The organism is Bacillus sp. SH5-2 (assembly GCF_008368905.1).
Classification (GTDB): domain Bacteria; phylum Bacillota; class Bacilli; order Bacillales; family Bacillaceae_G; genus Bacillus_A; species Bacillus_A luti.
The window spans coordinates 799-58,469 of sequence record NZ_QOSD01000022.1 but is presented as its reverse complement, the minus strand read 5'-3'; the positions used below and the strand labels follow the sequence as shown (position 1 = coordinate 58,469).

48 protein-coding genes, 14 tRNA genes and 3 pseudogenes (1 of these 65 running past the window's edge) are annotated in these 57,671 nt (G+C 37.0%); 18 read left to right on the top strand and 47 right to left on the bottom strand.

Features of this window, described 5'->3' with window-relative positions; translation table 11 throughout:
• Both DN410_RS19825 and DN410_RS19820 read left to right on the top strand, forming a co-directional pair.
• Positions 1-332 carry the end of a helix-turn-helix domain-containing protein gene (locus DN410_RS19825; RefSeq protein WP_149177740.1) on the top strand. The gene continues 898 nt to the left of window position 1, outside the view, so only the last 332 of its 1,230 coding nucleotides appear in the window; the start codon falls outside the window, past its left edge; its stop codon occupies positions 330-332.
• 332 nt (positions 333-664) lie between these two features.
• Positions 665-964, top strand: a complete 300-nt coding sequence (locus DN410_RS19820; protein WP_149177739.1) for a YolD-like family protein — start codon at positions 665-667, stop codon at positions 962-964.
• 102 nt (positions 965-1,066) lie between these two features.
• On the opposite strand, the gene DN410_RS19815 is transcribed toward DN410_RS19820, so the two are convergent.
• Together DN410_RS19815 and DN410_RS19810 are read right to left on the bottom strand one after the other, a co-directional pair.
• Positions 1,067-3,016: an ABC transporter permease gene (locus DN410_RS19815; protein WP_149177738.1), complete on the bottom strand. Its 1,950-nt coding sequence runs from the start codon at positions 3,014-3,016 to the stop codon at positions 1,067-1,069.
• Positions 3,003-3,773: an ABC transporter ATP-binding protein gene (locus DN410_RS19810; RefSeq protein WP_000859653.1), complete on the bottom strand. Its 771-nt coding sequence runs from the start codon at positions 3,771-3,773 to the stop codon at positions 3,003-3,005. The genes DN410_RS19815 and DN410_RS19810 overlap by 14 nt, the downstream gene beginning before the upstream one ends.
• A 306-nt stretch (positions 3,774-4,079) precedes the next feature.
• Between DN410_RS19810 and DN410_RS19805 the strand changes: the two genes are divergently transcribed.
• A complete protein-coding gene (locus DN410_RS19805) occupies positions 4,080-4,952 on the top strand; it encodes an AraC family transcriptional regulator (protein WP_149177737.1) in 873 nt (290 codons plus the stop codon).
• 65 nt (positions 4,953-5,017) lie between these two features.
• On the opposite strand, the gene DN410_RS19800 is transcribed toward DN410_RS19805, so the two are convergent.
• From DN410_RS19800 to DN410_RS19785, 4 genes are all read right to left on the bottom strand, one after another.
• Entirely contained in the window at positions 5,018-6,592 is a 1,575-nt protein-coding gene (locus tag DN410_RS19800) for a permease (protein WP_149177736.1), read from the bottom strand.
• Positions 6,582-7,298: an ABC transporter ATP-binding protein gene (locus tag DN410_RS19795; protein WP_149177735.1), complete on the bottom strand. Its 717-nt coding sequence runs from the start codon at positions 7,296-7,298 to the stop codon at positions 6,582-6,584. Before DN410_RS19795 ends, DN410_RS19800 begins: the two co-directional genes overlap by 11 nt.
• A gap of 145 nt (positions 7,299-7,443) precedes the next feature.
• Positions 7,444-8,079: an SdpI family protein gene (locus DN410_RS19790; RefSeq protein ID WP_149177734.1), complete on the bottom strand. Its 636-nt coding sequence runs from the start codon at positions 8,077-8,079 to the stop codon at positions 7,444-7,446.
• Positions 8,076-8,348, bottom strand: a complete 273-nt coding sequence (locus tag DN410_RS19785) for an autorepressor SdpR family transcription factor (RefSeq protein ID WP_001070523.1) — start codon at positions 8,346-8,348, stop codon at positions 8,076-8,078. Before DN410_RS19785 ends, DN410_RS19790 begins: the two co-directional genes overlap by 4 nt.
• A 209-nt stretch (positions 8,349-8,557) precedes the next feature.
• Here DN410_RS19785 and DN410_RS19780 point away from each other — a divergent pair, with 209 nt between their 5' ends.
• The 6 genes from DN410_RS19780 to DN410_RS19755 all read left to right on the top strand — a co-directional run bounded on the left by DN410_RS19780 (position 8,558) and on the right by DN410_RS19755 (position 17,118).
• Entirely contained in the window at positions 8,558-9,253 is a 696-nt protein-coding gene (locus DN410_RS19780; protein WP_071744366.1) for a response regulator transcription factor, read from the top strand.
• 2 nt (positions 9,254-9,255) lie between these two features.
• Entirely contained in the window at positions 9,256-10,278 is a 1,023-nt protein-coding gene (locus tag DN410_RS19775) for a sensor histidine kinase (RefSeq protein ID WP_000765345.1), read from the top strand.
• 94 nt (positions 10,279-10,372) lie between these two features.
• Positions 10,373-12,343, top strand: coding sequence for an FtsX-like permease family protein (locus DN410_RS19770; protein WP_149177733.1), 1,971 nt, complete (start codon positions 10,373-10,375; stop codon positions 12,341-12,343).
• Positions 12,344-12,419: 76 nt separating this feature from the next.
• On the top strand, positions 12,420-14,375 hold the full coding sequence (locus tag DN410_RS19765) for an ABC transporter permease (RefSeq protein ID WP_149177732.1): 1,956 nt from the start codon (positions 12,420-12,422) through the stop codon (positions 14,373-14,375).
• Positions 14,376-14,395: 20 nt separating this feature from the next.
• Positions 14,396-15,148 carry an ABC transporter ATP-binding protein gene (locus tag DN410_RS19760; protein WP_000393250.1) on the top strand — a complete coding sequence of 251 codons (753 nt, stop codon included), beginning with the start codon at positions 14,396-14,398 and terminating at the stop codon, positions 15,146-15,148.
• Positions 15,145-17,118 carry an FtsX-like permease family protein gene (locus DN410_RS19755; RefSeq protein ID WP_149177731.1) on the top strand — a complete coding sequence of 658 codons (1,974 nt, stop codon included), beginning with the start codon at positions 15,145-15,147 and terminating at the stop codon, positions 17,116-17,118. Before DN410_RS19760 ends, DN410_RS19755 begins: the two co-directional genes overlap by 4 nt.
• A 50-nt stretch (positions 17,119-17,168) precedes the next feature.
• Here the strand turns inward: DN410_RS19755 and DN410_RS19750 are convergent, their stop codons facing one another.
• Positions 17,169-17,360 carry a YjcZ family sporulation protein gene (locus DN410_RS19750; RefSeq protein WP_088232886.1) on the bottom strand — a complete coding sequence of 64 codons (192 nt, stop codon included), beginning with the start codon at positions 17,358-17,360 and terminating at the stop codon, positions 17,169-17,171.
• 277 nt (positions 17,361-17,637) lie between these two features.
• On the opposite strand from DN410_RS19750, the gene DN410_RS19745 reads away from it, so the two are divergent.
• Positions 17,638-18,228 carry a TetR/AcrR family transcriptional regulator gene (locus DN410_RS19745; RefSeq protein WP_149177730.1) on the top strand — a complete coding sequence of 197 codons (591 nt, stop codon included), beginning with the start codon at positions 17,638-17,640 and terminating at the stop codon, positions 18,226-18,228.
• 51 nt (positions 18,229-18,279) lie between these two features.
• Complete coding sequence (locus DN410_RS19740) at positions 18,280-18,951, top strand: YqeB family protein (protein WP_149177729.1); 672 nt, start codon at positions 18,280-18,282, stop codon at positions 18,949-18,951.
• 174 nt (positions 18,952-19,125) lie between these two features.
• On the opposite strand, the gene gntP is transcribed toward DN410_RS19740, so the two are convergent.
• The 6 genes from gntP to DN410_RS19710 are packed head-to-tail and all read right to left on the bottom strand — an operon-like array spanning position 19,126 to position 25,172.
• Positions 19,126-20,451 (bottom strand): gluconate permease GntP, encoded by a 1,326-nt coding sequence (gene gntP / locus DN410_RS19735; protein WP_149177728.1) that lies wholly within the window; start codon positions 20,449-20,451, stop codon positions 19,126-19,128.
• 48 nt (positions 20,452-20,499) lie between these two features.
• A complete protein-coding gene (locus tag DN410_RS19730; RefSeq protein WP_149177727.1) occupies positions 20,500-21,225 on the bottom strand; it encodes a GntR family transcriptional regulator in 726 nt (241 codons plus the stop codon).
• Entirely contained in the window at positions 21,225-22,241 is a 1,017-nt protein-coding gene (locus DN410_RS19725) for a sugar kinase (protein WP_149177726.1), read from the bottom strand. Before DN410_RS19725 ends, DN410_RS19730 begins: the two co-directional genes overlap by 1 nt.
• A complete protein-coding gene (dagF, locus tag DN410_RS19720) occupies positions 22,234-22,989 on the bottom strand; it encodes a 2-dehydro-3-deoxy-phosphogluconate aldolase (RefSeq protein WP_149177725.1) in 756 nt (251 codons plus the stop codon). The genes DN410_RS19725 and dagF overlap by 8 nt, the downstream gene beginning before the upstream one ends.
• Before the next feature lies 1 nt (position 22,990).
• A complete protein-coding gene (locus tag DN410_RS19715) occupies positions 22,991-24,094 on the bottom strand; it encodes a DgaE family pyridoxal phosphate-dependent ammonia lyase (protein WP_149177724.1) in 1,104 nt (367 codons plus the stop codon).
• Entirely contained in the window at positions 24,072-25,172 is a 1,101-nt protein-coding gene (locus tag DN410_RS19710) for an amidohydrolase/deacetylase family metallohydrolase (protein ID WP_149177723.1), read from the bottom strand. The genes DN410_RS19715 and DN410_RS19710 overlap by 23 nt, the downstream gene beginning before the upstream one ends.
• 213 nt (positions 25,173-25,385) lie before the next feature.
• On the opposite strand from DN410_RS19710, the gene DN410_RS19705 reads away from it, so the two are divergent.
• On the top strand, positions 25,386-26,600 hold the full coding sequence (locus DN410_RS19705) for a translocation protein TolB (RefSeq protein WP_149177722.1): 1,215 nt from the start codon (positions 25,386-25,388) through the stop codon (positions 26,598-26,600).
• 135 nt (positions 26,601-26,735) lie between these two features.
• On the opposite strand, the gene DN410_RS19700 is transcribed toward DN410_RS19705, so the two are convergent.
• The 9 genes from DN410_RS19700 to DN410_RS19660 form a co-directional block, all read right to left on the bottom strand.
• Positions 26,736-27,596 carry a M15 family metallopeptidase gene (locus tag DN410_RS19700; protein WP_149177721.1) on the bottom strand — a complete coding sequence of 287 codons (861 nt, stop codon included), beginning with the start codon at positions 27,594-27,596 and terminating at the stop codon, positions 26,736-26,738.
• Between the two features lie 82 nt (positions 27,597-27,678).
• Positions 27,679-28,785 carry a HAMP domain-containing sensor histidine kinase gene (locus tag DN410_RS19695; RefSeq protein WP_149177720.1) on the bottom strand — a complete coding sequence of 369 codons (1,107 nt, stop codon included), beginning with the start codon at positions 28,783-28,785 and terminating at the stop codon, positions 27,679-27,681.
• Positions 28,778-29,476 carry a response regulator transcription factor gene (locus DN410_RS19690; RefSeq protein WP_149177719.1) on the bottom strand — a complete coding sequence of 233 codons (699 nt, stop codon included), beginning with the start codon at positions 29,474-29,476 and terminating at the stop codon, positions 28,778-28,780. Before DN410_RS19690 ends, DN410_RS19695 begins: the two co-directional genes overlap by 8 nt.
• A 234-nt stretch (positions 29,477-29,710) precedes the next feature.
• Positions 29,711-30,817 (bottom strand): o-succinylbenzoate synthase, encoded by a 1,107-nt coding sequence (gene menC, locus DN410_RS19685; protein WP_149177718.1) that lies wholly within the window; start codon positions 30,815-30,817, stop codon positions 29,711-29,713.
• A complete protein-coding gene (locus DN410_RS19680) occupies positions 30,818-32,263 on the bottom strand; it encodes an o-succinylbenzoate--CoA ligase (protein ID WP_149177717.1) in 1,446 nt (481 codons plus the stop codon).
• Positions 32,264-32,708: 445 nt separating this feature from the next.
• Positions 32,709-33,527, bottom strand: coding sequence for a 1,4-dihydroxy-2-naphthoyl-CoA synthase (gene menB / locus DN410_RS19675; protein ID WP_000963881.1), 819 nt, complete (start codon positions 33,525-33,527; stop codon positions 32,709-32,711).
• A gap of 69 nt (positions 33,528-33,596) precedes the next feature.
• A complete protein-coding gene (menH, locus tag DN410_RS19670) occupies positions 33,597-34,409 on the bottom strand; it encodes a 2-succinyl-6-hydroxy-2,4-cyclohexadiene-1-carboxylate synthase (RefSeq protein ID WP_149177716.1) in 813 nt (270 codons plus the stop codon).
• The gene (menD, locus tag DN410_RS19665; RefSeq protein ID WP_149177715.1) at positions 34,406-36,160 is read right to left on the bottom strand and encodes a 2-succinyl-5-enolpyruvyl-6-hydroxy-3-cyclohexene-1-carboxylic-acid synthase; all 1,755 of its coding nucleotides are present in this window, start codon (positions 36,158-36,160) and stop codon (positions 34,406-34,408) included. The genes menH and menD overlap by 4 nt, the downstream gene beginning before the upstream one ends.
• A complete protein-coding gene (locus tag DN410_RS19660; protein WP_149177714.1) occupies positions 36,157-37,551 on the bottom strand; it encodes an isochorismate synthase in 1,395 nt (464 codons plus the stop codon). Before DN410_RS19660 ends, menD begins: the two co-directional genes overlap by 4 nt.
• A 194-nt stretch (positions 37,552-37,745) precedes the next feature.
• On the opposite strand from DN410_RS19660, the gene DN410_RS19655 reads away from it, so the two are divergent.
• Both DN410_RS19655 and DN410_RS19650 read left to right on the top strand, forming a co-directional pair.
• Positions 37,746-38,699 carry a 1,4-dihydroxy-2-naphthoate polyprenyltransferase gene (locus DN410_RS19655; protein ID WP_149177713.1) on the top strand — a complete coding sequence of 318 codons (954 nt, stop codon included), beginning with the start codon at positions 37,746-37,748 and terminating at the stop codon, positions 38,697-38,699.
• A 124-nt stretch (positions 38,700-38,823) separates the two neighbouring features.
• Positions 38,824-39,555, top strand: a complete 732-nt coding sequence (locus tag DN410_RS19650) for a yteA family sporulation protein (RefSeq protein ID WP_149177712.1) — start codon at positions 38,824-38,826, stop codon at positions 39,553-39,555.
• Between the two features lie 44 nt (positions 39,556-39,599).
• On the opposite strand, the gene cspD is transcribed toward DN410_RS19650, so the two are convergent.
• A complete protein-coding gene (gene cspD / locus DN410_RS19645) occupies positions 39,600-39,800 on the bottom strand; it encodes a cold-shock protein CspD (RefSeq protein WP_001193054.1) in 201 nt (66 codons plus the stop codon).
• A 322-nt stretch (positions 39,801-40,122) separates the two neighbouring features.
• Here cspD and DN410_RS19640 point away from each other — a divergent pair, with 322 nt between their 5' ends.
• Positions 40,123-40,905, top strand: a complete 783-nt coding sequence (locus DN410_RS19640; RefSeq protein WP_149177711.1) for a TIGR00266 family protein — start codon at positions 40,123-40,125, stop codon at positions 40,903-40,905.
• A 164-nt stretch (positions 40,906-41,069) separates the two neighbouring features.
• Positions 41,070-41,792 (top strand): lipase family protein, encoded by a 723-nt coding sequence (locus tag DN410_RS19635; protein ID WP_149177710.1) that lies wholly within the window; start codon positions 41,070-41,072, stop codon positions 41,790-41,792.
• A gap of 240 nt (positions 41,793-42,032) precedes the next feature.
• Here DN410_RS19635 and DN410_RS19630 read toward each other — a convergent pair whose 3' ends face one another.
• The 6 genes from DN410_RS19630 to glgB form a co-directional block, all read right to left on the bottom strand.
• Positions 42,033-42,596: a GNAT family N-acetyltransferase gene (locus tag DN410_RS19630; RefSeq protein ID WP_149177709.1), complete on the bottom strand. Its 564-nt coding sequence runs from the start codon at positions 42,594-42,596 to the stop codon at positions 42,033-42,035.
• A 58-nt stretch (positions 42,597-42,654) separates the two neighbouring features.
• The gene (gene glgP, locus DN410_RS19625; protein WP_149177708.1) at positions 42,655-45,063 is read right to left on the bottom strand and encodes a glycogen phosphorylase; all 2,409 of its coding nucleotides are present in this window, start codon (positions 45,061-45,063) and stop codon (positions 42,655-42,657) included.
• A gap of 18 nt (positions 45,064-45,081) precedes the next feature.
• Positions 45,082-46,512, bottom strand: a complete 1,431-nt coding sequence (glgA, locus tag DN410_RS19620) for a glycogen synthase GlgA (RefSeq protein WP_149177707.1) — start codon at positions 46,510-46,512, stop codon at positions 45,082-45,084.
• 172 nt (positions 46,513-46,684) lie between these two features.
• Complete coding sequence (gene glgD, locus DN410_RS19615; RefSeq protein WP_149177706.1) at positions 46,685-47,719, bottom strand: glucose-1-phosphate adenylyltransferase subunit GlgD; 1,035 nt, start codon at positions 47,717-47,719, stop codon at positions 46,685-46,687.
• An 18-nt stretch (positions 47,720-47,737) separates the two neighbouring features.
• On the bottom strand, positions 47,738-48,868 hold the full coding sequence (gene glgC / locus DN410_RS19610) for a glucose-1-phosphate adenylyltransferase (protein WP_149177705.1): 1,131 nt from the start codon (positions 48,866-48,868) through the stop codon (positions 47,738-47,740).
• Positions 48,816-50,753: a 1,4-alpha-glucan branching protein GlgB gene (gene glgB / locus DN410_RS19605; protein ID WP_149177704.1), complete on the bottom strand. Its 1,938-nt coding sequence runs from the start codon at positions 50,751-50,753 to the stop codon at positions 48,816-48,818. Before glgB ends, glgC begins: the two co-directional genes overlap by 53 nt.
• Before the next feature lie 379 nt (positions 50,754-51,132).
• On the opposite strand from glgB, the pseudogene DN410_RS19600 reads away from it, so the two are divergent.
• Positions 51,133-51,537: pseudogene (locus DN410_RS19600) on the top strand (TasA family protein); the annotation flags it as partial.
• Between the two features lie 125 nt (positions 51,538-51,662).
• On the opposite strand, the pseudogene DN410_RS19595 reads toward DN410_RS19600, so the two are convergent.
• Positions 51,663-52,793 (bottom strand): annotated as a pseudogene (locus DN410_RS19595) (RNA-guided endonuclease TnpB family protein).
• Positions 52,794-52,994: 201 nt separating this feature from the next.
• Here DN410_RS19595 and DN410_RS28550 point away from each other — a divergent pair.
• Positions 52,995-53,216, top strand: a pseudogene (locus DN410_RS28550) (dockerin type I domain-containing protein); the annotation flags it as partial.
• 174 nt (positions 53,217-53,390) lie between these two features.
• Here the strand turns inward: DN410_RS28550 and DN410_RS19580 are convergent.
• The 17 genes from DN410_RS19580 to DN410_RS19500 all read right to left on the bottom strand — a co-directional run bounded on the left by DN410_RS19580 (position 53,391) and on the right by DN410_RS19500 (position 57,607).
• Complete coding sequence (locus DN410_RS19580) at positions 53,391-54,335, bottom strand: L-lactate dehydrogenase (RefSeq protein ID WP_149177701.1); 945 nt, start codon at positions 54,333-54,335, stop codon at positions 53,391-53,393.
• Between the two features lie 443 nt (positions 54,336-54,778).
• On the bottom strand, positions 54,779-55,759 hold the full coding sequence (locus DN410_RS19575) for an anti sigma factor C-terminal domain-containing protein (RefSeq protein ID WP_149177700.1): 981 nt from the start codon (positions 55,757-55,759) through the stop codon (positions 54,779-54,781).
• Complete coding sequence (locus DN410_RS19570; protein ID WP_149177699.1) at positions 55,746-56,240, bottom strand: RNA polymerase sigma factor; 495 nt, start codon at positions 56,238-56,240, stop codon at positions 55,746-55,748. The genes DN410_RS19575 and DN410_RS19570 overlap by 14 nt, the downstream gene beginning before the upstream one ends.
• Positions 56,241-56,375: 135 nt before the next feature.
• Positions 56,376-56,447 (bottom strand) — tRNA-Glu (locus DN410_RS19565).
• Positions 56,448-56,453: 6 nt separating this feature from the next.
• Positions 56,454-56,544 (bottom strand) — tRNA-Ser (locus tag DN410_RS19560).
• A 6-nt stretch (positions 56,545-56,550) separates the two neighbouring features.
• A tRNA-Asn gene (locus tag DN410_RS19555) sits at positions 56,551-56,625 on the bottom strand.
• A gap of 7 nt (positions 56,626-56,632) precedes the next feature.
• A tRNA-Ile gene (locus tag DN410_RS19550) sits at positions 56,633-56,709 on the bottom strand.
• Between the two features lie 10 nt (positions 56,710-56,719).
• Positions 56,720-56,790, bottom strand: a tRNA-Gly gene (locus tag DN410_RS19545).
• 13 nt (positions 56,791-56,803) lie between these two features.
• Positions 56,804-56,879 (bottom strand) — tRNA-Lys (locus DN410_RS19540).
• 10 nt (positions 56,880-56,889) lie between these two features.
• Positions 56,890-56,965: transfer RNA gene (locus DN410_RS19535), tRNA-Thr, on the bottom strand.
• A gap of 14 nt (positions 56,966-56,979) precedes the next feature.
• Positions 56,980-57,055, bottom strand: a tRNA-Phe gene (locus DN410_RS19530).
• A 9-nt stretch (positions 57,056-57,064) separates the two neighbouring features.
• Positions 57,065-57,140: transfer RNA gene (locus DN410_RS19525), tRNA-Asp, on the bottom strand.
• Between the two features lie 3 nt (positions 57,141-57,143).
• Positions 57,144-57,220: transfer RNA gene (locus DN410_RS19520), tRNA-Met, on the bottom strand.
• A 26-nt stretch (positions 57,221-57,246) separates the two neighbouring features.
• Positions 57,247-57,339: transfer RNA gene (locus DN410_RS19515), tRNA-Ser, on the bottom strand.
• Between the two features lie 17 nt (positions 57,340-57,356).
• Positions 57,357-57,433: transfer RNA gene (locus tag DN410_RS19510), tRNA-Ile, on the bottom strand.
• 4 nt (positions 57,434-57,437) lie between these two features.
• Positions 57,438-57,514: transfer RNA gene (locus tag DN410_RS19505), tRNA-Met, on the bottom strand.
• Between the two features lie 20 nt (positions 57,515-57,534).
• Positions 57,535-57,607 (bottom strand) — tRNA-Ala (locus DN410_RS19500).
• Positions 57,608-57,671: the final 64 nt, after the last annotated feature.

The following is a 57,671-nucleotide window of genomic DNA, read 5'->3' as shown; positions in this document are numbered from 1 at the left end:
AGGTATATTCTAATTCCATTACTACATGCCTAAATCATATTCACAAGCAAATTTACGATGAAATATCTCTTAATGACCTTGCAAATCTTTTACATATTTCTCCTACTTATTTATCAAAACTGTTTAAAAAAGAAGTAGGCATTCCTTTAAGTGAATACATTCAGAGAGAACGAGTAGAAGAAGCTAAAAAGTTATTAACATTAACGACCTATCCTTTATCAGATATTTGTGCCTGGCTTAATTTTAATGATCAAAGTTATTTCACAAGGGTTTTCAAAAAAATCACTAGTATGACTCCTAGACAATATCGTGAAAATCATACCGTTATATAAAGTGAAACTTTAATCAGTGGGGGTTCACTCCCACTGATTATGAGCCCTCACCAATCGGGCTTTACAGACAGTTGATCCCCCACCTAAATTCCCCTTAATAAATTTTAACTCCATTCAAAAAAGTACAAGAATGACAAATAAATTACTATAAATAAGTTCATGAATTTGATAATTTTTTAGTACTAAACAAATTCGGCTCCCAATCATCCATAATTGTTTCGTTCTATACATAATAAAACTAACACAAGGTACTTATGAATTATCAATAGTAGCTACTTCCATAGCCATTAACCTTCCTATATAGAAAATATATTGTTAGGAGAATAGAAAGCATGAGCAGTACAAACATATCCAAATCGATTTCAATGAATATTATGTCTAAACAATCTGCTGACATGAAAGAATCGCGAAAAGTATCATCATACGATGATAGAGAAAGAATTGAAGACACTTTATTACGCTCTTTCATTTCAGAAGTAGAAGTATTGATCACGTATTATAAAAATGGTTATTTTCCTACAATGTATATGACCGTAATAGAAATACACCCTTTAAAACGTACTGTAATATGCATAGATATCTTTGGTCATAAACATGCTTTTAGTCTTATAGACATCATTGATGCGCGTTAATTATGTCTCCCTCTTAGTCGCACTTATATACAAAAACAAAAAGCCATTCACCTCATAAAAAATGAGGTGAATGGCTTTCTTATTTTCTCGCAGCTTCACTTATTATTTCGCACTCACAATCTTATAATAAGAACGAACTGTTATGAAGTAATATCCAATATAAATAGCGCCGTATACTCCGATACTAATTAGAAGCGGAATCATAATTTCAAATGGTAGTATGTTCCCTAAACCTTTTAATGCAAATAAGCTGTGTAAGATTCCGATTACTAACGGGATCGCAAAGATAAAGCTTACTTGTTTTGCGATAGCTTTTTTCATTTCTTGTTTTGTGACCCCTATTTTGTGAAGTACAACATAACGCTCACAATCAGCACTTGCTTCTGTTAATTGTTTAAAGTAAATGATAGAACCTGTTGCTAATAAGAATACAAGACCTAAGAACATTCCAATAAACATCATTAATCCTGTTCCTTCAAGCCCCATATGGAAACCAGTGTAGAAATCTCTAAATGATGGCACCATTTCTGATTCACCAGCTGGCATCACTTTTGTTAATTTTTCTGTTAACACTTTACTATCTTTTTCATCTTTTACATCAATATTTTTTACAACGCGTGTTCCAAATGCTTGCTTCGCTTGCTCATACATTTCATCTGAAACGACAACAACTAATTCACCTAAATTTGTAATCGCAACGTCATTTGCACCTTGGATTTTTAATTGCTTCGTTTCGTTTCCAATTTGGAATACTGCTTTATTTCCTTTATATTTTGGACTAAACTCATGCCCTTCAATATACGAACTATCATATATAAATGCTTCACCAGCAGCTACATTCACTGTTTCTGCGTCGATTTTTTTAGCAATCTTGTTAAATTCAGATTGAGACATAAATTGATATTTCTCTGAAATTGTGTAATTCATATTAAGAATGAAATCCACTTTATCTCCTTCAAACTTCCCTTTTACAGGAACTGTCTCAATTTCAAATTGATCTTTGATCGGGTGATCTTTCTTCTCTTCTGCAAAAATCGCATTTACTTTCTTATCCAGCTCTGCATCTTTTTTCTCATAAGAATAGCTATATGGTGCAACTGCTTTTGATTGCGTAAATGTGTTGTAATACATCGTAACAGACGTACCAACCGCTGTTAATGTTACCGCGCTTAAAATAGAAATTGTCGCAAGTGACTTTGCATTTCCTTTAATACGATATAGTAGCTGTGACGTCGTTACCATATTCATACCGTTATAAAACGATGATTTATTAGTTCTTGCACGTTTCAATACGAATACTGTAAAGAACATAAATAGTAAGTACGTACCTAATACTGTTGCCAGTAAAATATAAAGTGCAACTGCCATAAAGTCTGCATATTTAACTGCCTTCACGAACATTAATGCTAAGAAATAACCTGAACCGATTAAGACAACTGAAATTAATGCCATCACTACAGATCCTTTTGGCATCGCTTCTCCTTCACGTTCTGCTCGGAAAAGTTCAATTAGCTTAAAGCGATAAATTAAACGATATCCTTGAAGTGATGTATATAAAATAATCACAAAGAAAATAATTGCTGTATCAACAATGGCAGCCATCGGTACTTCAAAATGAACATTTAAGTTTAATCCCATCATGCTTACTAGCAGTTCAAGGAATAATTTCGAAAGGACACTACCAATCGCAATTCCGATAATTAAGGACATTAATCCCATTAACATATTTTCATAAAAGAGCATTTTACCGATTTGTCTTTTTCGAATACCTAATAAAGAATATAATCCAACTTCTTTTTTCCGTTTTCGTGTAAAGAAACCGTTCGAATATATAATGAACACCGCTACGAAAATAATTAGCATGACACTGGAAACTTGGAATGCCCCGCTAATTTTTTTAGAAGCTTCCGCTGCTTTTTCCATTTGTGAATTGTATTGCAGCGCTTTAAAGGTAAAATAAATGACAATACTAAAAATCATAGATGCAAAATATACAAAGTAGTCTTTAAAATTCCGCTGTATGTTGCGGAGGGCAATGCTAGATAAGGTCATCAGCCATACCTCCGGAAATAGAAGACATTACGTCAACGACTTGTTGGAAGAATTGTTTACGCGTTAATTCACCGCGGTGCAATTCTTTATATAACTCACCATCTTTAATGAAAATAACTCGTTTACAGTAACTCGCCGCAAACGCATCATGCGTTACCATTAAAATTGTAGAGTTATCATATTCATTTAACGACTTCATACTTTCAAGTAAATCTGTTGCAGATTTAGAATCAAGCGCTCCAGTTGGCTCGTCCCCGAAAATCATACTTGGATTCGTAACGATTGCACGTGATGCCGCGCAACGCTGCTTCTGTCCACCCGACACTTGATATGGGAACTGACTTAAAATATGATCAATACCGAATTTCTTTGAGATTTCAAGAACGCGGCGATCAATCTCATTTGCTTTCACTTTTGATAACGCAAGAGGTAAAGCAATATTCTCTTTCACCGTTAACGTATCTAATAAGTTATAATCTTGGAAAATGAAACCTAAATGATCGCGGCGGAATAACGCTAACTTATCATCATTCATTTTCACAATATCTTTTCCATCAATCAAAATTTCACCGTTCGTCGCATTGTCAATTGTAGAAAGAACGTTTAGTAAAGTCGTCTTACCCGAACCAGAAGGTCCCATAATTCCAACGAACTCACCTTCTTTTACTTGTAAGTTAATACCTTTTAAAGCTGCAAATTTATTACCACCCGTGTCATACACTTTTTCAATATTTTTTGCTTCTAACACTGTTTTCATCTCGACATCCCTCATTTCATCTATTCTCTATTTTCACTATATACATTCTCTACTCTTGCCACTATCGATGTTTCTTACACAAACATGACAGTCATGTAAGGCATACAAGTAAAGACATAAAAATTTAACCTAATGAATCAAAGTACTTTGTTACTATAACATTGGGATATCATGCCATCCATTCATTCTCCTTACAGGAACATTACAATTTTGTAAGGTTAAAAATGGCCCCTACAAAGTTGTGCATGAAATGTCGGATGGACCTATTTTTTTCCTGTTATTCTATTTAACAAGGAGGTCATGGTTATGGATTCACTTACAAACATGAATGCGGCAATGCAGTATATTGAAGACAACCTTACACATGAAATTGATTTTAAGGAAGTCGCAAAAATAGCTTACTGCTCCGAATATCATTTCAAAAGAATGTTTTCTTTCCTAGCTGGCATATCACTATCAGAATATATTCGTTGTAGACGTCTTACTCTTGCTGCCTTTGAACTACAAAACAACAATGTAAAAGTCATTGATGTCGCTATAAAATATGGCTACAACTCACCAGATTCATTCTCTCGTGCCTTTCAAAACTTACACGGGATAACACCTTCAGAGGCCCGAAATAGTAGTCGCTCTTTAAAAGCCTATTCACCAATGACCTTCCAATTATCCATCCAAGGAGGACATGAAATGAACTATCGAATTGAAGAAAAAGACTCATTTCAAATTATAGGTATTACAAAACGAGTACCAATCGTTTTTAACGGTGTAAATGAAGAAATTGCTTCTATGTGGAAAAGTTTAAATCTAGAGGCTATTCAAACATTAAAGTCCCTTTCAAACATTGAACCTACTGGAATCATTAGTGCTTCTACTAATTTTTCTGAAGGAAGAATGGAGGAAAAAGGCGAACTCGATCACTATATTGGAGTAGCCACAACGAAAGATTGCCCAGAGCAATTCGCACAACTGGGAGTCGCAGCTTCAACATGGGCTATATTCGAAGCTGTCGGTCCATTTCCTGATGCATTGCAAAATGTATGGGGACGTATTTATTCTGAATGGTTCCCTTCTTCGAATTATGAACTAGCGGAAGGACCAGAGATATTATGGAATGAAAGTAAAGACGTATCCTCGCCGAATTTCAGAAGCGAGATATGGGTACCTGTTTTGAAAAAGTAATATAAGGGTCTAAAGTGTTTCAAAATAAAGAAGCTGCTCTTCCTCTTTAAAGGAAAAGCAGCTTCTTATTTTATACTTCTTCTCGACTCGTTCTTATACAAGAAAATAGTAATAATCGCAAGCACTATAACAACTAAAAAAGTAAATACTCTATAGTTCGAGATAGTAGCGGTACCAATTAATAAGGCAGGTATAACAGCCACAATTAAGCCACCAAACATACCAATAAATGATCCTACACTTTGTTTTACTACTTGCGTTTCTGATACCCAATCATAATAACCAAATCGATTATTAATGAAAATCCCCCATACTGCTGAAAAGAATGAATATGTTAGCGGAGTTATTATGATGAAAAGAGAACTCCAAACATCTAGTTTTAACCCTATTATCAGTAATACAGCACTAATAAGTGATGCAGGTATACTTAATGAAAGATTCATAAGAATTTTACTGTCATAAATCATCTTTGGCGCTATAGGCAATGATTTAATAATCCATACATTTTTTCCTTCTAAAGACAATGACACACATGTTGTACACGTCATCGAAATCGCTGCTGCAATAGCAAATGGAGCAATCTTTTGCAACAGGGACTCAATTCCAGGATACGCTATTAATTGGCTTGGTCCTACTACAACTATAGCTAGCGAGAAAGCGATTGCCATCACGACTCCCATTCCACTATTTATGACATACACTGTAGAAGAGAAGAAACGTTTCAGCTCTTTTTTATACAATGCGACCAATACACTCTCTTTTCTCATGCTATTAATCTCATAATTTGAAAGCATATGATAAGTGGTAATCCCTGTGTTTATTTGCTTATATTTTAACGAAAGTATTTTTACAAAAAGATAATACCAAATCACTGATATCCCGACGAATAAGATGAAAGCTACCATATCAGCATGAACAATTGCTTTTTGAAACATGTTAGCTAATGGATACACTTTCGTTAATTGCTCCGAAACAATTGCACCAATTACGTTCATATCATTAAGGCTATATTGAGAATCCCCATTTTTCAGCACGAAGGAACCGAATGTAATAATTACTATAAAACTTAAAATCGTAGTTATTTTATTCGTATTTTTAAATTTAGAAGCGATTGCCGTAATCGCAGCTCCAAAGATTGCTGCAATTGTTGTTGGGATTAAAGATGCGATAAACATACTGATGAACCACATAAAGTAAAAAGAAAATGATGGATTCTCATAGATGCAATAAACAACTCCCATTGGTAGCATGATTATGATTGAGAAGAGTGTATTCAGCAAGTATAAATACAAAAATCTACTTGCGATAACCGTACTTACACGAATCGGTAATGACATTAAAAGATCGTAATCCTTAAAAGCAAAAATTTCTCCATTTGCCTTAAATATAGTGAAAAACAACGTTAATACACTGCTAATAACTATTGCATAGACTGGAATAATTTCACTCATTCCTAGTTTCACCAATCCATATGCCGAGGCTCCGCAATATAACATGAACAGGACACCAACTAAGGCAATAGATGCCGTCAGCAAAATTTTATTCTGCCTCTTTTTCTTATCTTTTTCGTATTTAAAAGTGTTTAAACCGAGCTGCGTTATCAACCGGATTTTCAAAAGACCTAAACTATTAGTATTCATTAGCAAGCTCCTTCATAAAGAGCTCTTCCAATGAGCCTTCCTTTATTAAAGAATTTACTTCCCCTGAAAGTGCTAATTTCCCTCTATTAATCATCGCTATTTTATTACATAACTTCTCAGCTACATCTAAAACGTGCGTAGAAAAGAAAATCGCACTTCCTTTTTCACAAAGCTCTTTCATAATACCTTTCAATACTACGGCTGCCTTTGGATCTAGACCAACGAAAGGCTCATCTAAAACTAATAATTTCGGTTTATGTAAAACCGCCGATATAATCGCTACTTTTTGTTTCATACCGTGTGAATAAGAAGATATTAAGTCCCCTAAGTACGGTGTAATCTCAAAAGCATCCCCATACTTCTGTATCTGTTCTTCCCGATCCCTCGCAGGCACTTTAAACACATCCGCAACAAAGTTCAAATATTGAATTCCTGTTAATTGCTCATATAAATCTGGATTATCAGGAATATACGCCATTACTCTCTTACATGCAATCGGATCCTTTTTTACTGAATGTCCATCAACAAAAATTTCACCCTCTTCAAAATCTATAACTCCTACTAACGACTTAATTGTTGTACTTTTCCCCGCACCGTTATGTCCAATAAATCCAAAGATATCTCCTGCTTTAACAGTAATATTCAAATGATCTACTGCTTTCTTACCGCCTTTGTATGTCTTACTAAAATTTATAATTTCTAACATGTAAAATCCCCCCAAACCGTCTATTTTAACTGAATTTTCAGACCTAGAAACAAAAAATTTACTCAGTGAGCTTTTCATTATCCCACTGAGTATTACAATCTCTTAACACATAGAAACTATAACTATAAAATTTGATTAATATAGCTCACAATTGTATTTCTTTTTTATACAAAACGTAAGAATATAAATTCGTTATAATAACAGCAACTACTATAATCCCAAGCATCATATAAGATCTCCAATCAGCCGGAGCGAAAACACTTATAATCATAATAATTCCTAACGCCACAAATACTTTTCCGCTAAACCGATGTGTTTTGCGCCATACTTCTTCATTACTTAACGTCCATGGATTACGCATCCCGACAAAAAAGTTTGGCTTACACTGTGGTAAATAATTACCCATTACTAAAAATAAAACACCCACTAATAATTCTGGCACCCGATTAATGAATAAGTTATATCCGAGTCCACTTGTAATAATATCTATATTTCCTACAAATAGTAGCAATAGTACCCCATTATTCATCATCATAAAGGCTTTAGAAAATTTCTCGTAATTTGCTTTCCTTGGATCAATCTTTGGTATCACATTTAGAAATATATATAATGCAATCATAATTCCGACCATAGAAATCATTCCGTAAAATTTAGACGAATAGCCATCTACCTTACCGCCGCTCCAATGTGTCGCAATTGTATCCGGCAAATGAGACCAAGCAAACGCCCAAGCTAAACAAGTTGTAACAATTAATATAATTGCAAAAAGATGTTTTTTCATTTCCCCTCTTCCCCCTTATTCGTAAACGTAAACACCCAAGTCAATAAATCTTGAAAGACAGTTGTGTTTAAAGAGTACATAACGAATTGGCCTTTCTTTTCATCTTGAATAAGTTCAGCATTTTTAAGTGCATTTAAGTGGTGTGAAATACTTGGTTTTGTCATATTGAAATGTTCAGCGATCTCACCAGCTGTTAGATCACCTTCTTTTAATAAATCTAAAATTTTTCGCCTTGTTGGATCTGCTAATGCTTTGAATGCTTGATTCAATGTCTTTCTTCCTTTCAATAATTAGACATTTAGATATTTATCTAAATATTAAACCGATTACCGTTATTTGTCAATTGTATCCAGCGCCCTTTTTACTTTTCACGCTTTTGACCTATACTGTTTACTAGCTTATATTTCAACATAATGAAAAGACGTGAAACACATGGTACACTATAGCTACAATTGTTTTTTTGAGGAGGAATATACATATGTACAAAATCTTAATCGTTGAAGACGATCCAAATATCTCGTCATTACTGCAATCTCATATTCAAAAGTACGGTTACGACGCTGTTGTTACTGAAAACTTTGATGATATTATGGAATCGTTTAACGCAGTGAAACCACATCTTGTTTTACTTGATGTAAACTTACCGAAATTCGATGGATTCTACTGGTGCCGCCAAATTCGCCATGAATCTACTTGTCCTATTATTTTCATTTCAGCTCGTGCTGGTGAGATGGAACAAATCATGGCGATTGAAAGCGGTGCGGATGATTATATTACAAAACCGTTCCACTATGATGTTGTAATGGCAAAAATTAAAGGTCAATTACGCCGTATTTACGGTGATTATGCGCCAAATATTTCTGAACGTATCGTTGAGGTAGAAGGTTTAAAACTATTCCCAGAACGTCCTGAAATTCACTTCGGATCTGAACAAGTTCTTTTAACGAAAAAAGAGGCTATTTTAGCTGAAATGTTATTATCTAAGTTCCCTCGTACAGCAAGCCGTGAAGATTTATTAGCTGCGCTTTGGGATGATGAAAGCTTCGTTGAAGAAAATACATTAAACGTAAATATTACGCGTCTTCGTAAAAAGTTTAATGAGCTTGGTATCGAGAACTCTATTGAAACAGTACGTGGACTTGGATATCGTTTTAACGCAACTTGGAGTGAATAAGCATGAAGCTATTTTTACGTGATCATTTTGCATTTTTTCTACTGTACGTATTAAACTTCGGTATCATTTTCGTTCTCTATGATGCAGTAGATGGATTTCAAAATAATAAATTTTACTTCGTCGTTTTAAGCTTATACTTATTCATTTGTTTCCTCGCTTACCGTTACGTTCGCAATCGTAGAATGTATCATAGATTAAGTGAGCAACCAGAAAAAATGGAAGATGCGTTTATTGAAAGAGCAACTGCTCCGATGCCTCACGGTGTAAATGAACTCGTGCGCACGCAGTATCGTCTATTCCAAAAAGAACTACAATCGTATGAAGTAAAACAACAAGAACATCAATTATTCATTAACCACTGGGTGCATCAAATGAAGACACCCGTTTCTGTTATGCAGCTTATGGTACTGGAAATGGAAGACGAGCATTTAATCCCAAAGTTTAAAAAAGAATTAGAACGTCTAAACCAAGGCCTTGATATGGCTTTATATATGGCAAGGTTAAATAACTTCCATGAAGACTTCCATGTTGAGACGATTTCATTAAAAGATACGGTAACAAAAAATATTAATGGATTAAAAGAACTATTCATTCGAAACGGAGTCTTCCCTGTTTTAGAAGTTCATTCTGATTTAAAAGTTGCTTCTGATGCGAAATGGCTAAAATTTATCATCTATCAGTTAATGACAAATGCCGTGCGTTACTCCGGTGAGCGCGGAAAGAAAGTGTTCTTATCTGCTTATCGAAACGGAAAAGATATTATTTTAGAAGTTCGTGATGAAGGTGTTGGTATTCCGCAAGAAGATATTCGAAGAGTATTCGAACCGTTTTACACTGGGAAAAACGGTCGTACATTCGGAGAATCTACTGGTATGGGACTTTATATTGTAAGCAAAATTTGTGATTATTTAGGTCACTCTGTCAAACTAGATTCTGAAGTTGGTAAAGGAACGACGATTAAAATCATCTTCCACAACGCTGCGAATAATCAAGCAGAACATACGGAGAAGGTGACCGAAGCATGATCGTGACATATGCTAGCAAAATGTATGAGAACTTACTCTCATACATTTTTTGCAATAAAACTACATATTTCCCTTCTAGCAGGAGGTGCGTATTATGACATTTTGGCAGTTTGCCTTTAAAAATGTAACACGTAATTCCAGAGCTTATTTTGCTTATTTCGTAAGCAGTTCCTTTTCCATTGCTGTTTTCTTTTCATTTGCTATTTACTTATTTCATCCGAAATTACAAAACTTTGGCATGTTCTCTGAAATTTCAGGGTTAATGATATTTTCAGAAGTTGTCATTGTCTTGTTCTCATTCTTCTTTCTACTCTATTCAATCGGATCATTTTTAAAAGTTCGTAAAAAACAATTTGGTGTGTTAACCGTTTTAGGTATATCAAAAAAGCAATTACATCGACTCGTTTTCACTGAAAATATGTTAATTGGCATTTTATCTATCTTTTTCGGTATGCAGTTTGGACTTGTCTTTTCACAATTTTTCTTATTAGTAACAGCGAAAATTACGCATCTACCAGGGCTATATTTATATTGGCCGACGAATGCTTTCATTTTAACAACGATTGTATTTCTTAGTCTCTTTATCGCTGTATCTTCATTTACACCAATGCTAATTCGTACGAAAAAGACGGTAAACCTTTTAAAAACTAATAGTGGGAAACAAAAAGAAAGAAAACCATCCCTATTTATCTCTCTATTTGGTGCGATATGTTTATTAGGTGGTTATATTTTAGCTGCAAATCCTAAATATTTCTTCTCAATAAACCCGCAAGTAGGCGTTATATATATGTTTTCAAGTATTTTTGTGATCCCATCACTTGTTACAATTGGGACATATTTTTTCTTTTCTCAAATTAGTTTCTTACTTATATATATTTTAAAGAAAAGAAGAAAGTTTTATATGAAACGGATTAATATGCTGTGGATTTCGGATTTAGCAAGTCGCATTCGAACGAATATTAATATGCTGTTTATTGTAGCGATGCTATCTACAATTGCTTTCACAATGATTACGTTCCTATATGGCGTCGGAAAGTTTACAAAGTTAGAAGTTACGAGAAGTTCACCTTTTCCGTTCTCTTATTTTTCATATGATGCAAATCCTTTTGCTAACGATCATTTAAATTGGCTTGAACAACAATTACAAAAAGAGAATTTCTCTTATAAAAAAATAAAAGCCGATTTATATGAAACACCACTGAAAGAAGATGAAGGTATAACAGCTTATAATGACATATATGCAATGAAACAAAGTGACTATAACAAACTTGCAGATTCCCTGCGAATGAAACAACTATTCATGAGCGATAACGAAGCATATGTCTTAACAGGTGGCGCTTATTTCACTTTATTCAGCGAGTTTGAGCCAAGCTACAATAGAAAAACCATTACACTTTCTAGCACAAATACGACATTACAAGTAAAGGGCTATGAACAAACAGGGGCCATTCCATCTGATTTTTCATACCAAACTTTAATTTTACCTGACACTGTTGTAAATAACTTACCAAATACAACAAAACACGTAGCAGCGTACAATTATAAAGTACAAAACTGGGAAAAGACGTATAAAATTGCTGATGATTTTATACAAAAAATACAAAAAGATCGACAAGAATTCCAGTACGAAGGGCCCCTTATACGCTCCTATGAATCAGCAGGCTCATTATATAGAATCACATCAGGAAGTGCAGCGTACTTCCTAATCGGGACATTCCTAGGAGTCATATTCTTTATTGGAGCAGGCAGCGTTCTTTACTTCAGAATGTATACTGATTTAACGAACGAGCAAGAAAAATATGTAGCCATTTCAAAAATTGGTGTAACGGATGCCGAAATGAGAAGTTCTGCATCCATTCAACTTAGCATTTTATTTTTTGTTCCGTACGTTATAGCATCCATTCATACAATGTTCGCGACAAAAATGCTCCAAGATGTAATTGATCTATCACTATTCAAAGAAATTTCAGCCGTTCTTATTATTTTTGGCATAGTTGAAATCGTCTTTTTCTTATTCATTCGTTCCTTTTATATGCGAAAGTTATCAGAGTATACGAATGGTTAAAATCTAAAAAGTTATTATAGGAAAAGGGTATCTCTTATATCCTTTTTCTCTTCACTCTACTAGGAGGTCTAGGTGAATGACATTTTGGCAGTTTGCATTTAAAAACGTCACAAGGAACGCCAGAGCTTATTTCGCCTATTTTGTAAGCAGTGCGTTCTCCATCGCAATTTTTTTCTCATTTGCAGTTTATTTATTTCATCCGAAATTGCATATGACAGGCGTAAATGCTGCTCTGAACATATTAATGACAATTTCAGAAGTTGTCATTGTATTCTTTTCGTTTTTCTTTTTACTATATTCGATCGGTACTTTCTTAAAAGTACGAAAAAGGCAATTTGGGATTTTAACAGTACTTGGCATATCTCAAAAGCAATTAAAAAGACTCGTATTTCTAGAAAACATGCTAATTGGTGTCCTATCTATATTTTTCGGCATTCAATTAGGGCTTGTCTTTTCACAGTTCTTTTTATTAGTTACCGCCAAAATTACACATGTACCTGGTCTATATTTATATTGGCCTACAGGCGCTATCACTTTAACAACAGTAGTCTTTCTCGGTCTCTTTATCTTTGTATCGTCTTTCACACCGATGCTCATCCGTACGAGAAAAGCTGTACGACTTTTAAAAGAAGGAAAACAGCAAAAAGAAAGAAAAGCATCCGTGCTCATCTCTCTTTTTGGTGCGACATGCTTAATAACTGGATATGTATTAGCAGCCAATCCACTGTATTTTATTTCGCTAGGTGACATCATTGGGCTTTTATATGCAGTCTCTAGTATATTTGTCATTCCATCGCTTATTTCAGCCGGAACATATTTTTTCTTTTCACAGATTAGCTTCTTGCTCATTCGTATATTAAAAACGCGCAGAAAGTTTTATATGAAACGAATTAATATGCTTTGGATTTCTGATTTAGCAGCACGTATTCGGACAAACATTAACATGCTCTTTATTGTAGCGATGCTATCGACTCTCGCTTTTACTATGATTACATTCTTGTACGGTTTTGGGAAATTTACAAAGTTTGATGCAGTAAGGGAAAATCCTTTTCCTTTTACATATTTATCACATACTGAAAACACGTTAGCGGATGAACATTTAAATTGGTTAAAGCAAAAATTCGATGAAGAGCAATTTACTTATAAACAATTTAAAACGGATATATATGAAGTATCTTCAGCGGAAGAATCACCGCAGTTCTATTACGCAATTAAACAAAGCGACTATAATATACTTGCTAAAGCATTAAACTGGGAAAACCTCCACTTGAAGAATAATGAATCTTATGTCCTTATTAAAGATTTAGATAATCAAGTTTTTGAAACCCTTCATGATCAAAAAACGAGAAATACTCTTACGCTGAACCAGAACTCTTTACAATTACACATAAAAGAATATAAAAGTTATAACCCATTCCCAAATGGCTTAATCTCACAATTACTCGTATTATCTGATGAAAATGTAGAGGCATTATCAACCGTCTCAAAACAGATGAGTGTATATAGCTTTAAAGTTAACGACTGGGAAAAAGCTAATAACATCGGTTCGGCATTTATAACAAAAATTGATACTGATAATAGCTCAATTCAAGCAGAGCACCCACCTTTCCATGCGAGTGAAGCGAGTGATTCTCTTTACACAACAAAACAAAATGTCGCTTCATTCTTCTTAATTGGTACTTTCTTAGGTGTTATTTTCTTTATCGGTGCTGGTAGTGTTCTTTACTTCCGAATGTATACAGATTTAACAAATGAGCAAGAAAAGTATGTAACGATTACAAAAATCGGTTTAACAGAAGCTGAAATGAAACGATCTGCTACAATTCAACTTGCCATTTTATTCTTTGTTCCATACATTATGGCATCGATCCATACGATGTTTGCAACAAAGATGCTACAAGAAGTTTTACATCTCTCGTTCTTCGCTGAGATTACAGTCGTACTGATGATTTTTGGAACAGTTGAAATTTTATTTTTCCTTTTAATTCGTTCCTTCTATATGCAAAAATTATCACAACATATTAAGTTTTAACGGATAGAAAGGTGATTACTATGGAAGAAGTTTTACACATAAAAAACGTCTCAAAAGTGTATGAAGGAAAGGTCCCTCATACCGCTTTAAAAAATATAAATTTACATGTAGATAAAGGTGAATTTGTCGCTATAATGGGACCATCTGGTAGCGGTAAATCTACGTTTTTAAACGTTATTTCTACAATTGATTCTCCTACTTCTGGTGATGTCGTGATTAACGGAAAAAAACCGCACACATTTCGTAGAGAGAAGTTAGCTATTTTCCGCCGACAAGAGTTAGGGTTTGTTTTCCAAAACTTTAACCTACTAGATACACTAACAATCGGCGAAAATATCGTACTACCTTTAACATTAGATAATGTTCCATTAAAAGAAATGGATGAAAAGCTTGATAACATTTCAAAAAAGCTTGGAATTGATCATATTTTAGACAAACGTATTTTTGAAGTTTCTGGAGGACAAGCACAGCGTACTGCAGTAGCGCGTGCCGTTATTCATCACCCTTCTTTGTTACTCGCTGATGAACCGACAGGAAACTTGGACTCAAAAGCAGCTATCGATGTAATGGAGTTATTTACGAAGTTAAACAAAGAAGAAGATGCAACGATTTTAATGGTTACGCACGATCCGTTTGCAGCAAGTTATTGTAACCGCGTCATTTTCATTAAAGATGGCGAACTTTACAATGAGCTACACCGCGGATTATACCGTGAGAAATTTTATCAAGAAATATTGGATGTTCTAGCATTACTAGGAGGAAGACGTGGATGACATTTTGGCAATTTGCATTTAAAAATGTCTCACGTAATTCGAAATCATATTTCGCCTACTTTGTAAGTAGTGCGTTTTCTATCATGGTTTTCTTTTCATTTACGGTATACGCGTATCATCCGCGATTACAAATTATGAATAAATTACAGGAACAAGATCCGCTCATGAACTTAGCCGGCATGGCACAGTTTGTTATCGTTTTGTTCTCGTTCTTCTTTCTCTTATATTCTATTGGGACATTTTTAAATGTACGAAAACAACAATTTGGCGTTTTAACTGTTCTCGGTATATCTCAAAAACAATTAAAACGTCTTGTGTTTACTGAAAATATGATCATTGGAATACTCGCTATCTTTGCAGGTATTCAAGGCGGTCTTGTGTTTTCTAACTTTTTCTTACTCGTTACTTCTAAATTAACAAGTGCAAAAGGCCTCTATTTATATTGGCCAACAGAAGCAATTATCGTTACAACCGTAACTTTTATTATTTTATTTTTCATCGTTTCTACGTTTACACCGATGTTCATTCGCACCCGTAAAACAACACAGCTCATTAAGGGGACCAAAAAAGGAGACGTAGAAAAAAAACCATCGATACTCATTTCGATATTTGCTTTAATTTGCTTAGCATTATGTTATTATATCGCTGGTTATCCGCAAGGCTACGTAACAGAAAAAAATGCACAAAATGGATCTGTATTCTTTATCATGTTATCTATTTTGCCACTCGTAGTAGTCGGAACATATTTATTCTTTTCACAAACATTTCTTCTCTTTATCTTCATTTTAAAAAGACGAAGAAAGTTTTATATGAAGCAAATAAATATGTTATGGATTTCAGATTTAACTAGCCGTACTCGTAGTAATATTAATGTGCTCTTTATCGTTTCTATGTTATCAGCACTTGCATTCACAATTATCATTGGGTTATTTGCATCTAATAACAATACAAAAGCAGCGATAGTAGAACGATACCCTTTCCCCTTCACATACATATCCGAAGGAGAAAGTGCACTGGAGCAAAAGCACATTGCTACAATTGAAACGGAGCTTACAAATGCTAATTTTCAATACAATAAATACAAATCTACAGTATTAAAAGATACAGCTTTAAAGGAAGACGTTGCTCTTATGAAAATGAGTGACTATAACGCACTCGCTAAACAATTAAAGAGGCCGAAAATAACTCTTGATTCTACACAAGTTTATATTATTTCTCGTTACTCGCCAGAACTTTTAAATCTTGTATCAAATCCATTTGCTAAACAAAATACGATTATACTTGGCTCTAATAAAAAGGAATTTCATATTAAAGGTTTTATTAATAAAGGAATAGAACCATCCTTTGCATTGCCTCATCTCATTGTTATGGAAGATAATGCAATTGAAAATATGGTTCCTCATATTGAAACAATCACGGTTTATAATTATTTTGTAGAGAACTGGGAAAACACGATTATTCCGACGAAAAATATGTCGCGTACCATTAGTGATGATGCGCACAATTTTCAAGAAAAACATAAAGTAGAACCTATCGGGGTCCCTTTTTCCATTTATACAGCTGCTGATAACCTAAACTACAGTAAAGGGAATTCAATTGCCACTTTCTTTATTTGGACATTTCTCGGCTTTATTTTCTTTATCGGAGCAGCTAGTGTTTTATACTTCCGTATGTATAATGACTTAACAACTGAAAGACAAAAGTATATTACGATTACAAAGCTTGGATTAACTGAGTCAGAAATGTTTCGCTCCGCAACGATTCAATTAGGAATTTTATTTTTCGTCCCTTACATCGTTGCTGGTGTTCACACATTATTTGCTGTTAAGTTTTTACAAAGCATGTTTTCTTTCTCATTACTTAAAGAGACATTGATCGTACTCACTTTATTCGGGATTATCGAGGTTATTTTCTTCTTCTTAATCCGTTCTCTGTACATTAATAAATTATCACAGCATATCAAGATATGAATAAAATGGCCTTGTGCATATTGCACAAGGCTATTTTCAATAGTTTTTAATTAGCAGCAATATCCACCATAGCCGCCACCATAACCGCCGTAACCACCATAACCACAACCGCCGCCTCCGCCGAAGCAGCTAGCACCGATGATAATTAATAAAATAAACAATACGATTAGAAGCGCAAAACCGCCTCCGCACCCATGTCTGCGGTGACAATCATCATGTCTGTGTTCACACTTTTCGCTCATTACTCTATTCCTCCTTTAGTATCATTCATAACAAGTTCCTCTTGTTCTAAATGAGGGGATTCCATTTATAGTATGTTTTCAGGGCAAATAGGAAGCTTGGCTTACCTAAAAACGGGCTTGTTTTAGGAATTGGGCTTGATCAAAAGGCGAATTAGCCTTATCAAGATGTAAGCATAAAGCATTTGACATACTTCTAATTTCTTACTAAAATTTAATTGAACGATCAATCAGTTTTTTGATTATACATTCAAATTATAAAAATCAGGAGTTGAATAGCGTGACTGATTCTTTTATTGCAGAGGCTAGGCGTGAACAAATTATTCTTGCATGTATTGATACATTAGAAGACGTTGGATATAACAACTTAAGCTTAACGAAGGTAGCAAAAAAAGCTAAGATTAGCACTGGACTTATTTCTTATCATTTTAACGATAAGCTTTATCTTATGAATCGGACATTACAATTTTTAGTTGATAAACAACATGAATTTATTAGCAATCGAGTACTATTAGCCCAATCTGAAATAAACAAACTAGAGGCTTTTATTGAAGCACATTTGGCTTATCAAGAAACTCATTACAAAAATAATATTGCCTTAATTGAGATTGTTTTTAATGCGAGAAATGAAGAAAATATTCCTTATTACAGAATCGAAGACGAAGAAGATGACGCCCTTAGAACGATGTTATTGGATATTTTGAAGACTGGTCAACAAAATGGCACGTTTTCTAATTCTTTTCAAACTGATACATTAGCTTCGTTTATTTTAGGAGCAATTGAAGAAAGAATGCTGCAGGCGAATTCATCTATATCTATAGAAAATTACTCAGATGAGCTCATAAAAATGGTGAAGAAACTCACTGTTTAAACATGTCATGATCTTGAAAATAAAAATATATCAAGAAAGGATGAACTACACATGAAAAATACGTCTGTCATTGGATTAGGCCTTTTAGAAAAGCTACTTACGATAGTAAGCCCAATCCTTTTAGGCATCATCGGATATTTTTCACCTAAATTCATAGAAATTATAAAAGGAATTCCTCTTTTTTCTGACTCGAAAATTATAGAACTTTTAAATTCTATTAACCCTTTTTGGCTTCCAATTATCCTCATGTTAATTGGCACTATTGCAGGGATTTTATTTTCTTTAATTATTTATAGTGACGCTTTAAAGATAAAAATCAATTCAGAAAGTATTCATATGAGGAAAGATAATCAAGAAAAACAAATTACAAAGGCGAATGTAAAAGTCGTTTTTGTAGAGAATCGTCAAGTGGTGGTCATTGATCAAGAGGACCGAGAATGGCTACGTGAAACTTCTGATATTAGCCCAAATAAAATTAAAGATACTTTCTTACTACATGACTTCCCATGGGTGGAACAAGATCCTTATAAGCAAGAATATAGTCTATGGAAATTAGAAGATGAGCGACTTAGTAAAAGTGTAAATGCGATTTTATATAAAAGACGAAATGCAATTCGGGAAGGAAACTCGAAAAAAAAGAAGCATTTACGTAAAGATTTGAATGAACTAGGGGTCTTTGTCAAAGACGAAGGAGAAGATCAGTATATTCGTTCTATTAAATAATAGAACGACAGAAAGAACAAATATAAAAAGAGGTCTATCCATAAGTCAGTGAAACCGACTTATAGATAGACCTTTTCTTTTTACAAAAAATTGTTTCGTCTCGCATATTCGTACAGTTATATAAGAGACTTCAAAATCTATAAATGTGAAAATTATTCCTCACTTTTGAATCCCCTAAAGAAACATATTCAATACAAGGGCAAAACCAAATGCAATAAATGATAATAACGTCTCTAGCACCGTCCACGTTTTAAACGTTTCCTTCACTGTCAAACCTAAATACTCTTTTACAAGCCAGAACCCTGCATCATTTACGTGAGAAAACATTAATGAACCTGCTCCAGTTGCAATAACAAGTAACTCTAAATTCACACCAGACATGTGCTGAATAACCGGCGAAACAATTCCTGCCGCTGTCGTTAATGCTACAGTAGCTGATCCGGTCGCTATTCGAATTAAACCGGCTACCATGAAAGCAAGTACGATTGGTGATAACGATATATGTTCCGCCATTTGTGCAATCGCTGTTCCAACGCCGCTTTCAATTAATATTTGTTTAAATCCACCGCCTGCACCAATTATTAAAATAATGGAACCGACCGGTAATAAGCTTTCATCTGTTAATTTTTTAATCATCTTTTTATTAATACCTTGTCTCATGCCAAGTAAATAGAATGCTGCGAAACACGAAATGAGTAAAGCAATTACTGGGCTTCCTACAAAGACGAAAAATTCAGTTATCTTTTTCGGTAATGAAATATACGGTGCGACTACTGATAAAATCATCAATACCACTGGTAATAAAATAATAAAGAATGAAACTTTACGACTCGGTAAATCAGTTGAGACAGTCGTAACTCGAATAAGCTCCGGCTCATTCTCAGGTATAACTCTCTTATGTACCCACTTTGCAAATAATGGTCCTGCAATAATAGCGGTTGGTAATGCAATTATTAATGAATACAATAATACCTTCCCTAAATTCGCATTATAAATACCAATTGCAGTCATCGCACCTGGATGCGGAGGGACTAGCCCATGTACAATAGATAAACCAGCAATGACAGGTAAAGCAATTAATAATATGTTTTGCTTCGTTGTTTTTCGAATGGAAATAACAAGTGGTAATAAAATGACGATCCCCACTTCAAAAAAGACTGGAATCCCTATAACAAACCCTGCAAATAACATAGCCCACGGTAGTTTCTTCACACCGAAAAATCGAATAAAGAAATCTGCCACTTGCATGCCGGCCCCTGAGTCGGACATCATTTTCCCTAAAATTGTTCCGAGAGCTAAAATACCAACTAGATGCCCTAGTACACTACCAACACCAGTTTCATAGGCAGCCACTATTTTCGTTAAATTCAGTCCAGACATTATTGCTAAAAATAAACTAGCAACTGTTAAACTAATAAATGCATGCCATTTCCACCATGATACTCCTAAAATGACAATTGCAATTGCAAGTAACGTGACGATTAATAAGTATATATCCATCTCTCATTCCCCTTACTTTATAAAAAAAGAGGGAAAATCCCCTCTTTTTTATACGTCATAATTCACTACATAATGCTGCATTTCTGTATTGTAGTAGCCTTCGCTATATTCAATTACTTCGCCAACTTCATCGTAAGAATAGCGCATTCGTTTTAATAACGCTGTTCCCTCTTTTTCACCTAACGCTTCTGCAACGAAACTAGGTGCAAGTCCAACAGCGAATTCATCTCTGAAGTTTTCTAAATGAATGCCTCGATCCTCAACTAAATCGTAAAGCGACTGTAAATCAAAGTCCGATAAGTCTGTACTTGCCATTTTCGCTGAGAAATAGTGCGTATAATGAATATACGGCGCATCATTTAACGTATATAAACGTTCAATACGAAAACTCTCTTTCCCAAATAATCGAAACGGCACTGTTCCTTCTTCATTCTGAACGACTTCTGCCTTTAGCAATTTCTTCTGTACTTTATATCCTTCTTCCACTAACACTTCAGTAAATTTCTTACCCTTTGACAGTTTTGTCGCTGAAGTGTTACGGATGACTTTCGTTCCTTTACCGCTTTTCTTCTCCAAATACCCTTCTTGAGCAAGTTCTTTAATTGCATTACGCACTGTAATTTTGCTCACTTTGAACTCTTCTTCTAATTGCGGCTCGGAAGGAATATTCGTATGAATGGCATATATACCATGCAATATTCGATCACGAATAATATTTTTTATTTGTAAATATAATGGTCCTTTTTTCCTCGTTACGTTCACCGTTACACCCACTACCTTTCTACATCACCTACTGATGCCGTCATTGCCCGGAGTATATCTTTCTCTGATGACATTGGCGTATCACCGACGATTGTATGCGCAAGCATTCCAGCTGCTGACGCAAATGAAACAGCTTTCTCTGGTGCAAATCCTTCTATCTCGCCATGAATAATCCCGCTCGTATAAGCATCTCCAGCACCTATTCTATCATATACAGAAAACATAAGTGTTTTTGCAAAAGTGAACGCTCCATCTTTACATATAAATCCGCGAAGTGAATGTGTATTATCACTATTAATAGAGCGATGTGTACCAGCAATTGTAGCGATACTAAACATTTCAGCTACCTTTGGAATGAGATCCACCAGTTGCGCCTCTCGCTCTGTCTCTTCTGTTTTCATTCCAAGAACAAACATCGCATCTTTTTCATTCATCATAACGATATCAGCAAGAGCCAGCATTTCTTCATAATGCGGTTTCGCCTGCTCATATCCGTCTTCTCCCCAAAGAGATGGACGATAATTGCAATCAAAAACGACAGTGCCTCCGTTTTCTTTAACTGCTTTCGCTAAAGATTTCATATGATGGCGCACAGTATCATTCATCGCAAGTGTAATCCCGCAAAAATGAACGATATCAATTTCCTTTGCGATTTCTTCAAATTGATACATTTCTTCACATGCGGTATTGAAGCTACTTTCTAATCGATTCGAATATGTAACGCGGCTTGCACGTGCTCCAAATCCATTTTCTAAAAAGTACATGCCGACATATTTGCCGCCTCTTGAAACAAGCGAGGTTTGCACACCTAACTTTTGAATGTAAGATAATGCCGCATCCCCAACCGAATTTTCAGGTAAAGTTGAAATAAGAAAGCCTTCATGCCCGAGATGAGAAAGTGCTGCCGCAACATTCACACCTGTACCAGAAAATGAGTATTTTAATGTGTTAGCTTGTGATAACAATTCATATCCTGGTACTTGCAGGCGCATCATTACTTCGCCAAATGCTGCAATTTTCTTACGCATATTGATCAACTAACTTCTTCACTACTGCTAATAATTCACGAACATCTTCTGTTTTCGTATTACCAGTTTCCTTATCAATAATAGAAGAGTACACGTGCGGGATGACTTGCTCTACGTTTGCCTCTAGCGCAATACGTACAATTGTTTCGAAGTTTTCTTTATCAATTCTGCCTGTTGGCTCTAATGCAAATCCTTCTTCTGCACATGCTTTCGCAACTGCGCGATATTCTTCTTCATGAGCTAAACCTTTCATCGGGAAGTATTTCAATGAATTTCCGCCCATATCACGTACAAGTGCGATCGCTGTTTTAATTGGAACAATTGCTTTTTCTTCTCCAGCCGCACTAATTGGACCAGTAGAAATATTTACGTATCCTACTTTCCCTGTTGGTGATACTAAACTATTAATCCAGCTATCTTTTCCATCAAGATTTGCACGTGTCGCTCCAACTGAAGGGAACACTTGGTTAATATGGCTACCAGGATAATGCTTCGCAATTTCAGCTACAACTGCTGCTTGGCGATTATCTCCTGCTCCTAGTCCGATTGATACAGCGTCATCAATTTCTTTTCCGTATGCTTTCATCGCTGTAACTGCTTCTTCTACTGTTGGGTAATCTTTTGATAAAACACCGACTACTACATAACCTTCCGCTGCTTCAAAAATGTCCTTCGCATTCTCGATATTGTTCGCTAATACATTTAATGCTACGCGGCCTTTATAAAAACGTTTTTGAATGTTTGTCATTTTAGTTTCCCCCTACAATTTCTCTCATTTTTTCTTCAATCACATGTATGTCATCACCTTGAAGTGGACGTGGATCAATATCAAAGAATCCTTGTCTTACTCCGTAATCACGTGTATAAATGGCGATTTCCCCTTCGCGTAATGCAGTCACAACGTCTTTTGCTGATTTGTTTAATTCTTTCTCGTTAATATGAATACGGGCTCTAAAGATTGCTCTTCCCGCTTCATCTTGAACGATTGTTACATTTACACCGTTTAATTCTTTTAGTGGCATAAGTACTTGTAACAACTCTTTTTCTTGCTGGCTCTTATCTTCTTTTACTCCGTACTCATCAAGCGCTTGAAGTAAGCCGAAAGTTGTTTCTTTCCCAACTTTCATACTTCTTCCGATGCAATGTAATTGCACTTTCAGCCACTCAATATATTTTCGTTTCCCACCAACAATACCAGAAGTAGGTCCTTCAATTGCCTTTGAACCGCTATAAATGGCAAGATCTGAATACTTCACATATTTTTGAATATCTTCTTCAGCTGCTGCATCGACAATAAGTGGAATGTTATTTCGCTGCGCAACTTCCCATGCTTCTTCAACAGAAATCATATTTTTTTGCACGGCATGATGTGATTTTACATATAGAATCGCTGCTGTATTTTCACCAATCGCATCTTCAATATGTTCAGCTTTCCCTTCATTTGCATAACCAACTTCTACGAGTTTTCCTCCACCTAAGTAAATCATCGTTTCAACAGGAGCACCATATTGAACGTTATGACCTTTTAACATAATCACTTCATTTTTCGCGATGACCTCTTGATGAAGTCTTTCACTTTTGCGGCGATTTCCTTCTGTCACAATTGCTGCGATAGAAAGCGCAATTCCGCTCGATGCTGAATTCACAACAACCGCTGCCTCTGAATCTAGAATTCTCGCAATATGGTCTCCTGCTTTATCTACTAAATCAGCAATTTCCACATAATTTTGTCCCCCATGTTTCATTGCATCCATAACTGTATCTGTCGGAGCGGACACACCTAAAATACTCATTCTACCGCTCGCATTAATCACTCTTTTTAATCCATACTTAGCATTCAATGAATGACCCATTGATTACAACCCCTTTCGTATCAATCCTGCTTTCAGCAATGCGCTGATCCCCTTCTGAATCAATTAACGTAACCTTCTCATCTTTCACCGTAAATAAAGTTAAGTTTGCAATATCGCCTTCTTGAATACGGCCAAGCTCTGGTTTCTTAAGCCACTCTGCTGCATTTTTCGTAACTGCATCGATCACTTCTTCTAGCGAATAACCTAAGTAAAGGAATTTCGAAAGAACGTGAGCCATACTATACACTGGACCGTGTATACGGTTCTTCCGGTAAATATCTGTACTAATTGTATTAAAAGCAATATCGTGACGCTTCGCTGCTTCTGCTACTTTAAAAGAAAAACTAGCATTCCCGTGACCAACATCTAAATGTACGCCGCGATTCACTGCATCTAATAAAACTGGTAGCGGTTTGCCTTCTTCATCAAATAAGTTATTTTCTTTCCCGTTTAAATAATGTGTAATAACATCATCTTTTTCTAAAAGAGGTACAACTTCCTCAATGCGAGGAGGCGCTGAACCGATATGTACCATAATCGGTAATGATGTTTCACGGGATAAAGAGCACGCAACATGTAGCGGTTCAATTCCACTATCACAAACGACGCTTTTACTCATTCTCGCTTTCAACCCAACAATCACATCTTTATACTTTTCTACTGCTTCTATTACTTTCTCTTTATCGATCCATTCCATATTGGATAACTCATCAATTCGTTTCAAACCGATGCGAGAAATATTTAAAAAGGCAAATAAATTCGTTTTTGCCTGCTCTCTACTTTTTACTAAATCTGCAATGCGATCAGCTCCGCAGCTACCCGCATCAACAATTGTCGTTACCCCTTGCTTAACGCCAATTTCATCCACCTCATCGCCATACGGATCAAACTCTGGAAAAGCATGAACGTGCAAATCAATCCAGCCACTCGATACGTAAGTACCTGAGTAATCAAGAACCTTTCCACCCTCGCCAGCACCAGCTTTCGTCACCTGTGCGATTTTATTATTTTCAATTACAATGTCAATCTCTTCCCCGTTCACACGTTTCACATTACGTAGTACGAATCGTTCTGTCATTGTACTTCCACCCTTTTCTATAAGAAGCCATAAGAATACGCTTACATTAAAGTTTCATTTTTATTTATCTCTTTCACATATTTAGAGTAGCACAAAAAAAGGGAGAAGTAAATATAACGTTATAATGTTTAATTTTATATTACTTTCTTCTCTACTTTTAAAGTGAGAGTTTTCATTACATATTCGGACAACCTATAAGTAGGAGGGATATTCTTGAGATTTCGAATTTTATTATTTATAACCTTAGTCACTTTGTATGTACCAACAACGGTTAGCGCAGCCCCTCCATCACTCACGGCTGCATTTATCCGGGATCATCAGCTATGGATAAAGAAAGGAAATCAAGAAATACAAATCACAAAGAATCGATATGTGTATTCTCCAAAATGGTCTTATGATGGTAGGTTTATTGGTTATATTGATAGTGATGAAACGGGTAAAAAATCTAACCTATTCATCTATGATACGAAGGAGAAAATAAACTATCAGCCTTATGTAAGAGTCGTAACATCTGACTTTAAGTGGTCGCCAAACAAAAATCAATTGGCTTACACTGATCAAGGTTTATTAAACGTTACAAAAATAAAAAATGGTCGCCCGCACGGTTTTGAAAATGTATCACTTGGGGTTAGTGATTTCGAATGGTTCCCGAATGGAAAGGAATTTATCGTTTCCTCACAATCCTGCTTGCGTCCGACTGGATGGGGCGATGTTCCACTTTATAAAATTCCAGTCGATGCAAATCTTGCTAAAGATAAAATAAAGCCTTTTTATACGATTCAAACAAATGAAACTGATTTATTTGCGGTGTATACTAACTATTTCAAGTGGAGTTCTGATGGAAAGTGGATTAGTTTTTTGGCCAGTCCTACTGCCTCCTTGGCAATGGATAGTAATACATTATGTGTTATCTCCTCAAAAGGGACACACTTTCGAACGCTTGGTAACATGCTATGGTTCAAAGACTGGATGAAGTGGGCTCCATCAGCCAATCAACTGGCCTATATTTCAGGAGAAGGAAGGTTTTTTGTAGAAAATAAAAAACTCACAATTGCAGAAATGGTAACAGCAAAACAACAAAAGGAATACACACCTATAGGTTATGTAGACCTTGATTTAGAATGGCTTTCATCAAACAAAGTCGTTGTGGCTCGCGCAAAAGAAAACAAGGCATGGAAAGAAGATCCTGTTCCGACGATGTTTACAACACTTTATATGATCAATATAAAAACAGAAGAACAGCGACAAATCTCATTCCCAAAACAGAATGAACGTGATGAAGACCCTCAAGTTATTGGACCTTATCTTACTTGGCTTCGCAAGAAAACAAATGTATATAAAGGCGATGTCTGGATGAAGGATAGCTTACATAGTCAGGAGTATATATGGCTGAAAAATGTTGATGAAGCTCCGATTTTTTTACTCTGAATAAACGTCATTGAAAATGTACGAATTACAATCCTCGTCATATAAAGGTTACTTCTTCTATTATTCAGGATTGTACTTGTTCCTCTATTTTGATTCTCCCACGATAGAGCACTATTATGGGAGAATCAAGATTATCTATTCCTGAACCGTCACAACAACCCCATCCACATTGTTCCCTGAAATTTCATACTGCTTATTCACCGGAACATTCACATTCATGTTCCCGGAAACTTTATAATAAGAAACCGTATATTTCTTACCTTCCACATCGGTTGTGATTTCTTTTTTCTCTTTTAAGAATTCTAAGTATTCCTCTAATGTAATTTTCTTTTTTTGCATAATCGCACTATGAGGTAGGCCGACATAACGGATGTGCCATGGCTCATATTGGATACCTGTAATGCTACTTTTATTTTTCGGATAGCGTAATACAAATCCGTGCTTCCATACATTCTCTTCAATCCATTTTCCTTCAGGCGCTTTCTCCATTTTCTTTTGCGTCGATCCAACGTCCAGTGATAACCCTAAATTATGCTCACTGTATCCTGCTGGAAGTGCATAATCAGATCCCATTTTTTCATATAGCTGTCTTTGCTCTTGGAAATCTCGATAGCCGCTATTCATTAAGAAGTGTTGTACGCCATCTTTTCCAGCCGCATCGACAACGTTCAAAAACTTTTTTACAACATCCTTTGATAAACGAAGGTTTCTATCAAATATTACGTAACCTCTTACTAATTCACTGCTGTGATTTACATTTATAATGTCAGACCTAATGCTATCCTTTTTTAGTGGGTAATCTTTGTTAACTAATAATAGATCCCCTTTATAAATTTCTTCTTTTGTAATCTCTACCTTTTCCATATTTGCATTCTTTATTGCACTATTTTCCTCGCCGATTTTCACATCAATTTCTTTTTGAAATAACGGTGATATATATAAGCCTACACAGATTGTGCATGCGATAAAAAGAGAAATAAATACCCACTTTTTCATTTCTAGTTCCTCCTTAACGTAACTTACGTATAGAATAGAAAAAACTATTAAAATAAAAAGTGGGGTAAAGTTTAAATTTTTATTAAATTGTTAAGTTCTCGTCTTTTGGCAATCGCACTTCAAACATTGTTCTAACTACATTACTTTCAGCAGAAATCGTACCGTTATGCTGTTCAACAATATTTTTCGCAATAAATAGCCCAAGGCCTGTCCCGCCACGGTTCTCTGACCTCGATTTATCACCTGTATAAAACATATCAAAAAGATACGGTAGGTCCTCTTCTGGAATGCTATCTCCGTAATTCATAACTTGTACAACAACTTCTTCATTATCGATATACCCATTCAGATCAACAAATTGCCCATCATATCCGTAACGAACAGCATTTGTTAACAAGTTTTCAAATACTCTAGCTAACAATTTTCCATCACCGTTAATCGGTAAATGCGGATCAATATTCAATCTAGCTTCTAAATGATGTTTCTCTAATAGCGGATATAATTCCTCATCTAGCTGTATAAACAGCTCACTTATGTCAATCGGCTTTTTATCCAGCTTTAGCATGCCATAGTTCATACGTGTAATTTCAAATAGCTCATCAATTAAACTTTCCAGTCTTTGCGATTTCGTATATGCAATTGTGGAGAAATGTTTAATTTGTTCTTTTGTTAAATTTTCATCTTTAAGAATTAAATCTAAATATCCTAACACGGATGTTAATGGTGTTCTTAAATCATGAGCTAAATTCACAACGAGCTGATCTTTACTACTTTCCGCGAAGTCTCCTCGTTCCACTGCTTCCTTTAATTTTTCACTCGCGATATTAATTTCGCGGGCGATATTTCCAAACTCATCATTTGATGAAACTTGAACTTGTTTTGTAAAATCTCCGTTCGCAAGATGATGAATCCCAGTAGAAATTTCACTAAAGTATTTTAAATATGGTTTTGTCAAAAAGAAGAAAAAGATAATAGATAACGGAATAAAGAAAATTAAAAAGAAGTTAATGTCTCCAAATTCCCTTACCATTGACCTAAATTGCGCTAAAGGCTCTTCGTAGCGAACCATCGTTTTATAATACAACTGCAATCCTTTATAAATTATATAAGTTACAGTAGCTGCGAGCACCATACTTAATGCAAATAAGGCAATCATTTTAAAACGAAAGCTTTTCATCACGTTACCCATTGAAAGTATACCCTACTCCCCACACTGTTTTTATTAGCTTATCTTTTCTTTTATCTTCCCCAATCTTTTTCCGTAACGTACGAATATGTACCATAACTGTATTTCCGCCTTCATAATAATCATCTGCCCATACTTGCTGAAAAATATTTTCCACATTATACACTTTCTTCGGATGGCTCGCTAATAAATATAAAATATCAAACTCTTTCGGTGTTAACTCAATTTGCTCTCCATAGACGTTCACTGTTCTTCGCTCAGGATCAATAATAACTCCGCCTACCTCTAAAGCAGATTTATTCTCCGCTACTTTCGGCTGATTTAACGTAAGGAACCTACGCAATTGTGCATTTACACGTGCAACTAATTCAATCGGTGTAAAAGGTTTTGTCATATAATCATCTGCACCTAGCACAAGACCTGTCACCTTATCAAAATCAGACGTTTTCGCACTTAAGAAAATGATTGGCATATGGTGCTTCGCGCGAATTTGGCGCGTCACCTCATACCCATCCATTTTCGGCATCATAATATCTAAAACCACTAAGTCGATTGGCTGCGTTTCAATAATATGAATTGCCTCTTCTCCATCAGCTGCTTTCACGACGTGGTACCCTTCTTTTTCTAAATGTATCTCAATTAAATCAGCAATTTCTGCCTCATCATCCGCTATTAAAATTGAAATGCGCTTCATTTTACTCCCCCTTTATACGCTCGATTTTAAACTAGTCTATCCAATTTGTACAATACAAAAAGGCTACTCGCGGGAGTAACCTTAGTAAATGAAATTATATCGCCGATTTTTCAAATATATCGAACACAACTTGAAATATATCAACGATTTTTTTAATATATCGACGTTTCGACAAGGAATATCGACTTACCGACAATTAACGACGAAATTCGCCCACTATTTTAAAGACTCAACCTACCGCTCCAAAACAATCCGCTGCTTCGTGATTTCCGCCAATCTCCAGCGATCTACCTCATACTCAGTATCAACACTTTGCGGCACCATCACTTTCCCGCCCTCAAGCATCACTTCCGGCGAAATAATATCCCTCTCCCAATGCCTATTAGAGGCAGATATGTCGCCTGGGATTGTAAAGTTCGGCAATGAAGCAAGCGCAACATTTTGTGCTCGTGAAATCCCCATCTCTACCATACCGCCGCACCAAACAGGAATATTATGCTCCATACAATAATTATGAATTTGAATCGATTCTGTTAATCCGCCCACTCGCCCTGGTTTAATGTTAACGATGCGGCAACTACCAAGCGTAATCGCAACGCGCGCATCTTCTAAACTATGGATACTTTCGTCTAAACAAATCGGTGTTTCAATCTTCTTCTGCAGCTGTGCATGATCAAGAAAATCATAATCCGCTAAGGGCTGTTCAATCATCATCAGTTGAAATTCATCTAATCGTTTCAACTTCTCCGTATCAGCCAATGTGTAAGCTGAATTCGCATCAGCCATTAACGGGATGTGCGGGAACTCTTTACGAATCTCTTTCAATAACTCGTAGTCATGCTCTGGCTTTATTTTCACTTTAAAACGCTCGTACCCTTCTTCCGCGTACTTCTCGATTTGTTTTAACATAACCGGAATCGTATTTATTCCAATTACAACACCAACTTCAATTTCATTCTTAGTTCCACCAAGTAATGTCGCTAATGACTTCTTTTGTCGCTTTGCATATAAATCCCAAACAGCCCCTTCAATGCCCGCCTTTGCCATTCGGTTTCTTTTTATATGCTGGAACAAACTCGGTATTTCGTTCGGATGTGAAATTTCAGCTTTTAATAAATCAGGTAATAAAAAATCTTGCAGTACATGCAGCGCTGTCTTCACTGTTTCTTCCGTATACCACGGTTCAGAGAACGCAACGACTTCGCCAAAACCAATGCGCCCGTCCGTATCTTCTAATTCAATGACGATACTCTCACGCTTTTCATAAGTTCCGTAGCTTGCAGCAAACGGGATTACGAGTGGCATTTCCGTTATATGAAGTGTTGCTTTTTTGATTTCCACTTACATCTCCTCCACTAATTGTCTTAACTCTCGTCTTAACAATTTTTTCGAAGCATTTCGTGGTAATTCCTCTAAGAAACACGCTTTCTTCGGTACTTTATATTTCGCTAATTTCTCCTCGCAAAAATGAAGAATTTCTTCTTCTGTTACCGTCCCGCTTTTTACAACAAAAGCAGCGGGTACTTGTCCCCATTTATCGTCAGCCATACCGACAACACCTGCTTCCGCTACCGCTGGATGAGAAAGCAACACTTCTTCTATTTGAGCTGGATATATATTCTCTCCGCCAGAAATAATTAAATCGCTGCGGCGATCTAATACGTATAAAAATCCTTCTTCATCTAAATAACCGAGGTCACCAGTATGAAGCCATCCGTTTTGAATGGTCTCTCGCGTCGCATCTTCACGGTTAAAGTAACCGCCTGTTACGTTTGGTCCTTTTACTACGATTTCGCCTTCCGCAAACGGCGGCACTACTACACCGTCTTTTTCAATACGAAGTTGGCACTGAAATAGTGGTTTTCCAGCTGATCCTACTTTCGTTAACATGTAATCTGCTGATAACGTACAAATTTGCGATGATGTTTCTGTCATACCGTACGTTTGATACACAGGAATTCCTTTTTCCACACACGTTTCTAATAACGGTTTCGGCGCTGGTCCTCCGCCAAGTAACATGCATCGTAAAGAAGATGGATATGTTCCTTCTCCAAGTCGTTCTAATAAATCAGTTAACATTTTAGAAACAACAGAAATAATCGTTACGCCTCTCGTTTGAAGTGCTTTATGAATAAAGTCCGCATCATACTTTGGAACGAGTAAAATGCGCATGCCATACATAATATTTTTCATTAAAAGAGATAGCCCGCCAACATGGAACATCGGCATACAAGCTAACCAGCAATCATCATCACGAAGCCCTAAGTTAAGCGCAGAGCCAACCGCGCTTGCCCAGTGATTTCCGTACGTTAAAATAACGCCTTTCGGTTTTCCTGTCGTCCCTGACGTATAAATGATTGTCATCGCTTCTTCTAAAGAAAACTCTTCTTGTATAGATGCTTCCGCCTTCGGTCCATTCATCACTTCAGCGAACGAATATACAGGAACAGCCTTAGCATCAAAATCTTGATCCGTCACTAAACAAATCACTTCAGCATCATCCATTTGCCAAAGTAGCTCTTCTCTTGAAAGACGCGTATTTAAAAGTACAGCTACTGCACCTATGTAAGATAGGGCGTGAATCACTGTAATCATCTCCATACCATTTTTCATCAGAACAGCCACCTTTTGCCCCTGCCTCACTCCAACATGTGAAAGCTGTTCACAAACAGATACTACTTTTTCATGCAACTGCATAAAAGTAACTTTCTCTTCCTCTATTTCAATTGCAGTGCGATCTGGTGTTAAAAATGCACGTTGCATTAACCAATTCGGCATCGTCTCCATCACTCATTCTCCTTTCATGAAAGAAAGAGACTTGATATGACATCAAGTCTCTTAGTTGTTTTGTTTCCGGTTTGATCTTATCCAGCTGCGCCTCCTAGCCCCTTCCGTCTAAGAACCTTCCGCACAAGAAAGTAAAAAACACTTTCTGTGCGAAAGAACCTTAGCCAACGGGGCTAAACAGTCGGCTCCGCTTTTAAAACATCCAGCTACAGCAGCTAGAATGTTCGGTGGCTTCACTTCTTCCTATGAGGCAAAAAGCGCCTCTACGTCAGAAGCTCCATCCCCCTCACATTCTGAACGAGCCACTTCCGCTTTTGGTCTCATCCAGCTACAGCGGCTAGAACAGTCGGTCGTTTCACGCCTTCCTACGAGGCAAAAAGCGCCTCTACGTCAGGAGTTCCAACGCCCTCTTGTTCTAAGCGAGCCGCTTCCGCTTTTGGTTTGATCACGGGAAACGAGGGAATTGACCGAAGTCCGGACTGCGTTTTTCTTTGAACGCGTCGCGACCTTCTTTTGCTTCGTCAGTTGTGTAGTACAATAACGTAGCATCTCCAGCTAATTGTTGAATACCAGCTAGACCGTCTGTGTCTGCGTTGAATGCAGCTTTTAGGAAACGAAGTGCCATTGGGCTGTTTGCTAAAATTTCTTGTGCCCATTGTACTGTTTCTGCTTCAAGCTCTTCTAATGGTACTACTGTATTTACTAAGCCCATATCAAGCGCTTCTTGTGCGTTGTATTGACGGCATAGGTACCAAATTTCGCGAGCTTTCTTGTGACCTACCATACGAGCTAAGTAACCAGCTCCGTATCCACCATCAAAGCTTCCTACTTTAGGACCTGTTTGTCCGAATACAGCGTTGTCTGCAGCGATTGTTAAGTCACATACGATATGAAGTACGTGTCCACCACCGATTGCATAACCTGCTACCATTGCGATAACTGGTTTAGGAATTGCGCGAATTAGACGTTGTAAGTCTAATACATTTAAACGAGGGATTTGGTCGTCACCTACATATCCACCATGACCGCGAACTTTTTGGTCGCCACCTGAACAGAATGCACGTCCACCTTCACCTGTTAAAATGATAACGCCAACATTTGCATCATCACGAGCTTGTGCAAATGCATCGATTAACTCCATTACCGTTTTAGGACGGAATGCGTTATGTACTTCAGGGCGGTTAATCGAAATCTTTGCGATACCATTGTATGTTGAATAAATAATATCTTCGTAATTGCCTTCTTTTACCCATTCAATAGCCATTACAACTACCTCCTTGTATATTTCTGATCTCCTCTATAAGTGTGTCTTCCTTCTTAGATGAAAAAAGCATCACTGCATAGTTTTTAGAAATCCCTTTACTATTGTATCAAACTTTTCCGGTTGTTCCACATGAATTGCATGGCCAGCACCATCAATTTTGACAAATTTCGCGTCAGGAGCGCATTTTTCGATGTTTTTTAATATGTGAAAGAACTTTTCATCATGCTCTCCGTTCATCAAAAGAACAGGCATTTTTAAGTTTTGCAGCTCATTCCACCATGAAGGCTGAGCCCCTGTTCCCATGCCGCGCAAGCTATTTGCGAGCCCTCTTGGATTGTTAGCAAGTCGTTCTTTTCGCACTGCTTCTTGTACGTTTTGCGCTAAACTTTTTTGCGTTTTAAACAGCGGAATATTTTCCCACATCGATACAAAAATTCTGATGCCCTCTCGCTCAATTTTATTGGCAAGTTGCTCATCTTTTTCACGACGTTCTTTTCGCTCATCTTCACTTTCAAGACCAGCTGTACAATTTTCTAATAATAGAGAATGTACATACTCTGGATATAGACATGCCATCGTAATCGCCAGTCTACCGCCCATTGAATAACCGAGTATGTGCGCCTTTTCAATATGAAGGTAATCTAGCAATTCTTTCATTTGCAATGCCGCATTTCGAATATCATAATGTGCCACATCTTCAGGGCTTTCCGTTTTTCCGTGCCCAACAATGTCTACTAAAATGACTTGAAACTGCTCGCTCCAAGAAGGAACGAAGGAACGCCACGTTTCCATGCTTCCCGTAAAACCATGAAGAAGTAGAAGTGGTTCCCCGCTTCCGACTACTTCATATTCATACGTTACACCTTGCAGCGTTACGTTCATTTTGATTCACCTTGCAAAGATGTAGTAATTACGTCCATCGTTTTTGCCCATAATGTACGGTGCAATGTTAAGTTTTCATCACGGTTCGTACAAATTTCTACAACGTGTAAACCTTTTGTTGTCGTTCCCTTTTGCACTTCTTCTCGGAAGTTTTCCCAACCATTTACACGGCTAAATGAACCGCCGTACATTTTAACAACATGCTCATAATCAAGCCCAATTGGAGTTCCAAATAATGATTCGAAGTGTTCCTTTTTCTCATATTGTGGTAAGAATGAGAAAATACCTCCACCGTCATTATTTACAACGACAATCGTTATATTTAATTCATGTAATTTTGCGGCTAATAATCCGTTTAGATCGTGATAGAATGATAAATCACCGATCACTAATACGAGCGGATCGCAAATAATGCTCGCTCCTAAAGCTGTCGAGATGATTCCATCAATCCCATTTACACCACGGTTTGCCATCACTTGAATATTTTTATCCGATGTGAAAAAGAATGAATCTGTATCACGAATTGGCATACTATTACTCGCAAATAATGTTGCTCCTTCTGGTAGCACACGTACAATATCCGTAATAACTTTTCCTTCAAATGCTGTTTCATATTCTTCTACTTCAAGGAGCGTTTCCTTCGTTTTTCCGTTTATATGTTGCCACATTTGGGACCAATCATTCTTTTTCATAGCTGGCATTTTTTCTATTAGTGCCTTGCAAAATGCAATATTACTTGCTTGTACAACTTCTGTTGCAACTAGGGCTGGATCTCTCCATTGTCCGGATTCATCAACAACGATATGAACGGCCTTCGTTTGTTTTTTGATGAACTGCGTTAATGCTTTGGAAACAGGCATTCCTCCAAAACGAATAATCACGTCTGGCTTCCAAGTTTCTTTTAACAATTCATTTCGTAAAAATGTATCGTAACAGTCGATTACCATCGTTTTATCGTGATGTCCACTACGGATGTTAGAAAGTGGATCCGCTAATATTGGATATCCCGTTTTCTCAGCTAGTTCTGCTGCCAATGCTGCGATTTCTGAATGACTATCGTCTCCACAAATAATAAGCCCCTTTTCCATATGTGAAAGGCGCCCTACAAGAGAATCTACATATTCACTCGGCATCGTCACGTTCCCTTGCTGAACTACTCCTGGATATTCCCCGCGTCCTTTATCCCATAAACTTTCTAATGAAAAATCCGGGATAAGCGGTTCACGAACTGGAAAATTAAGATGAACAGGTCCTTGCGGCGCTAAACAAGCATTTGCTATCGCTCGCTGCGTCGTCATCCGGGCGTAATGATACATCGCTTCACTCGTTTCTGGAAGTGCCATCTCTGTAAATTGCTTCACAAAAGTGCCGTATAAATTGAATTGATTCATCGCTTGTGGTGCACCCACATCTCTTAATTCATGTGGTCTATCCGCTGTTAAGATGACAAGCGGCACTCGTGAATGAAAAGCTTCACATACAGCAGGATAATAGTTCGCTGCTGCTGTTCCTGACGTACATAATAATGCTACTGGACGCTTCTTCGCCTTTGCGATACCAAGCGCAAAAAATCCTGCAGATCTTTCGTCTACATGTAAATATGTGTTCATTCCTTCGTGTTGTTCCATTAGTAAAGCAATCGGCGTTGACCGTGAGCCTGGACTAATGACAACATCACATACATCTAGACGCGTCAGTTCATCCACGAACGCGCCTAAATAATATGATAATGCTTCTATATGATTGTTCATTTCATTAATTCCTCCAAAGCACCAAGCATCGGTCTAAACTTCAAACTTGTTTCTTCATATTCAAGTTGCGGTACTGAATCGATTACAATCCCGCAACCGGCAAATAAGGATGCCTTCTCGCCATTTAATAAGCCGCAGCGAAGCGCAACCGCAAATTCACCATTTCCTTCATCATCTATCCAGCCAATTGGTGCACCGTACAATCCTCTGTCTAACAATTCCACATCACGAATCAGTTTCATCGCTTCCAAACGAGGTGTCCCGCCAAGAGCTGGTGTTGGATGTAGTTCTTCTACCATTGTTAAAAGACTCGCATCGCCTTTTGCCTCTACAGGCGTATATAAATGAATTAAGTTTTTCGTTGTTAATAAGCCCGGCCTTTCCGGAATATTAACGAATTCACAGTGCTCGTTTAATACCGACCTGATCATATTCACAACATAACCGTGTTCAGCTAAATTCTTTTCATCATGAAGAAGCGTATTACCATTTTGTTCACTTTCTTCTATAGAATGCCCATGACCAATTGAACCAGCAAGACACATCGATGTAAATTTCTCATCTTCTTTGCGAATCAATCGTTCTGGCGTCGCTCCTAAGAAACATGCTCCTTTATAATCAAAAGAAAATACGTAACAATCCGGTTGCCCAATGCGAAGTGCTTCTAAAACAAGCGCAGAATCAATATGATGATTCATCTCTACTTTTAGCTCCCTCGCTAATACAACCTTCTGCACGTTCCCCTGCTTCATCTCATCTTGCACTTTCTCGATGGCCTTCATCCAGCCTTTCGGATCCACTTCTACTTTAGAAGTAACTGTTAATTTCGATCCTTCTAGCGCACATGTACTCTCCCTCAAAATTTTCTCTTCTAAAGAAACAATTTCGTTATAAAGAGTTTCTGCACAATCTGTTGCTGAAACGAATGTATTCATTGTTAACCATGCTTTTTCATTTTTTACAGTTAATAAAAATGCTGGTAGTGAAAATGTCGTATCATCAAATTCTTTCCATAAGTCCGTTTTCTCTTTTTCTTGGTCAAATGAAAATCCGCCAAATAAAAGTGGACCTGTTCCAAACTCGTATCTTTCTCTTTGTATAAATGCTTTCTCTTTTACTTTATCCCACTCGTCACGAGCCGTTTGAAAGCGTTTGTGAGAAGAAGTTGCTATAGTGAAAACAGAGCCAATTCCAGCAAATATTACATGCTGAGCTGGATCTGCAAAATAACATCTATTTTCGAATGAAGTCCTTTCTCCTGCTGCATAAAACAGAAGTGGATCCACCCAGTCTATTTGTTTTACAAAACTAACTAATGTTTTTTTATTAGTTGCACGCTTAATGGCTGCATTCAAAACTTCTTGCAAGCCTTTTTGTTTCGTTTGAATCACAATTGTCTCCCCCCTATGGGCGAAAAATAGTCATAATTACGCTTGATTTTAAGATACACCTCAAACGAAAGGCCTGTCAACGTTTAGCATTTCTGAGAAATTCACCTTTTCTTCCTAGAAAATAAAAGTTGACACTAAATGATGCTTTTTCTACACTTAATTGTGTACAATATGTGACCTAAGGAGGATTCAACATGGAAATGAACGTCGAAACGAATTCCTCTCCTACGGCGCCAAAGCCAAGTAAACAAACAGGCTGGCGCATTTGGTGGAGTTTACTACGTCCCCATACATTAACAGCCGCTTTCGTTCCTGTTTTCATCGGAACAGCATATGCGATGCAGGTCGGCGGTATAAATCAAATACATCTTCCTCTTTTCTTTATGATGCTTCTTGCTTGTCTTCTCATTCAAGCAGCGACGAACATGTTTAACGAATACTTTGATTATAAAAGAGGATTAGATCATGAAGGTTCAGTTGGTATCGGCGGCGCTATCGTTCGCGACGGTATTCAACCCAAAACAGTACTGAACTTAGCATTTGGATTTTTTGGCATCGCAATGCTACTAGGTGTTTATATTTGTATGAACTCCAGCTGGTGGCTTGCTGCAATCGGTCTTGTTTGTATGGCCGTTGCTTACCTTTATACAGGTGGACCAATTCCAATTGCATATACACCATTTGGAGAACTAACAGCAGGATTATTTATGGGCGTCATTATTATTGGTATTTCATTCTTTATCCAAACTGGAACTGTAACATCTGAAGTGATTTTACTGTCTATCCCAAGCTCCATTTTAATTGGTGCCATTTTACTATCTAACAACATTCGCGATTTAGATGGCGATAAGGAAAATGGTCGTAAAACATTAGCAATTCTCGTTGGACGAGAGAGAGCCATTGGTGTTCTCGCTTCTATGTTTATCGTTGCTTACATTTGGACAATTGCTTTAATTATTGTGAACATCGTCTCACCATGGATGCTTATCGTATTCCTAAGTGCCCCAAAAGCATTGAAAGCAACAAAAGGTTTCATCGGCAAAAGCCTTCCAATGGAAATGGCACCTGCGATGATTGCAACAGCAAAAACAAATACAATCTTCGGTCTCCTCATGGGAATCGGATTACTACTTGGATATTTCTTATAGAAAGGAGCTGCATTTGCAGCTCCTTTTTTCATATACCAATTTCAAAGCTGAAATTCATCTCATAATTCCTACTCCCAACGCTCATACTATGTAAAGAAACTGAATTGTAGGAAGGTGGACGACTATGTTAACTCCACAACAAATAAATCAATTTAAATCCGTTTTAGAAAAACAACAACAAGAACTAGAGCAAACGATTCAAACACATGAAAATGAAGACCGTGCATCTGAACGCGATTCCGTTGGAGAATTATCTAGTTATGATAACCATCCAGCTGATATGGCAACAGAATTATATGAACGTGAAAAGGATTTTGGACTCATCGAACTTTGGCATAAACAGCTAGAAGATACGAAAAACGCCCTACAAAAAATAGAAGCGGGCACATATGGAATTTGTGAAGTATCCGGTGAGGAAATTCCATTTGAAAGATTAGAAGCGATGCCAACTGCTACGACATGTGTTCAGCACGCGACAAATAAATTAAATATGGAAACTCGTCCAGTTGAAGAGGAAGTGTTATCTCCTTCTTTTCATAAGCACGATGAAGACCATTCTGTGGAGTACGATGCGGAAGATGCGTGGCAAGATGTCGCAAATTACGGAACGTCCGAAACACCGTCCGATTTAGAAAGACAAGATTCAAAAAACTATAATGGTATGTACGTAAATAGTGAGGAAAACGTAGGCTATGTAGAGGATTTTGAAAACTTTATCGGTACGGACATGTATGGGGAAAATCCGCAAGTTTTCGCAACAGAAGAACATGAGGAATATGAACAAATGCTTGATGATTTTGAAGAACGTACCTTCAAAGGCGAATTATCTTCAAATGAATCTAGTTCCAAAGAATAAAAAAAAGCATTCCGAAAATCGGAATGCTTTTTATCGCTAGCTAATTAGTTTTTTGTAACGTTAGCAGCTTGTGGTCCACGGTTACCTTCAACGATTTCGAAAGAAACTTCTTGACCTTCTTCTAAAGTTTTGAATCCGTCACCTTGGATAGCTGAGAAGTGAACGAATACATCGTCTCCACCTTCAACTTCGATGAAACCAAAACCTTTTTCGCTGTTAAACCATTTAACTTTACCTGTTTGCATGTCATGTACCTCCTAAATAAAAATGAAACTATGAATCCACATGAAAAGGTGGATATAAAGGACATGAATGTATAACAAGCTTACAGCCTTTAATTCAACGTGCTTTATTTCCGTACCACATTATGTAGCTCAATAGTGATTTCACTATATCACGCTATATTAAAAACGTCAAATGAGAACACTTTCATTTCATTATTTTTTATAACACTAGTATAACCTTAAATTTTCATTCTATTTTTATTCAAAAATTAACAAAAATACAGTACTCTAATTCTTTTAACTTCTGTACAATATAATTACTACATAATTATGAGGTGAAAAAATGCAAGCACATGAAATCGAGTATAAGTTATATGGCGATGATATGCAGTTTGTTGAAATTGAGTTAGACCCAGAAGAAAGCGTTATCGCTGAAGCTGGCGCAATGATGATGATGGAAGATTACATCGAAATGGAAACAATCTTCGGTGATGGTTCTGGACCATCTAGCGGTTTATTTGGCAAATTAATGGGCGCTGGTAAGCGTCTCGTTACAGGTGAAAGCATGTTTATGACTGTCTTTACAAATACAGGTCACGGCAAACGCCACGTATCCTTTGCTGCTCCTTACCCTGGTAAAATTATTCCTGTTGATTTAACAGAATATCAAGGAAAAGTAGTTTGTCAAAAAGACGCATTTCTTTGCGCAGCAAAAGGTGTTTCTATCGGAATCGAGTTTACAAAGAAAATTGGAACTGGCTTCTTCGGTGGTGAAGGCTTCATCATGCAGAAACTTGAAGGTGACGGACTTGCTTTCATGCACGCAGGCGGAACTGTATATAAGCGTGAATTGAAGCCTGGCGAAAAGCTTCGTATTGATACAGGCTGTCTCGTTGCCATGACAAAAGACGTTAACTATGATGTCGAGTTCGTTGGAAAAGTAAAAACAGCTCTATTTGGCGGCGAAGGTTTATTCTTCGCAACATTAGAAGGGCCTGGAACAGTTTGGATCCAATCCTTAACACTTAGTCGCTTAGCAGCACGCCTTACAAGCCCAGCTGCTCAAAGCAGTGGCGAAGGTAGTGTTTTAGGTGGACTTGGCCGTTTATTAGATGGAAAAGAGTAAAAAGTGCCCTTATTGGGCGCTTTTTATTTTTGTAAACTATACTTTTACTTTTACCAGCACGTAACTGAATGTGTAAGCCTCATTTTCAAAACCCTCCAAAAGAATGAATCAAGTCCCTCACTGCATATATTAAACTATACCTTTTCGTAAGGAGGGCTCCCTTAATGCGTACTCCTTTATCCTTTGATAAAGATACCGCCCTACTGTTAGCTTCTTGTTGTGAGCTAACGTATGAACAATATAAACAAAATGGGATTTTCAAAATACCGGATGGTTTTCAATATGTACAAGGCTTTCAAGGGAAAGCCATCCAAACGACAGAATGGTTCGGATTTATATTAGAATCTGAGGATACCATTATTATAGCTTTTCGAGGCACACAAACAGATACAGATTGGATTATCGATTCACTCGTCAACCAAAAACCATATCCATATGCTTTAAACAGCGGAAATGTCCATAATGGCTTTCTTTCTATTTATGAATCTTTCCGAGATTCTATTATGGATATGCTCGTATCGTTACCAGCACACAAAAAACTATTAGCTACTGGACATAGTTTAGGTGGTGCGCTTGCCACATTACACATACTAGATGCACGAATTAACACAGCCTTCGCACAGTATGGACTTTATACATTTGCTTCTCCAAAAGTAGGAGATATCGCTTTTCGAAATTATTATAAACTACAAGTAGCTAGTAGCTTTCGTTTCGTCAACTTATTCGATGTCGTTCCACTTCTCCCTCCCCGAAACATAAATTTTAATGATCGTGATTGGGAATATGCTCATGTTCATCACAACATGACTTTTACAAAAAACACAAAATCTATTACAAATAATCATTCCATTACAACATACAAAACATGTCTGACTTCTCATTTTTAACCAGTAATTAATTGGAAATTCAATATCCTTATACTATAATAATATATGAAATAATCTTTGGATGAGGGGACCTTACATGTTAAAATTTATCCTTGCACTTTTTCTCATTATAATTTTTTCGTTTACAGGTTTCTTTACATTTTCATACTTTGCGACAGGAGAATATGATGGAACAGGTATAATATATACCGCTATACCATTTCTTTCTTGAGCAAAATAAAAAAACCGAGCTTAATGAGATTAAGCTCGGTTTTTTAAACGATTATATTCTTGTTTTAAAAGTGAATACACTTTAGCATCACTATACGTATTATTCATTTTTACACTTTGCCTCAAAGTTCCTTCATATACCATCTTTAACTTTTGCATTACACGTTCAGCAGCTATATTTCTCACATCACATCTTCCTTCAATGCGATTCAAATTTAATTCTTGAAAACCAACTTTAATAATTTGTTCTAAAGCCTCAACAATAAATCCTTTTCCCCAATACGCCGGGCTAATTACAGCTCCAATCGATGCACTATTATGTGGCATGAGCCATATTCCACACGTCCCGATTACCTTTTGGTTATCATTCAGCATAATAGACCATATAAGAGCCTTACCTTCGCTTATCGTTACAGGCATAGTTCCTAATAAACTATGCGTCTCATCTTTCGTTTTATGCACTTCCCGAGGCACATAGGTAGCTGTTTTCGAATTAGAATACACTTCAAATAAATCGTCTACATGTGACTGATGTATCTTCGTTAAAATTAATTTATCTGTTTTTAAATCGATTTGTTCATATATATCCTTCATATGCAATTCACCACCCCTCAATATAATAAAGAAAAGTCCCTTCAAAAGGGACTTTCACTTAATATAGTTTAACCGCATTACCAATACCCCAAATTTCATTGCTATACTGCAAAATCGTTCGATCACTCGCGAAATGACCAGATTGTGCAATATTCAAAATTGACATTTCTAGCCACTTCGTTCGATTCTCATAAGCTCTTCCGACAGCTTCCTGCCTTTCCGCATATGGACTAAAATCTCGAAGAACAAAATATTCGTCATTTTGAATAACGAGAGAATCATAAATCGCTTCGAATTCAGCCCCTACATGTGTAAAGAAACCATTCGTTAGCTGATCTACTACTTTTTTAATGTGCATATTGTGGTGATAATAGTCACTTGCACGATATCCACCATTTTGATAGTAATGAAGAACCTCATCCGCCGTTAAGCCGAAAATGAAACAGGCTGCATCACCGACCCGGTCTTTTATTTCAATATTAGCTCCATCTAACGTTCCGAGCGTAATCGCACCATTCATCATAAATTTCATGTTCCCTGTTCCTGATGCTTCCTTACTCGCAGTTGAAATTTGCTCACTTACATCAGCTGCTGGGAATATATCTTCCGCTAAAGAAACTCGGTAGTTTTCTAGAAAGATAACTTTCATAAATTGACTTACGTACGGATCATTATTTACTTTTCTTGCAAGTTCATTAATTAATTTAATAATCTTTTTCGCATAATAATAGCCTGGTGATGCTTTTGCCCCAAAAATAAAGGTGCGCGGATAAAATGAAAAACTAGCATCCTCTTTCAAACGGTTATACAAATATAAAATATGAAGAACATTTAATAATTGTCGTTTGTAAGCATGCAGTCTTTTCACTTGCACATCAAAAATAGAATTTGGATCAATCGTAATCCCCATTTGACTATGAATGCGATCCGCTAAAATAATCTTACGCTCTTGCTTTACATCCGCAAGCCTCTCTTGGAAACTAGCATCGTACTGAAAACTTTGCAATGATTGCAGTTTAATCGGTTCTTTCTTCCACTCTGTTCCAATCGCTTCCGAAATAAGATTCGTCAGCTGCGGATTCGCCTTCATTAGCCAGCGCCTATGAGCGATCCCATTCGTTTTATTATTAAACTTATCTGGGTAAAACTCATAGAACAATCGCATTTCACGCTGCTTTAGAATTTCCGTATGAATTTTTGCTACACCGTTTACGCTATGGCTACCGACAATTGCTAAATGAGCCATTTTCACAAGATCATGCGCAATAATCGCCATCTCTTCAATACGATGCCATTCATACGGATAACGTTCCCAAAGCTCGTGGCAGAAACGTTCATTAATCTCTTCAATAATCATATAAATTCTTGGTAATAACGATTTAAAAATGTGAATTGGCCATTTTTCAAGCGCTTCTGATAACGTCGTATGATTCGTATAAGAAATCGTTTGCGTTGTTATGTGCCAAGCTTCTTCCCATGCCAGTTTTTCTTCATCTAATAAAATACGCATCAGTTCTGGAATCGCCAAAACTGGATGTGTATCATTAATATGAATCGCAATTTTCTCATGTAATTGACGAAGGTCACCATATCTTTCTCTATGCATACGAACAATATTTTGCAAGCTTGCCGATACGAGGAAATACTGTTGTTTCAAACGAAGTATTTTTCCCTCATCATGCGTATCATCTGGATATAAAAACTCCGATACTGCCTCTGTTTCACGCTTATATTTCAAAATATCTTTGCAATTTTGCGGGAAAGGAACTGGTTCCGCATTCCAAAGTCTAAGTGTATTTACAGTACTCGTCTCATAACCTACTACTGGAACGTCATATGGTACTGCCATAATTACTTCTGCATTCGTATGCCTGAATTCTAAACGTCCATCAATGTAGAGGGGTTCAACATTGCCGAAATAACTTACTTCTACAGCTTGATCATGCCTTCTTACTTCCCATACGTTTTCATGAAGAAGCCACTGTTCTGGAAATTCAACTTGATAACCATCAACAATTTTTTGATCAAATAAGCCATGTTTGTAACGAATTCCACAGCCGTGTCCTGGTAAGTTTAAAGAAGCGAGTGAATCAAGGAAACAGGCTGCTAAACGTCCAAGTCCACCATTACCAAGACCCGCATCTGCTTCCACCTCTTCTAAATCGTGTAAAGAAATCCCGAGCTCAAACAGTCCTTGCTCACATACATCCCTTATACCTAAATTTAATATATTACTCCCAAGTAAACGCCCCAGTAAAAACTCAATGGATAAGTAATACATTTGCTTTTGCTCACCAGCTCGGTAACTTTCATTCGTTGCAATCCATTGACTATTCATATACTCGCGTACCATATGGCCAAGCGTATTATATTGATCACGAGTTGTAGAATCTTTGAAACTTTTTCCATACATCGTCTCTAACTTTTCTAGAAAAGCTGATTTAAAACTTTCAACATGAGTAAACATTTTTTCACCACCTACATGTTATTCCATGAGACTTTTATACAATTCCTTATAGGCAAGAGCTGATTTCCCCCAGCTATAATCTTCAGTCATCGCTTGCTTTACAAGCCTATCCCACACCGGTTTATCGTGATAAAATTCAATTGCACGGTGCACTGTATACAACATGTCATGTGCATTGAAATTCGTGAAACTAAAACCATTTCCTTCTCCTGTTTCCTCATCATAAGATTGTACAGTATCGTTTAACCCACCTGTTTCTCTTACAATCGGAATCGTGCCGTACGCTAATGCGATAAGTTGTCCAAGTCCACACGGCTCAAACAATGACGGCATTAAAAATAGATCGCTTCCTGCATACACTTGATGCGCAAGTTCCTCATTAAATCCAATATACACCTTCACCTTTTCTGGATACTCATATGCCATCCATTCAAAGAACTGCTCATATTCCGAATCGCCCGAACCTAAAATGATACATTGTACATCTTCCTCCATTATTTCGCGGAATACAGTACGTACTAAATCAAGTCCTTTTTGCTTCGTTAATCGTGTTACCATCGAAATGATTGGTGTATCTTCTTTTTCTGGTAAACCAAAATAACGCTGCAAAGCGCGTTTATTTTCACTCTTTTCATCTAGTGACTCCGCATCATACTGAGCCTTAATATACGAATCCGTTTTTGGATTATATACGCTCGTATCAATTCCATTTACAATGCCACTAAGCTTATCATTATATTTTCGCAGTAATCCATCTAACTTCTCACCGAAAAATTCATATTGAATTTCTTCTTTATATGTCGGACTAACCGCTGTAATTTGATCCGAAGCGATAATACCGCCTTTCATAAAGTTCACATTTCCATAAAACTCTAGCTGCTCACTATGCAAATATTCATCACCAAGCTCTAACAAGTCGTACATCACTTCAGGAGGAAATACTCCTTGGAACTGCAAGTTATGAATTGTATATACCGTTTTAATATGCTCATATAACGGGTTATCTTGATACTTTTCACGAAGTAAGAAATTAGCCATAGCCGTATGCCAATCATGGCTATGAAGAACATCTACTTCAAAATCAAGATGCGGAATGCACTCTAGAACTGCTTTCGAAAAATAAGAAAAACGCTCCCCATCATCATAATGGCCATATAGAGAATCTCTCTTAAAATAATATTCATTATCTATTAAGTAATACGTTATCCCGTCTTGTTCACCTTTTAAAATACCGCAATATTGATTTCTCCAGCCAAGCGGAATGTTAATTACTTTATGAAGCGTGCATCCATCTCTTAATTTTTTCGGAATAAGACTATAATTCGGAAGTATAACGCGAACATCCACACCTAATTTTTTCAGCTCTTTTGGGAGCGCACCCGCTACATCGGCTAATCCCCCAGATTTCACAAACGGTACACATTCTGATACTGCAAATAATATATTCACTTGTTGTCCCACTGCGCGAAAAGCATATATGACTCTTCTTGCAGCTTCCTCCCTTCGAGTTTTCATTTAAATTAAAACTTTAATCAGTGGAGGAACCCCCCCACTGATTCTTCATCCCGCTATTTGTGAACTAATAATCAGTGAAAAAATCCCCGCTAATTACAGTTTCACTTTAAGAATAGCTTTTAATCGTACTGTTTTGAACGCTTCCTTTTTCTACAACATATGGCTCATCGACGTTTCCTTTTAACACGACACCGTCACCAATTTTCACATCTTTATCAATAATAACACCGTCTATTATACAGTTATCTCCAATTTGGCTCTTTTGCATAATAATGCTATTACGAACAATTGAACCTTTTCCGATTTTAACAGAACGGGAAACCACACTATTTTCTACTTCCCCTTCAATAATACTGCCGTTTGCAATCATTGTATTTTTCACGACTGCACCCTTTACGTAACGAGTTGGTGGCTCATCTTTTACTTTCGTAAAGATCGGTGCTTCTTTCTTAAATAATTGTTTCCAAATAGCAGGTTTCAAAATTTCTAAGCTATGTTTATAGTAACTTTCAATTGAGTCAATAATGGCTACATATCCTGTATGCTCATATGTAGCAATATGCAGTGATTTTCCGCGCTTTTCTCTCACTACATCGAATAAACTATATTGCTCCACATCTTTATATGACTCAAATAAATCTAACAATAATTGTTTCTTTAACACGTATGTTTGAAGCGAAACCCCTTCATGGCAAACTTCCGTAATGTCAGCTGCCGTATGTATATGTCGCTCTAACACCGCTTGAAAATTTAATGCTGTTACGAGATGGCTATTCGTAATAACAACGTACTCTTCTCTGCTTCTTAGAAAATAATCAATATGTCTTCTAAAGTGTGCAAAAGACCCAAATTCATCTTGGTCACATTGGCAGTTTGGCGGGAATAAAAATAGTCCGTCTCGTTTTCTATCTAAATCCCACTGTTTTCCTGACCCAACATGGTCCATTAACGAACGATTTTTATGGCTTGTAAAAACTGCCACACTATGAATACTAGAATTCACCATATTTGAAAGCATGAAATCAATGAGTCGATAACGGCCCCCAAACGGTAACGCCGCTAGTGAACGATGCCCTGTTACTTTCTTTAAGGAAGGAAAACTTCCCGTTGCATTAATAATTCCTAACATTTTTTCTCCCATTCATTTCATCCCCCTTTTCTATTTCCCTTCAGCAATTAATACTACATCGTCAACATTCTTTTCTGGACGAATGATTGTTCCATCTTCGATAACCATTTCTGATCCAACAATCGCTCTTTCAATCACAACATTTTTACCAATCTTAGCCCCTGGCATAACGACAGAATCAATGACCATACTTCCTTCTTCCACCGTCACTCCTTGGAATAAAACCGAATGCTTCACGTCCCCTTCAATGACGCACCCTTCGTTAATAAGTGATTCTTCCACTTTTGCCTGCTGTGCAATATATTGAGGTGGCTCATTTGGATTGACGGAATAAATGCGCCAATTACGGTCGTTTAAGTTCAGTAATGTTTCATCACGAAGTAAATCCATGTTCGCTTCCCATAAGCTTTTCACTGTCCCAACATCTTTCCAATATCCTTCGAACGGATACGCCATCAGCTTCTTCCCTTCATCTAATAGAAGCGGAAGTACATCTTTTCCGAAATCATTACTAGATTCAGGATTTCTCGCATCCATCTCTAAATACTCTTTCAAAATTGCCCAGTTAAAAATATAAATTCCCATTGATGCAAGATTACTTCTTGGAAATTGCGGCTTCTCTTCAAATTCAACAATCTCCATCTCTTTATTTGTATTCATAATGCCGAAACGACTCGCTTCATCCCAAGGCACTTCAATAACAGAAATTGAAACGTCTGCTTCTTTTTCAATATGGTAATCTAGCATTTTACTGTAATCCATTTTATAAATATGATCGCCTGATAAAATAAGGACATATTCCGGTTCATACTGACTTAAATAGTTTAAGTTTTGATAAATGGCACTTGCCGTACCTGTGTACCACTTCACACCTGAAGACTCCGCATAAGGAGGTAATACTGTGACTCCACCGCTTACTCTGTCTAAATCCCACGCATTGCCGATTCCAATATAATTATGAAGTTCAAGTGGTTGATATTGCGTTAAAATCCCAACCGTTTCAATACCAGAATTCGCGCAGTTACTTAGCGTAAAATCAATAATGCGATATTTACCACCAAATGGAACAGCTGGCTTGGCTAAATTTTTTGTTAATGCACTTAATCGACTACCTTTTCCCCCTGCTAGTAACATTGCTACGCACTTTTGTTTTTGAGCCATCTTGTTTTTTGCTCCCCTTTCTCGTCTTCACTGGTCGTAATATGGATACGCCAAATGGTGGAATTGTAATTTCTACATGTGCTGCTTGATTATGATACGGTTCTTGAATCGTCTTGAGACGTTTCTTATTCACTTGACCCGAACCGCCATATTGCTCGGCATCACTATTTAAAATCTCGTTATAATACTCAAAATCTGGTACACCTACTTTATAGTTTTCATATGTAGCTTTCGTAAAATTACATACAACAACTAACGCATCTTCTTGTTTATCCCCTTGGCGGATAAATGTGAAAATACTTTGCTCATTATTATTAGCATCAATCCACTGAAATCCTTCAGGCGAATGGTCAAGCTGCCAAAGTGGTTTTGAGCGCTTATACAATGCTATGAGCTCTTTAAAGTAATCATGCATATAACGATGCATTTCAAAGTCATGTAAATTCCAATCTAAATCTTCAAGGTCTTTCCACTCATCAAACTGCCCGAACTCTCCTCCCATGAAAAGTAATTTCTTTCCTGGGTGAGTAAAGAAATATCCATATAATAAACGAAGTTGAGCAAACTTATCCCAGTAATCTCCTGGCATTTTATTTAATAACGACTTTTTCCCATGAACGACTTCATCATGAGAAAGCGGTAATATGAAGTTTTCGGAGTAAGCATATAGTAAAGAGAACGTCATTTTCTCATGAATATATTTTCTGTACTCTGGCGCACACTCCATATATTTCAGCACGTCATTCATCCAGCCCATATTCCATTTGTAATTGAATCCAAGCCCACCTTCATACGTTGGAGCTGTTACAAGTGGCCAAGCTGTTGAATCCTCTGCTGTCATAAGAAAATCTTCATCTTCTGCAAACACCGCTTCATTTAACTCCCGTAAAAATGAAACAGCGTGCTCATTACTTTGCTCTTGTCCTTCTTTATTCCAGTACAGCATGTTCGCAACTGCATCCACCCTGAAACCATCAATATGGAAATATCTCATCCAAAATAAAGCATTTGAAATTAAGAAATTTCGTACTTCCCTCTTTCCTAAATCAAAGTTGACAGTTCCCCATACTGGATTTTCTTGCACGTCTTTATCTTTATATTCATAAGTCGGTGTCCCATCAAACAAATATAAACCGTGAGCATCTTTACAAAAATGCCCCGGCACCCAATCTAAAATGACACCGATTCCATATTTATGACATTCATCGACAAAATACATCAAATCGTGTGGCGTGCCGAATCTACTCGTCGCTGCATAATATCCCGTTCCTTGATACCCCCAGGAACGATCATATGGATGCTCAACAAGTGGCATAATTTCAATATGTGTAAATTGATGTTCCACCACATAAGGAATGAGTTCTTCTGCCATTTCCCTGTAAGAATACAAGGCTCCATCTTCTTTCTTTTTCCAAGAACCGAAATGTAATTCATAAACTGTCATCGCTTCTTTATAAACCGATTTTTTCTTTTTCTTACGGCTCCAGTTTTTATCATTCCATTCGTATCCCTTTATATCAAAAACTACAGATGCCGTATTCGGTCTTACTTCCGCATATACGGCATACGGATCTGCCTTTAAAATGACGTCACCAGCCATCGTTTCAATCGCATATTTATATATTTCTCTTTCTTCGATATGCGGTATAAATAGGGACCAAATTCCCTCTTCTGTCACTTGTAGCATCTTATGTTGCTCATAATCCCATTCATTAAAATCTCCAACAACACTCATTGCTTTCGCATGAGGAGCCCATACTGTAAATCGTACACCTCGCATCTCATCTTCCGTCACAATATGTGCGCCAAAGATGTTATAACTGTCATAGTACTTTTCTGTATGAAACTCATCTCGTTTCACTTCTTCACAATTTATTACACTCAATATGCTCACCTCACTAAGATGACAGAATTTTTTATACTTTACCAATTCTGCGAAAAACTGAAATATCCTTGTTAATTTATAAAAAATATACGTTTTTTTCTTAAAAATGTTGAATTTTTTTCATATTTCCATATAAAATATCGAATTTTGACGAATATTCATTGAAAACGCTTCATTTTCCACTAGTCTTTCATCTTAATATTTATTTCTCAACATTTTTCGTCACAATTTTATTGAAATGGAAAATTTATAAGCATATACTCATTCTCAATAAAGAACACCAACTTTTCGTAACTACAATTCATAGCGGACTACTATGTTTACTTATTTATCCTTGTTACGAAAAGTCGCTATAAAAATTTAATTAGGGGGCTTTCTTATGTCATTAAAACAAAAGGTTGGAATGGGAGTCGTCACAGCAACGCTTGGTTTATCCCTTACATTCGGCGGTGTATTCGCCTATTTCAGTGATTCTGAAACATCTAGTAACTCATTTCAAGCTGGTACACTAGATCTTTCTATTAACCCAAGTGTAATTGTTGATGTGAAAGATTTAAAACCAGGTGATTTTATTGAAAAGAATTTCAAGCTTGAAAATAAAGGAACATTGGATATCGCAAAGGTAGCACTTGAAACATCCTATGAAGTTACAGATGCAAAGCAAAATAATGACGGTGAAGATTTAGGCGATCACATTGTCGTCCAGTTTCTAGTAAATGACGGACAGCCATCTAATCCAAACGATGATCATGAAATTTTGTGGGAAACAAAACTATCAGAAGTGAACTACCCACCACTTAGCATATCTTACGAGCTTACCCCGAAGTGGGGGCTTCTCGGTTAGTCGCTACTTTTGATAGCTAACGAATTTGTCCTAGGACAGCCGAGCTAACACCCTTGTTCCAAAGGTTATTTTGTGCTATTTACGCTAACGCTAGCTAATAGGCGTATGGCTTCTCTTTTAATATTAATAGCTGCGTTATAGTCGCGACTTATTGTTAGTCCACAAGAACACTCATACGTGCGTTCAGATAGTAGCATATCTTTTCTGTTTCCACAATTACTACACATCTTCGTAGAAGGAAACCATCTATCTACTTTTACAAGCTGTTTTCCTTGTTCTTGTAGCTTATATGCTAAAAATGTCGTGAACATCCTCCAACCGTTATCTGCTACACTCTTACCAAAGCGAAGTGCTCGTGACATTCCTTTCATATGTAAGTCTTCGATTGCTACAACATCAAAGTTCGTAGCTAATTCTTTAGACTTGTGATGAAGGAAATTTTTACGTTGATTGGCGACCTTTTCATGCAACTTCACTACACAAATACGTTGTTTATTCCAGCGCACTGAGCCTTTCACACGTCTTGCTAATACTCGTTGTGCCTTTGCTAATCGATTCAGCATCTGACGATAAAAGCGAGGATAATTGGCTTTCTCATCTTCGCTACTCACGTACAATTCGGCCATTGCGAAGTCTAATCCAACTACACTTTCTACTTCTTTCTGAACAATTTCCTTTTCATATTCAGTTAAAACAGACACATAATACTTACCAGTTGGTGTCAGCGAAATCGTGCATGATTTAATGCTATGGTTTTGCGGTATCTCTCTATGTTGTTTCAATCGCACTAATTTCAGTTTCGGTAGTTTGATATAACCATGAAATAACATAATATTTCCGTTTACTCGATTTGTTGTATAGGATTTTCTACTCTTTTTATTTTTGAATGTAGGAAAATCACTTTGACCACTAAAAAAATTCTTATACGCAGTTTGCAAGTTTAATTGAGCGTTAGCCAATGCTAATGAATCGACTTCTTTCAACCATTCATACTTCACCTTGTATTTCGCAGGAGTAGGAAATTTTTGTTTCTTTAGTTCTTCCTTGTTCTCTTTTTATTTTTCGTATACTTTTTTCCGTTCAGCTAGCATTTTGTTATATACAAAGCGTACACACCCAAAAGTTTTACGTATCAGATTTGCTTGTTCTTCTGTTGGATACAGACGAAATTTGTACGCCTTATTATGCTTTGTCATATTAATTCATCTCACTTTTCGCCTTGATTTCCCATAAACTGTTTTACTTTATCTACGGCGAACCACCAAAGGTGATAACACAACATGAACACTGAGTTACTATTATTTAATTTCATGGTTATACCAAAAGTCCCCTCTTATAAGGCTGATTATATCAGAGGCAAAATAAATAGGAAAACTAAATTTTTCGAACTAAATCAAACCGAAATTATCGCTAGCAACTATGGTAAAAAAGGACTATCTGTGAAAGACGGAACCCTTAACAAAGATGGTATTGTCGACGAAAAAGATATTCGCTTCGTTGAAAAGAACTTCTTGAAAAAAGGTCCAGATGCATCTAAATCACAAACACCTGTCGAAAAATCAAAAAGCGGTACACTGGCAGATATTTTAAAGAAATTAGGATTAACGCCTAAAAAATAATAATAAAGAGCACTCTATTTAAAGTAGAGTGCTCTTTTTCTATAAACGACCCTCATCCAGCAAAAGGGGTATATTGGGGATATACAAGGGAAACCGGAAAAGGAATTTATATTAAATTATATAAAAACTCAGAGGTAGGAAGCAGTTTCCCGCCTCTGAATTATTTAGTAATTATTATAGTACTGGTGCCATTGTTTCTTTTAACACTTTTACAGAATGAGCGAATTTCGCTTTTTCTTCTTCATTTAGCTCAAGCTCTACGATTTCACGTACACCTTCGCGGTTAATAACAGCTGGAACACCTACGTAAGCATCTTTCTCACCGTATTGACCTTCAAGGTATGCAGATACAGTTAATACGCTGTTCTCGTTGCTTAAGATCGCTTTAGTTACACGAAGTAGTGACATACCGATTCCGTAGTAAGTTGCGCCCTTACGCTCGATGATATGGTAAGCTGCATCACGTACATTTTCGAAGATTTTATCTAAGTCTTCTTGTTTGTACTGTTCGTTGTTAGCTAAAATTGTTTCTAGTTTTTGTACACCTACAGTAGCGTGGCTCCATACTGGAAGTTCAGTGTCACCGTGCTCACCAACGATGTAAGCATGAACGTTACGTGGATCTACATCTAAGTAGTCACCTAACATGTAACGGAAACGAGCAGAGTCTAAAGTAGTACCAGAACCAATTACGCGCTCTTTTGGTAAACCAGATTCTTTCCAAGTTACGTAAGTTAAAATATCAACTGGGTTTGTTGCGATTAAGAAGATTCCATCGAATCCGCTATCCATAATACCGCGAACGATTTGTTTAAAGATCTTTGTATTTTTCTCAACTAAGTCTAAACGAGTTTCACCTGGCTTTTGTGGTAATCCAGCAGTGATAACAACTAAATCTGCATCTTTACAATCTGCATAACTACCGCTCCAAACTTTTGTTGCTGCTGGAGAGAATGGTACCGCATGGCTTAAGTCCATTGCTTCCCCTTCTGCTTTTGCTTCATTAACATCTACTAATACGAATTCTTCAGCTACACCTTGGTTGATCATTGAGTAAGCGTAACTACAACCTACAGCTCCTGTTCCTACTAATACTACACGATTGATACCTTTTTTCATGGTAATTTCCCCTCTCTATTGTTCACATATATTTTTTTATGATTGTTTAAGTAATTAATTAAAATACTAATTTAATGTTGTTTAACTTCTTTACACTCATATTGTAGCACGTATTATTGTGAATTACTTCACAAATTATGACCTATTTGTGAACTTTTTCACATGGAGTGTAAAGTTATTGGGATAGATGTGGAATCCATTTCAATGGAGGCGTTTTCTTTAGATTGTGAAAGGGATTTTTTATGTTTTTGTTGGTAAGTGAAATTATATCGACGATTATTTAAATATATCAACGATTTTTAGAATATATCTACCGTAACTCAAAATATATCAACGATTCGACAAGGAATATCGATTTACCGACAAAACCCGACGATAATAACAGCATAAAAAAGCTGTCTCCAGTAGATCACTTATTGAAAGACAGCTTTTTTCTATTTATACTATTTATTTTCCGCAGTAGCTCCTAATACAGCAGCCTTTACATAATTTTGACCATTTAACTTTTGTAAATCAGCAGCAGTTCCTGTCACAACAACACCAATTACTTTTACATCTTGCTCACTTGGTTTTGTTTTCTTTCCTTTTAGGTAGTTATATATGCGCTCATACTCCTCATAATACTTTCCCTTTTTCTCCATTCCACTTTGAATTGCTAAAAGAAAATCTTTTTCTGTTCCATTTCCAAATTCAATATCACCTGGTTTTGCTTTAAAGCCGTACACATTATAAGCACTTTCGGTCATATCATCAATAGAATATGATTTTTTATCATCATACGTATCTACCCAATACCAAACAGGATGAATCCCTTCTGGCAGCATCTTTTTTATTTCAGACACCTTATGTGGTTTATCAAAAGATATAGCCAATTCAGCTACTTTATTTTCACCTTTTACTTTCTCTATATCATTTATATAACTATTATATGAAGCAAATGGCAGATAAAATTGCATCTCTCTTTCCATTGTTTGATTATTGTACAATTCACTCGCCTTATTAATACGCTCATTCCCCATTACAACATTATCTGCTATTGTTAATGGGTTTACATCCGATAATCGGCGAAATGTACTCCAAACTTTATACTCATACACTTCATCTTCCCACTTAACAGGTTTCCCCTCAATAACCTTATATGTTTTATACTCTACTGTGCTTTTAAATAAACCGTTAGAAGTAATTGCTACCCCTCTTTCCGTATTAGGCCTTGTAATTTGTCTTATCATATTTACGTCACGATCCATAGCTAGATAAGCTCTATTATTCAATTGTGAAATTCCTATAATAGAGCCGAAGAATAAAACAATAAAAAGTGCAATTGAAATTACGATTATTTTTAATAATTGTCTTCGCTTCGCCTTCTTCAACATTGTTGATACTTTACTTGAATCTATATCAAAATCAAAATCATCTCTGCCCATCTTCAAACCTCCTATAAAGCTTTTTAAACTCATTGCGAGCTCTGTACAAAGAAACACGTACGGTCTCTTCTTTCATCTCTAGTACGGCTGCTATCTCCTTATAAGAAAGTTCATAATCATACTTTAATAAGAGAATATGCTTATATACCGGATTCATCTTTCCGAGTATGCTTTGTATTTCTACTTGAAGCTCTTTTCTTAAAAGTGGTTCATCTAATCCTTTTGCTCCAATCAATTGAACAGATTCAATCGGGATTTGTTCAATACGATTTCGCCTTTTCACTAGATCACGATGCCTATTAATCGCAACTTGAAATAACCATGTTTTTATATACGTAATTTTCATATTCGGTATAGATAATAACGCTTTATGTATTGTATCTTGAACGATATCCTCTGCTTCTGCTGGTGTTACTCCAATTTTAAGCAAGTATCTATAAATACTTCTAGATGATTCTATAATGACTTTTTCATACTCCATCGCTCTCTCCTTTCTATTAGTTAGACGATCTAAATAGAAAAAAGTATACAAGAAATCCATAAAAAAAGCAGACTATTCAAAGTCCGCTTTTACACAACAAAAAAGAGATAGCAGATTATGCTATCTCTTTTAGTATGACCCGTACGGGATTCGAACCCGTGTTACCGCCGTGAAAGGGCGGTGTCTTAACCACTTGACCAACGGGCCAGTTACTGGCAGAGAAGAAGGGATTCGAACCCTCGCACCGCGTTAGCGATCTACTCCCTTAGCAGGGGAGCCCCTTGAGCCACTTGGGTACTTCTCTATAATATGGCTCCGCAGGTAGGACTCGAACCTACGACCGATCGGTTAACAGCCGATAGCTCTACCACTGAGCTACTGCGGAACAATTATGGTGGGCCTAAATGGACTCGAACCATCGACCTCACGCTTATCAGGCGTGCGCTCTAACCAGCTGAGCTATAGGCCCATAATTGAAAAGCGGGTGAAGAGAATCGAACTCTCGACCAGAGCTTGGAAGGCTCTTGTTTTACCACTAAACTACACCCGCATTAAATTGTAAATGGTGAGCCATGAAGGACTCGAACCTTCGACCCTCTGATTAAAAGTCAGATGCTCTACCAACTGAGCTAATGGCTCATTTTGAAAGTGGTGCCGACTAGAGGACTTGAACCCCCAACCTACTGATTACAAGTCAGTTGCTCTACCAATTGAGCTAAGTCGGCTTGCGACTTCAAAATGGTGGCTCGGGACGGAATCGAACCGCCGACACGAGGATTTTCAGTCCTCTGCTCTACCGACTGAGCTACCGAGCCTTATTAAAATGGCGGTCCCGACCGGGGTCGAACCGGCGATCTCCTGCGTGACAGGCAGGCATGTTAACCACTACACCACGGGACCATTTGGTTGCGGGGACAGGATTTGAACCTGCGACCTTCGGGTTATGAGCCCGACGAGCTACCGTGCTGCTCCACCCCGCGATGATAAAATATTTATTTTAGAAAAATGGAGGAGGTAGAGGGATTCGAACCCCCGCGCGACTCTCGCCGCCTGTCGGTTTTCAAGACCGATCCCTTCAGCCGAACTTGGGTATACCTCCGAGATATAAACGTCTAATGGTGGACCTTGTAGGACTCGAACCTACGACCGGACGGTTATGAGCCGTCTGCTCTAACCAGCTGAGCTAAAGGTCCTTTATGGTAGCGGCGGAGGGGATCGAACCCCCGACCTCACGGGTATGAACCGTACGCTCTAGCCAGCTGAGCTACACCGCCATAAATGATATTAAAATAAGTGGAGCCTAGCGGGATCGAACCGCTGACCTCCTGCGTGCAAGGCAGGCGCTCTCCCAGCTGAGCTAAGGCCCCATGTTATTGGGAATATCGGGAAGACAGGATTTGAACCTGCGACCCCCTGGTCCCAAACCAGGTG

Bases quoted from the DNA above. Each gene is read 5' to 3' on its own strand.
- DN410_RS19820 (WP_149177739.1), top strand. From the start codon at position 665: ATGAGCAGTACAAACATATCCAAATCGATTTCAATGAATATTATGTCT.
- DN410_RS19815 (WP_149177738.1), bottom strand. From the start codon at position 3,016: ATGACCTTATCTAGCATTGCCCTCCGCAACATACAGCGGAATTTTAAA.
- DN410_RS19810 (WP_000859653.1), bottom strand. From the start codon at position 3,773: ATGAAAACAGTGTTAGAAGCAAAAAATATTGAAAAAGTGTATGACACG.
- DN410_RS19805 (WP_149177737.1), top strand. From the start codon at position 4,080: ATGGATTCACTTACAAACATGAATGCGGCAATGCAGTATATTGAAGAC.
- DN410_RS19800 (WP_149177736.1), bottom strand. From the start codon at position 6,592: ATGAATACTAATAGTTTAGGTCTTTTGAAAATCCGGTTGATAACGCAG.
- DN410_RS19795 (WP_149177735.1), bottom strand. From the start codon at position 7,298: ATGTTAGAAATTATAAATTTTAGTAAGACATACAAAGGCGGTAAGAAA.
- DN410_RS19790 (WP_149177734.1), bottom strand. From the start codon at position 8,079: ATGAAAAAACATCTTTTTGCAATTATATTAATTGTTACAACTTGTTTA.
- DN410_RS19780 (WP_071744366.1), top strand. From the start codon at position 8,558: ATGTACAAAATCTTAATCGTTGAAGACGATCCAAATATCTCGTCATTA.
- DN410_RS19775 (WP_000765345.1), top strand. From the start codon at position 9,256: ATGAAGCTATTTTTACGTGATCATTTTGCATTTTTTCTACTGTACGTA.
- DN410_RS19770 (WP_149177733.1), top strand. From the start codon at position 10,373: ATGACATTTTGGCAGTTTGCCTTTAAAAATGTAACACGTAATTCCAGA.
- DN410_RS19765 (WP_149177732.1), top strand. From the start codon at position 12,420: ATGACATTTTGGCAGTTTGCATTTAAAAACGTCACAAGGAACGCCAGA.
- DN410_RS19760 (WP_000393250.1), top strand. From the start codon at position 14,396: ATGGAAGAAGTTTTACACATAAAAAACGTCTCAAAAGTGTATGAAGGA.
- DN410_RS19755 (WP_149177731.1), top strand. From the start codon at position 15,145: ATGACATTTTGGCAATTTGCATTTAAAAATGTCTCACGTAATTCGAAA.
- DN410_RS19750 (WP_088232886.1), bottom strand. From the start codon at position 17,360: ATGAGCGAAAAGTGTGAACACAGACATGATGATTGTCACCGCAGACAT.
- DN410_RS19740 (WP_149177729.1), top strand. From the start codon at position 18,280: ATGAAAAATACGTCTGTCATTGGATTAGGCCTTTTAGAAAAGCTACTT.
- gntP (WP_149177728.1), bottom strand. From the start codon at position 20,451: ATGGATATATACTTATTAATCGTCACGTTACTTGCAATTGCAATTGTC.
- DN410_RS19725 (WP_149177726.1), bottom strand. From the start codon at position 22,241: ATGCGTAAGAAAATTGCAGCATTTGGCGAAGTAATGATGCGCCTGCAA.
- dagF (WP_149177725.1), bottom strand. From the start codon at position 22,989: ATGACAAACATTCAAAAACGTTTTTATAAAGGCCGCGTAGCATTAAAT.
- DN410_RS19715 (WP_149177724.1), bottom strand. From the start codon at position 24,094: ATGGGTCATTCATTGAATGCTAAGTATGGATTAAAAAGAGTGATTAAT.
- DN410_RS19710 (WP_149177723.1), bottom strand. From the start codon at position 25,172: ATGACAGAACGATTCGTACTACGTAATGTGAAACGTGTGAACGGGGAA.
- DN410_RS19700 (WP_149177721.1), bottom strand. From the start codon at position 27,596: ATGAAAAAGTGGGTATTTATTTCTCTTTTTATCGCATGCACAATCTGT.
- DN410_RS19695 (WP_149177720.1), bottom strand. From the start codon at position 28,785: ATGGGTAACGTGATGAAAAGCTTTCGTTTTAAAATGATTGCCTTATTT.
- DN410_RS19690 (WP_149177719.1), bottom strand. From the start codon at position 29,476: ATGAAGCGCATTTCAATTTTAATAGCGGATGATGAGGCAGAAATTGCT.
- DN410_RS19680 (WP_149177717.1), bottom strand. From the start codon at position 32,263: ATGGAGACGATGCCGAATTGGTTAATGCAACGTGCATTTTTAACACCA.
- menB (WP_000963881.1), bottom strand. From the start codon at position 33,527: ATGGCTATTGAATGGGTAAAAGAAGGCAATTACGAAGATATTATTTAT.
- menH (WP_149177716.1), bottom strand. From the start codon at position 34,409: ATGAACGTAACGCTGCAAGGTGTAACGTATGAATATGAAGTAGTCGGA.
- menD (WP_149177715.1), bottom strand. From the start codon at position 36,160: ATGAACAATCATATAGAAGCATTATCATATTATTTAGGCGCGTTCGTG.
- DN410_RS19655 (WP_149177713.1), top strand. From the start codon at position 37,746: ATGGAAATGAACGTCGAAACGAATTCCTCTCCTACGGCGCCAAAGCCA.
- DN410_RS19650 (WP_149177712.1), top strand. From the start codon at position 38,824: ATGTTAACTCCACAACAAATAAATCAATTTAAATCCGTTTTAGAAAAA.
- cspD (WP_001193054.1), bottom strand. From the start codon at position 39,800: ATGCAAACAGGTAAAGTTAAATGGTTTAACAGCGAAAAAGGTTTTGGT.
- DN410_RS19640 (WP_149177711.1), top strand. From the start codon at position 40,123: ATGCAAGCACATGAAATCGAGTATAAGTTATATGGCGATGATATGCAG.
- DN410_RS19635 (WP_149177710.1), top strand. From the start codon at position 41,070: ATGCGTACTCCTTTATCCTTTGATAAAGATACCGCCCTACTGTTAGCT.
- DN410_RS19630 (WP_149177709.1), bottom strand. From the start codon at position 42,596: ATGAAGGATATATATGAACAAATCGATTTAAAAACAGATAAATTAATT.
- glgP (WP_149177708.1), bottom strand. From the start codon at position 45,063: ATGTTTACTCATGTTGAAAGTTTTAAATCAGCTTTTCTAGAAAAGTTA.
- glgD (WP_149177706.1), bottom strand. From the start codon at position 47,719: ATGGGAGAAAAAATGTTAGGAATTATTAATGCAACGGGAAGTTTTCCT.
- glgC (WP_149177705.1), bottom strand. From the start codon at position 48,868: ATGGCTCAAAAACAAAAGTGCGTAGCAATGTTACTAGCAGGGGGAAAA.
- DN410_RS19580 (WP_149177701.1), bottom strand. From the start codon at position 54,335: ATGAAAAAAGGTATCAATCGTGTAGTATTAGTAGGAACAGGAGCTGTA.
- DN410_RS19575 (WP_149177700.1), bottom strand. From the start codon at position 55,759: ATGGGCAGAGATGATTTTGATTTTGATATAGATTCAAGTAAAGTATCA.
- DN410_RS19570 (WP_149177699.1), bottom strand. From the start codon at position 56,240: ATGGAGTATGAAAAAGTCATTATAGAATCATCTAGAAGTATTTATAGA.